We start from the raw sequence: 45,991 nt of genomic DNA, 5'->3' as shown, positions 1-45,991 counted from the left end.
TTCGCAAGCCGTGCTGTACACACCGGACAGCCGATCGGTGGGGCGACGGACATGAGCGTGCGCGCGGGCGTCAACAGCTTCAGCCGCACCGTCGAGTACGACACCTCAGAACGTCTTCGGCCCGTACGACAACGAGTGGGACTCCACCAACCGCCTGCTCGACCTCACCGGTTACGTGGCGGCCCGGCCGGCCGGGGGAGCCGGTCTTCGGAGACCGTCAGCCGCAGAAGACCAATGGGGACGCGGAGAAAGACGCCGGAGGGCCCGTCTCTGGCACCCGCCGGTGATCGACGAACTCGTTGTCGCCCTCTCCGGCTCATCCCGCTCCGTGCCGGGGCCCTGCAGCGCGGGGGTCAGGCCCTGGCTGCGGGGACGGTTGCCGTGAAGGCGTCCGCGTGTTCCGCGGCCCACCGGGCGAAGGTGCGGGCCGGGTGGCCGGTGACCTTTTCAACGGTGTCGACGACCGTACGGCCCACCTGTGGGGTGTCCCCGTACGCCTTGAGCAGGAAGCTGATCACATCGTCCGGGTGGCCCGCCGCCCGCCACTGCGCGACGGCCTGTTCCTCGGTCAGCTCGACAAGGGTGATCTCCCGGCCCCGGGCGGCGGCGATGGTCGCCACCTTGTCGCCGACGCTCAGCAGCTCGGGTCCGGTGATCACGTACTCCTGGCCCCCGTGGCCCTCCTCGGTGAGCGCGACCGCGGCGACGGCGCCGATGTCGCCCTCGTGGACCATGGCGCTGAGCCGGGTCACGAACGGCTCGCGGACTTCGCCCGAGGTCACGATCCCCTCCGCCCACTCCAGGGCGTTGGCCATGAACTCGACCGGCATGAGCACGGTCCAGTCCACATCCTCGTCGGCCCGCACGGCGTCTTCCAGCAGCGACGGGCCGCCGCCGTGCAGCACGGTGACCCGGCGCACGCCGGCCGCGCGGGCCAGCTCCACGATCCGCGGACCGGTCTCCAGCGGGGCGAAGTAGGCCCCGCCGAAGGTGATCAGATGAAGGCCGGTGATGCCCTCCAGGACCGGGATGAGGCTGTCGGGTCGGGTCAGGTCACCCTGGACGACCTCGACGCCGACCGGAAAGGTGGCACTGGCCCTGGCCGCGTCCCGGGTGAGGGCGCGGACCGCGTGGCCGCGTGCGAGCAGTTCGGCGACGACCTGGCGGCCGACGGTTCCGGTGGCGCCGGCGACAAGAATCTTCTGCGTCTGAGTCATGGCACGACCGTAGGGAGCCTTGCGGTCAGATTCTGTCCGCAAGGCTCAGCCCGGAGCGGGGCGGGAACCGTCATGAGGCCGCGGCGACCGGAGCCACGGCAGGAAACGTGGTGAGTTCGCGGCGACTCCCGGGCACGGCTCCGGAACACATCTTGGGGGAGCGGCTGCGGTGCGTCACCCCGATGTTCGATCGCGATGGGTCGGATTCGCGGGAGACCGTTCCAGCAGCCACTCACGGCACGCGCGCGGTGGGCGATCGCCGGCGGCCCCCTCTCGGCTACGGCGACTGGACCGGGCCTGGCGCGGTGCTGCCCGCCGGGCTGTGCCGAACCGGCAGCGCCGGGTGGTGCCGCGGAGGTCAGGTGCGCAGGTCGAGCATGACGGACACGGCATCTTCTCCGCGTCGGCCTGCGACAGTTCCCCGGCGGTGATGGGCGGGGCCGCGCGGCACTTCGGCCCGGGTGTCAAGGAGGGGCAGTTCCGCGACGTCCGACTTCGACATGTGTCTATGTTGACACTCGTCGATACGGGTGGCAGGCTCCAGACAGCGACATACATCGACAGACATCGATGCAAGGAGTCGTCCGTGATGACACGGATCCGTACCGCTTTCACCGCCGCCCGGGCCCGCCGCGCGGCCCATCACTTGGCCGGCGTCAGCTTCTGCGACAGCTGCGCCCAGGTCTGCGACAGCTCCTGCCGGGCCACCGCCCAACGGCGGCGCACCCAGTCCGCACTCCCCATCGCCCGCTGACTCGCCCCACCAACCTCAGGGATCGACCACCATGAGCAAGCAGCAGCTCCCCGTCGTCATCATCGGAGCCGGCCCCGTCGGCCTGGCCGCGGCCGCCCACCTCGTCGAGCACGGCCTCGAGCCCCTGGTCCTGGAAGCCGGACCGGCCGCCGCCTCCGCGGTGCGCGAGTGGAGCCACGTGCGTCTGTTCTCCACCTGGGGCGAGGTCACCGACCCGGCCGCCGAGAAGCTGCTCGCCCCAACCGGCTGGGCCAAGCCGGACGCCGCCGGCTACCCCTCGGGCGGCGACTGGACCGAGCACTACCTGCAGCCGCTGGCCGACGCCCTGGGCGACCGCGTCCACTACGGCACGCGCGTCACCGGCGTCTCCCGCGCCGGACGCGACCGCACCGTCGACGCCGACCGCGACGCCCAGCCCTTCGTCTTGCACCTCACCACCGCCGACGGCCGCGAGGAGCGCCTCCGCGCGCGTGCCGTCATCGACGCCTCCGGCACCTGGGGCACGCCCGGCCCGGCCGGGGCGGGCGGCCTGCCCGCCCTCGGCGAGAGGGCCGCCGCCGACCGCATCACCTACCGCGTGCCCGACCTCAAGGACCCCGCCGTACGCGCCCGTTACGTCGGCAGGCGCACCGCCGTCATCGGCTCCGGGGCCTCCGCCTTCACCGCGCTCGCCACCCTCGCCGACATCGCCCGCGACGAGCCCGGCACACATGCGGTGTGGATTGTGCGGCGCGGCATCAGCGGCTCCACGTTCGGCGGCGGGGAGGCCGACCAACTGCCCGCCCGCGGCGCCCTCGGCCTCGCGGCGAAGGCCGCCGTCGACCACGGCCACGCCGATGCGGTCACCGGCTTCCGTACCGAGGCGATCGAACGTGCGGAGGACGGACGGCTGGTCCTGGTCAGCGAGGACGGCCGGCGTCTCGACCCCGTCGACGAGGTCATCGTGCTCACCGGCTTCCGACCCGACCTGTCCTTCCTGTCCGAGATCCGCCTCGGTCTGGACGAGCGCCTCCAGGCCCCCATCGAGCTGGCGCCGCTCATCGACCCCAACCAGCACTCCTGCGGCACCGTCTACCCGCACGGACACCGCGAGGTGTCCCATCCCGAGCAGGGCGTCTACCTGGTCGGCATGAAGTCCTACGGCCGCGCCCCCACCTTCCTCGCCATGACCGGCTACGAGCAGGTCCGCTCCGTGACAGCAGCCATCGCCGGCGACTTCGAGTCCGCCGACCGCGTCGAACTCACCCTCCCCGAAACGGGCGTGTGCGGCGGTGCCGGCCTCTTCGACGACCGGGCAGCCGAACAGGCAGACGCCGGCGGCTGCTGCGCCCCGGCGCCCGCGCTCGTCCCACTCGGTGTCGGCGCGACCGCCGCCGGCGTCGTCGAGGAAGCGTCGGCGGGCGGCTGCTGCGGCTCGTGACCAACCTCAACACCCCTGCGCACAAGGCCGCGACCGGCACCGGAGACCGGTCGCGGCCCCGCGCCGCCCTGCCCGCCCTCTGCCTGACGCAGGTCACCAGCTGGGGCATCGTCTACTACGCCTTCCCCGTGCTGAACCCGCAGATCACCCACGCCACCGGCTGGCCGGCCGGAGCGACCACGGCCGCGTTCTCCCTCGCCCTGCTCGTCGCCGCCGTCACCGGGATCCGCGTCGGCCGGGTCATCGACCAGCGCGGGCCGCGCGCCGTGATGACCGCCGGATCGGTCCTCGGCGTGCTGAGCATCCTCATCATCGCCGCCGCCCCGAACCTGCCCGTCTTCGTCGCCGGCTGGCTCCTCGCCGGCACGGCGATGGCATCCACCTTCTACCAGCCCGCCTTCGCGGCCCTCACCCGCTGGTGGGCCCCGGACCACGTCCGCGCCCTCACCCTCGTCACCCTCGCAGGCGGCCTCGCCTCCACCGTCTTCGCACCTTTGACCGCAGCCCTTGCCGAGCACCTTTCCTGGCGAGCGACCTACGCCGTGCTCGCCCTGGTGCTCGCCGCCGTGACCGTCCCCGCGCACGCCTTCGCACTCAACGCACCCTGGCCCAAGGCGCCCCCCGCCCCCGCCCACATCACCGGAGACGCGGCAACGGTGGCCCGCGGCCGCCCCTTCTGGATGCTGGCCGCAGCCCTGACCCTGTCCGCGTTCGCCGTCTCCGCCGTCGTCATCGCGCTCGTGCCGCTCCTCCTGGAACGCGGCTGCTCCACGACCCAAGCAGCCTGGGCGCTCGGCCTCGGCGGGGCCGGCCAGACCCTGGGCCGCACCCTGTACGCGACCATCGCCCGGCACACCAGGACAACAACCCGCACGACCGCACTGATCGCGCTCGGCGCGCTGACCACAGCGGCCCTCGCGCTCGTACCCGGCCCGTACGCCCTGCTGGCGGCCCTGTCCGTCGTGGCCGGGACGGTCCGCGGCAACCTCACCCTCCTACAAGCCACCGCCATCACCGACCGCTGGGGCACCACCTACTACGGCCGCCTGTCCGGACTCCTCGCCGCGCCCACCACGGCAGCCTCCGCACTGGCCCCCTTCGCCGGCGCCGCCTTGGCCTCGCCACTGGGCGGCTATCCCCATCTGTTCGGAGTGCTGGCACTGATCGCCGCACTCGCCGCCCTCATCACCTTGGGCACCAAACCGCCGCCCGCCCCCAACCAGCGCTGAAGCAGCGGTAACAGGGCAACGGTGCCCGGTCGACGACCGGACACCAGTGCCGTGAGCCGGGCTGTGACCGGCCGGCCATCGGTTCATCGAACCGCGTTGCCCGTGGTGGCTTGTGCCTATGCGGTCTTGGGTCCCGCCTGCTGCACGACCTCGAAGGACCACAGCGTGGACCCGCTCGCTGCCGGCCGGGGGCGTTCACCGCTGTTCGCGTCACCGCCCTGGTGGGCCGTCTTCATGGGGCCTTCCATCCAGGCCTGGAAGGATTCCTCGTCGCGCCAGCGGGTGTAGACGAGGTAGTTGTCGGTGCCTTCGGCGGGACGCAGGAGTTCGAACCATTCGAATCCGTCGGAGTTCTCCACGGCGTGGGCGCGGGAGGCGAAGCGCTTCTCCAGCGTCTCGCGCTGCTCGGCGGGGACGGTCAGTACGTTGATCTTCACTACGCTCATGGCGACCATCCTGGCTTACAACGGCCGGCACGCGGGCAGCGGCCCGTAGGTCACGCGTGTCGAACCGGCTGTGGGAGGAGTTCGTCCCGCTCGGCTGCACGGGAGTCCGGAAACCCTCACCGAGGTCGAACACCTTCAACTCAGGGCCACTTTCTCGCACCCAGCCCCCCACGCCAACCCCACCTGTGACTACCAGCTGGGACACAGCTGATGTACGCGGCGGTTCGGGACAGGGCCGCGAATAGCGGCCCGGACCCTGTTGGGCGGGCTTCGGGGGCGGCCGCGGCCAGTGCGAGGCACGCGGATATGGCTACCAGTACCGTCTGGAACTGCGGGATGTCTTGCCGGTGACCGCGGTGACCGCGGTGACGGTGAGCGAGAGCGGCTTTTGCCATTGACTCCGGCGGGCGGGAGGCGGTGCGTATACAGGGCAACCAACTCGGGCGTCGGTCCCGCGCCAACTGCTGCCGTGCGATTTCCGCCGTCGTACTCAGGCAGCCGACTGGCATTCCCGATGCAGCGCCCCGCGAAAGTCGTCGCAGGCCACGGTTCCTCAGTGGTGGAACAGCCTGACCCCGGTGCGTGCGAGCGCGATCCGATGTCAGTGGCGGCTGGCAGGCTGGGCGGTATGGACAGCGACGATGAGCAGCTGCTGCGCGGCCGGGTCTACGGCCAGGACCCTGGCGATCCGCACCAGGGCCCGCGGCCGGGACGGGACTACGTCGAACTGGTCGGCGGACCGCTCGACGGGCTCTTGCTGGAGGTCACGGGCTGTACGCCGGACGAGATCGACACCGGCGTCGCCCTCCAGACAGAGCTGGGGCGGTTCGGTGCCGGCGGGCGGGCCATGTACGACCCGCGCCCCGGTGACCGGCGCCGCTTCGACTGGTCCGGCGACACTCCCTGACCGATGCCGCACCATGCCGCGCCGGCCTGCCCGGCACTGCTGAAGAGAGCGACGTCGCCAGGGGGAGCGGTCGGGCCGGGCGCGGTGCCGGCAGGCACGACAGCGACCGGTCGAAGAGCGGCGCGGACGCACGGAGGACACACGCCAGCACCATCCGTGCCCGCTTCGCCAGGCCCTGCGCGGTTGTCCGACGCTTGGCCCACCCCTGCAACGTCAGCCGCTCAGCATCGGATAACGCCAGCGGTTCCAGCCTGTTGTCCCCCATGGCACCAGCAGACCGCACACCACCGGAGCTGTCAGCAGCAAACCCATGATCTGAAACAGGACACGACTCACGTGGCGAGACGAGACCTCAAGACCAGCTCACTAGATGTGGCTGACGACGTCGCGGAGCTGCCACACGGGATGTCGCTCTTGCTGAAATACGTCGGAGGAGTTGAGAGGGTCGGGCGAGGCTCACTGGCGATGGGCGGAGGCCGAATTGCTCATTCCTGGCTGGCCTCCGTTGTCTCCCTAGCAGGTCGTCAAAGTCATTGACAGGTACACGGGCGGTGCTTAGGTTCGCCGATACACCCGATGTATCGGTGATCCGTCAGGTCTGGAGGACGATGATGACCTCGCAGCCGGAGAAACACTCGAAGGTGGCCCGTAGAGCCGTACTCGGCACCGCACTGGGCGGAGCGGCAGCCGCGGCCCTGCCGAGGACGGCCCACGCCGAACAGCATGAACAGCCGTTACCGTCCGACGGCGATGGCAGACGCCCCTGGAGACTCCGCGACACGATGACCACCGACCGCGCCTGGGACACCTTCCTGCGCGGCCAGGACCTGTTGTGGTCCAAACTGCCCACCCGCTGGTACGAAGGCCCGTTCCTCGGCGACGGACTGCTCGGCAGCATGGTCTACCAGGAGCCCGACGCCAACCAGATCCGCTTCACCGTCCAGCACGGCCGCGTCCAGGACCACCGGCCCGAGTTCGGCAGTGGCTGGGGCACCTGCCGGCTGCCGGTCGGCCACCTCACCCTCGAACCGGCCGGCACCATCACCGCCGTCGACTGGCGGCTGAGCCTGTGGAACGCCGAACTCACCGGCACCGTCACCACCACCGCCGGCACACTCACCCTCGCCGCCCTCATCCACGACGAGGTCTTAGCCGTCCGAGTGACGGCCGACGGCGGCGAACGGGTCACCTGGACCTTCCACCCCGAGGAGGCCATCAGCCCCCGGAAAATCAGCGAAGCCCCACCCTCCGGCTACACCGCCAACCCGCCCTGGACCACTCGGACCGGCGCCGACGGCACCGGGCAGGTCCTCCAGCCCCTCACCGGCGGCGGCCAGACAGCCACCGCCTACCGCCGCACCGGCGACGACCTGCTGCTCAGCGTCGGACACAGCTTCCCCTCCGACACCGCCGCCGAGGCCGCCTCGCTGCGCAACCTGCGGCGCGCGACGTCGTACGACGCCCTCAGACGGCGGCACACCCGCTGGTGGCACGCCTTTTACCGCAAGAGCTTCGTCTCCTTCCCCGACCAGCGGCTGCAGAGCTTCCACTGGATCCAGCTCTACAAAGTCGCCTCCGCCAGCCGCGCCGGCGGCCCCGTCATGGCCACCTCCGGTCCGTGGCTGGAGCCCACGCCCTGGCCCGCGGTCTGGTGGAACCTCAATGTCCAGCTGGAGTACTGGCTCATCCACGGCGCCAACCACCTGGAGCTCGACGCGCTCGCCACCACACTGCGGCAGAACCAGGAACAGCTCATCGCCAACGTGCCCGCCGCCTACCGCGCGGACAGCTCCGGCGTCGGCCGCAGCTCCGACATGTTCGCCAACCGCGGCGTGGGACAGCCGGGCAGCGGCGCCGAGACCGGCGACCTCACCTGGGCGCTGCACAACGTGTGGCTGTCCTACCGGCACTCCATGGACACCTCACTGCTGCGCGACACGGTCTTCCCGGTGCTGCGCCGGGCGATCAACTACTACCTGCACTTCCTCACGCCGGGCAGCGACGGCAAGCTCCACCTGCCGCGCACGCTCTCGCCCGAATATCCCGTCGTGCCGCCGCAGGACACCAACTACGACCTGGCCCTGATCCGCTGGGGCTGCCGGACACTCATCGAGTCCGCCGAACTGCTCGGCATCGACGACGAGTTGATCCCACGCTGGCAGGAGGTGCTGGCCAGGCTCACGCCGTACCCGGTCGACGACAACGGCTTCATGATCGGCGCCGACACCTCGTACGCGCAGTCCCACCGGCACTACTCGCACCTGCTGATGGTGTACCCGCTGTACCTCGTCAACTGGGACCAGCCCGAAAGCCGCGACCTGATCGCGAAGTCGCTGGTCCGCTGGCACGCGCTGACCGGCGCCCACCGCGGCTACAGCTACACCGGGGCCGCATCGATGTACGCGATGACCGGCGACGGCGACACCGCGATCACCTACCTGCGGAAGTTCTTCGACCCCACCACCCGCTATCCCTGCCGGCCCAACACGCACTACACCGAGGCCGGTCCGGTCATCGAGACCCCGCTGTCCGCCTCGCAGTCCCTGCACGACATGTTCTGCCAGAGCTGGGGCGGCGTGATCCGCGTCTTCCCGGCCGTGCCGACCGCCTGGGCGGACGTCACCCTGCACGACTTCCGCACCCAGGGCGCCTTTCTGATCAGCGCCGTCCGCAAGGCGGGAAAGACCCGGTTCATCCGGATCAGGAGCCTGGCGGGCGAACCGCTCGAACTCCGCCACGGCCTCGACGGAACACTCACCGTACTGCTGGACGACGGCACCCCGGCACGCACCCAGGACCTGGGCGACGGCACCCTCGCCATCGACCTGCCCCGCGGCCGCGAGGTGCTCGTCCACTCCGGCTCACGGCCCGACCTCTCCATCGCGCCCGTCACCGTCAGCGAACCGGGCCCGGCCTGGGGACTGCCGTAGCGATCGTTCGTACGGACACACACCACCCCACCACATCAACAGGGAGGGTTCTCATGGCGGTTCCGATCAGGACCGCGGTCGCCGCGCTCTGCGCCGCGCTGGCGGCCACACTCGTCACGACCGGGCCCGCACGGGCGGAACAGGACGTCGGCTCCTCCGACCACACCTGGTCCCTGTCCGCGGCGGCACACGCACCACGCGCGCGGATATCCCTGGACGACACCACCGGCACGCTGAGCGTCGCGGTGTCCCGTGGCGGCCGCACGGTCATCGAACCCTCGCCCGTCGGCATCGTCACCGAACAGGCCGACCTCTCCAAGGACTTGCGCTTCCTGCACCGCAAGGACCGGCTGATCGACGAGCGGTACCGGATGAAGTCCGGCAAGCGGCTGGACCGCCGGGTCCGCATGAACGAAACCCGTCTGTCGTTCGCCACGTCCTCCGGGGCCCGCCTCGACCTCGTCGTCCGCGCCTCCTCCGACGGCATCGCCTACCGGTACGTCCTGCCCGCCGGGTACGGCGACGTGCTCGGTGAGACCTCCGCGTTCAATCTGCCGCCGGACGCGAGCGCCTGGCTCGGCACCTACCGGGTCGACAACGAGGGCCAGTTCAACCAGTACACCGCCGCGACCGCCCCCACCGGCGCGTACTCGCCCCAGGCGCTGTTCGCGACCGACGGCGGCTACACCCTGCTCGCCGAATCCGACCTCACCGGCACCTACTCCGGCGCCAGACTCGCCCACGACCAGGGCACCGGCACCTACCGGATCAAGCTCGCGGACGACCGGGTCCACACCGACGGCCCGCTCGCCACCCCCTGGCGGGCCATGGTCACCGGTGACCTCGCCACCGTGACCCGATCCACCTTCACCGACGACCTCGCCCCCGCCTCCAAAGTCGCCGACCCCTCCTGGATCCGGCCCGGCACCGTGCTGTGGACCTGGCTCGCCGGCGGCCGCGAAGCCGGCCAGAGCCTGACGGCGCAGAAGGCCTTCGTCGACTACGCCGCGAAGCGGAACTGGCCCTACGAGGCCGTCGACGCGGGCTGGTACTTCAAGACCGACGAATGGGACACCACCGACCCGAACTGGCAGACCAACAGCTGGATGCCGGAGCTCGTCGACTACGCGCGCGCCAAAGGCGTCGGCATCATCGTCTGGATCCACCAGCGCGATCTCGACACGCCCGAGGAACGCGCTCAGTGGCTGCCCACCCTGGAACGCTGGGGCGTCAAGGGCGTCAAGATCGACTTCATGAACTCCGAGGCGCAGCCCATGCTCCAGTGGTACGACGCCATCCTCAAGGAGACCGCCGCCCACCACCTCGTGATCGACTTCCACGGCTCCACGATCCCCAAGGGCATCCAGCGCACCTGGCCGCAAGTCATGACCCTGGAGGGCGTCGCCGGCGAGGAGAAGCGCACCAACACCGCCGCCCACCTCACCACCCTGCCCTTCACCCGCAACGTCATCGGCTCGATGGACTTCACCCCCGGCGCCTTCCAGCGCGTCGGCCTGCGCCCCAACACCGACGCGGCCGAGACCGGACTCGCCGTCGTCTACGAGTCGGGCCTGCAGATGTTCGCCGGCACCCCCGAGTCGTACGACGCACGGCCGCTCGCCAGGGCCTTCTACGACCAACTCCCCGCGGCCTGGGACGACACCCGGCTGCTCGCCGGACAACCCGGCCAGGAGGCCGTGCTCGCTCGCCGCAGCGGCGACCGCTGGTTCCTGGGCGGGGTGTACGCCGGTGCCGCCCACTCGGCCGAGGTGCCGCTGACCATCGGACCCGGACGCTGGCTGGTCGAGACGGTCCGGGACGACACCGACGGCCTCGTCCAGGACCGGCAGGTCCTGCGCGGCGGCGACACACTCGGCGTCGGCGTCGCCGCCAACGGCGGCTTCGCCGCCATCGCCTGCCCCTGGCGCCCGGGCATCACCACCTGCTACCGCTGAGCGCGATCCCCGGCCGTGCGCCCGACGTGGGCGCACGGCCGGAGACGGGGCAACGGCCATGGGCCCGGTCGAGGTGCCGGGCAGCTGATCAGGACCGTGCGGCATGGTGACCCGGCCTTGCGGAGTCCGCGCCGGGCAGGGGGCGCCTGCGGCGCTTGCTGACTGCGGGGGACCGACGACCGCGCCGACCCGCTACGGCGTGCCGGGCGCCGGCGCGATGACGTGGAACTCCGCCCGACCTACGGTCAGTACTCCGTCGGTCAGGGGAGTGCACCGCACTCCGCCCTTGTCGCGCAGGGCGCGCTGTGCGCCCGGGCCGATGGTGGTGTTCATCCATGCGCAGGGCCTGGCCGGTCGATTCACGGCGAACGTCACGGGCCCCCAGCCGCAGTCGAGGGAGATCCTGGCGCCGACGAGGGAGTCGACGTCGACGCCCCGCAGGAGGATGTTGCGGCGGGTCTGGAGGAGATCGACGTCCGGATCGATGTCTCGGGGGAGGTTCTCCTCGGAGATGATGGTCACGGACGCGTTCCTGTGGGCCGGACGGCCGAAGTAGCGGTCGCCGACCAGCCCGAGCCCCGCGAGCACCTCGACCCGCTCCACCGAGTCGTCGGGCGGCCCGTCCGGCGGGGCGTCCGCGGGGCGCCCCGCAAACCGGTGCGTCGGTGAGACAAGCAACTGGACCACCTCGACCTCGGCCATGGAGACCACCCTAAGCGTGACGCCGGCTCCAGTGTTGCCGTAGTGGGCCGAGGCCGACGTGCCTCCCTTCGGAAGGGTCGTCCGAAATCCCTGGGCGCCACAACGGAACAGTGCTCCGCCGCCCCTGACGGGGGCAGACGAGCCATGGCCTGTGCGGCTCGATCGGGATCGGTCAGGTGAGGGGCAGCCCCCAGCGGGGCGCGTCCTCGTTGGGGCGTACGGGCGCGACGGCCAGGTCGGGTCGGTCGCCCTCGGCGGTGATCAGCGCCGACTCGCCCTTGAGCAGGGCGATCCGGATCGTGCCGTCGCCGGCGTCGGCGTGCCGAAGGGGGCGGCCCCGTCCGTCGCGTACGTCGACCGGTCCCGCGATGTGGTGCCACACGACGCAGGGGGCGCCTGCCTCACTGACCAGCCGCACCCAGCGGGTGGTGCCACCCTGGCGGAGCGCGCTCAGCAGGAAGGCGCCCTGCGTACGGAAGTTGTGCACGACCACATCCGCCCACGCGGCGGGCAGCGCGGGGAACACCCGGATGACGCCGCCCCACGACTGGCACACCATGTCGTGTAGTGACTGGGCCGCCGACAGGGGTGTCTCGATGACCGGCCCCGACTCCTGGTACATGGTGTTGGGCTTGATGAAGCGGGTCATCAGCTCACCGAGGTAGTCCAGTGCCTCCTCGCCCTTGCCGAGCAGCGCCGACATGGAGGCGGCGCCTGTGAAGGTGTAGCCCTGCAGGGCGCCCTCGAAGCCCACCCAGTGCGCCAGCGACGTCTCGATCAGGGCGCGTTCGTCGGCGGTTCGACCGGTCACCTCGTACAACGGGTAGACCGCGAGCAGATGGGAGTAGTGGCGGTGCGACTTCGCGAAGGGGATGTCCGCGCCGATCATGAATCCGTTCGCGTCCGTTGGATATGGTGCGCGTTTCGCCAGCACTTCGCGCCAGCGGGGGGCCAAGGCATCGTCGATGCCGAGACGTTCGGCCGATTCGAGGAGGGTGCGGCAGCCCCAGGTCAGGAGCATCAGGTCGAAGTTGCAGTCGCGCGAGTCGCCGCCGTACTCCGGGGAGAAGGTGGCGGGCAGGTGCAGTTTGCCGTCCGGGCCGGGTGCCAGGAAGTGCAGGTAGTAGTTGATCGACTTGCGCAGGAGAGGGAAGAGGACGTCCCGGAGGATCGACTCGTCCATCGTGTGGCGGTAGCTGAGCCAGACGTTGTGCAACGCCCAGGTCAGATTGCCGACTTCGGGGACCGGCGGGTCCTGGCCGGGGATGCCGACGCCGTAGCCCATGAGGGCGCTGGCCGCGCCGTTGACCAGCTGGGGGTCGGTGGTGCGGGGGATGCCGAGCGAGTCGGCGCGGTACGGCGGCTCCACCTCTCTGGCGAGGTTGTCCCGGAACTCGCTCAACGCCCTGGTGATCGCGTCGAGTTCCAGATGGTTGGAGCCGTGGATGAGCCAGTACTCGAGCTGGGCGTTGAGGTTCCACCAGGTGTTGGGCCACGGTGTGGGTTCCAGCCACGGGCCGCTCGTCGCCATCACCGGAGCGTCCCGGCGGGCGGCGGAGGCGGCCTTGTACAGCTGGATCCAGTAGAAGCGCTGGATGCGTGCGTCGGGAAGGGACAGGAAGCTCTTGCGGTAGTAGGCGTGCCACCAGGCGCGGTGGGTCACCGCCAGGGCGGAGTAGGGCAGTTGTGCCGCGGCCCGGACTGCTTTGAGGGCCTGCCCCAAGGCCGTGTTCCGCGGGTACGAGTGGGCGACGTGTACGTACAACGTCCGCGTGCTGCCTGCGGCCCGCTCCCGCCACGCGGCGACATGCTGGCCGCCCGCCAGCAGCGGTTGCACGGAAGCGGTCACTCCCTCGTGGTCGGCGACCTCGGCGGGCGGGTTGCCCTGGTAGCCGTCCGGCAGCGGCTTGAAGCCGGCCCGTGGACTGATCGCGTCGGCCGGCTGGAACACCCAGCGGAAGCCGCGCTCGCCCTCGCTCGCCGTCACCTCCACGGCCAGGACCGAGCGGTCGTTGTGCACCAGGGCGCGCAGGGCCAGAGTGCCTCTTTCGGTGGTGAGTGTGCCGGTCAACTCGGCGTCGTGCAGCGACAACCGCCAGTCGAGGCCGGTGATCGCACCCACCGCCTCCAGTGTGAAGTGCCCGATCGGCAGCCGGGCGAGGCCGAAGAGGGAGCCGAACTCGGGGCGGTGATCCTGCACTTCGGAATGCTGGACGTTGAAGCGTACGGCCGTCGACGCGGCACCCGGCTCGGCGTAGATCCCCGAGCCGAGGAAGCCGTTGCCGAGGAACGGGCCTTCGTACCAGGCCGTCGGCATTCGCTGCCAGACCAGGTCGGCGTCGTCGAGAACGGTACGCCAGGGGTCGGCGGAAGACGCGGTGGCCTCGGCAGGCTCGGCAGTTGCCGCCTGCCCCGTCAGGCCCGAGGTCAGCAGTACGCCACCCAGAGCGGATCCGGTGGCGAGGACGGTACGTCTGGACGGGTCGGGCGCGGCGGGAGAGGGCACGCTGCCTCCAGGTCGGGCTCGGCGAATCATCGGAGCTATCCCGCGACGCAACATAGAGAAGGGAGAAGTGTGCGTCAATGCAACTGGATAGATCCGATGTGTGAGCGGCTGTGAGCCGAGACATGTGGCGAGCGGCTCGACGCTGCGAGAGCGTCCTCGTCGGGAGTGATGACCTCGATGAGACCGCCGCGCTCGGCGATCGAGGCCGCGTCGGCGTCGAGCACCGGGTCGGGCATCGGAGCGATGGCGAGGGTGCGGGCGCAGTCGGCCGCGAGATCGAGGTTGGTGAAGGAGCGGACGCCGCCGTCGATGTAACGAGCGTCGCCGATCGTCACGGCCGGGCCAGACACCGGGAACCGCGCAACTCGCGGTCACGGCGTCGTCCTTTCTTCATCGCGACGAGGCGGAGCTCAACCGGAGGAGAACGGCGGTGTTGGCACGCGGCAGGGAGAGGGTGAGCTTCCCCTCGGCGGCGTCCCACTCCGTGGTGGCCTCGGCCGTCGCGGGATGCAGCACCGTGGGGTGAACGTGAGTGCCACGCAGGTGGGGGATGGCGAGTGTGCACTGGTCGTCGACGGGCGCGTTCCGGCCGTGACGGCTCGGCACGGTCCCGCCTGCGCCCTCACCGAACTCCCGCCGCCACACCGTGAGGAACGTGGATTCCTGACCCCGCAGGCCATGGGCGATCCAGGTGTCCTCCCACTCGGGCAGTCCCAGCGGCCAGAACGGGCGTGCGCCGCCGATCTGCGGCCGGATGTCCTTGTAGGCGGAGATCGCCGAGCGGACGAGGTAGAGCTGTTCGTCGTTCATGAGGTTGAGGAAGCCGGAGAGGTGGATGCGGCCGAGCAGTGCACCGGTGAGGGTGAAGGCGATCTCGTCGAGGTTCTGGTCCGGCTGGGGGTAGGCCCAGACGGCGGCCTGCTCGGGAGTCGCGGCGGTGGCGGCCGCGGCGGCGATGGGCGGGTAACGCAGGGGATCCTGCTGGTCGCTGGTGGACTGCAGTTGTGCCACCGCGAGCTGCGCGTAGTCCATGCGCAGTCCTCCCGAGCCGCAGTTCTCCAGGACGAGATGGGGGTGGCGGTCGAGGAGGGAGTTCATCCAGTCGAGGTGGGCGCGGTGGTGCCCGAGCAGGCCGGCGCCCGCGCTCTCCCCACCGTTCTCCGTACCGGGGCCGATGTTGACGTTGTAGTCGAGCTTGAGGTAGCCGACGCCCCACTCGCCGACCAGCCGGTCGACGACCGCGTCGAGGTGGGCGCGGGCGGCCGGGTGGCGCAGGTCCAGGTGGTGCCGTCCGTGTTCGGTGACGCGCAGGCCGCCGCGCCGGAAGAACGCCTCGGGCGGCAGGGTGTGGGCCAGAGGGCTGCGTACGCCGACGACTTCCGGTTCGAGCCAGAGTCCCGGGGTCATGCCGTGGCGTCCGACGGCGTCCAGAACCTCCTGGATGCCGCCCGGGAAGCGGTTGGGAGCGGCTTCCCACACGCCGACGGCGTCCCACCAGCCCTGGGCGTCGTCGTCGTACCAGCCCGCGTCGATGACGAAGACCTCGGCGCCGGCCGCCCCCGCCGCCTCGATGAGGGGCAGGAGCCGTTCGGTGGTGGGGTCGCCCATGAGGGTGTTCATGTAGTCGTTGTAGATCACCGGGAGGGCGCGGTGGTCGGGGTGGTCGCGGCGGATGCTGCGGCGATGGTCGGTGAGTTCACCGAAGGCGGCGTCCAGACCGCCCGCCTCGGTGCGGACGAGGACGGCGGGGACGGTCTGGAACTCCTGACCGGGCGCGAGGACATGGTGCCACTGGTGGTGGGCGTCGTCGGGGCCGAACAGGGCGACGTAGGCCGCGCCCTCGCGTTCGCCCGTCTCGAAGCGCCAGCCCGCGCTGGACTCGATCTGCCACAGCCAGGCTCGCCCCTCGCGGTCGGTGAGCGCGCCGATCGGGAGGTGGCGGCCGGTGGACCAGCTGCCCTGCGAAAAGCGCTCGAAGCAGCCGCGTCCCTCGTGACCATGGGCCGACCTGCTCAGCGGGACGACCTGGTCGCGGAACGCCGCCTCACGCCAGCGGCACTCGGCGAGCCAGTCGTTGTCCGCCCAGTGCAGCTTCAGGCCGCTGAGATCGCCATCGGTGTCGGTGATGCCGCCGAGGGTCAGGGTGGTCACACTCTCGAGCCGGAGAGGTGCGCTGCCCTCGTTGACCAGACGTACCCGCGCGCGCAGGAAACCGGCTCCGGAAGTCGCCTGAAGGGTGACCTCGGCGGCCAGTCCGGTCGCCGAGTCCGCCAGCCGGATCGTCGTACGCTCCCGGCCTGAGTCCCGGATCGTCTCGTGCGCGCGGTAGGTCAGGCGGTCGCCGATGGCCGTCTCGATGAAGCGTTCCCCCGACCACATGCGCCCGTGGCCGGTGGCGGTGACCTCGACGAAGGGGACCAGGCCGGCCCAGTCCTGGTCGGGCCTGCCCAGCCTGACCGAGCCGGTGGCGTCCACGAGGGCGTGCAGCCCGAGGTCCGGGTGGGACCAGATACGGGTTCTCTCAGTGGTTCCGACGGCAGCGGTCAAGGCAATTTCCCCTTCCGGGACGGTTCGGAACTGCGGTGGCTCTCGTCGGCGCTGAGCAAATCCCCGGTTACGGTCGCTTGACGCCCATATTGTGACCGGTCACAATCCTCCCATGTTTGTGACCGGTCACACAAGCTCCGGTGATCCTACCGACCTCCCTCAGAGCCAGCGGAAGGCCGCCAGCATCCGCGATGTCGCCCAGGCGGCAGGCGTCTCGTACCAAACCGTTTCGAGGGTCATCAACGGCCGTCCGAACGTGAAGGACGAGACGCGCCGGCGGGTCGAGGCGGCCATCCAAGCCCTGGGATTCAGGCGCAACGCCACGGCGCTCGCGCTGGCCAGCGGTGTGACCCGGTCGATCACGGTCCTCACCTCCAACACCGTGCTCTACGGCTACGCCGCCACCCTGCAGGGCCTGGAGGAGGCATCCCGCGCCGCGGGCTATGCGCTCGGCGTCCGCGTCGTCACACCCGAGGACGACCTGGACCGCACGATCGCCTCGGCCGCCGACGCCGGTGGCGGCGTGGTGGTCATCGGCTTCGACCGCCTCGGCGCCGCCGCCCTGGACCGCGTGCCGGCGTACGTGCCGTGCGCGGCGGTGGTGGAAGCGCCGTCCCCCGGCCGGACCCCTGGCCGTCCGGCGGTGTGGGCCGACGACCGCGAGGCGGCCCGCGCCGCCACCGAACACCTGCTGGCGCTCGGGCACGAAACCGTGCACTACGTGGCGATTCCCGCCTCCACCGGAACCCGGCGTTCGACGGGACCCCGCGCCGAAGGCTGGCGTCAGGCCCTGCAAGCGGCCGGCGTCACCCCTCCCACGCCGGCCGGCCAGGGATGGGACGCCCAGGCCGGATACGAGGCCGGCAAGAAGCTCGCCCAGAACACGGACGTCACCGCCATCCTGTGCGGCAACGACGACCTGGCGCTCGGCGTCCTGCGGGCCCTGCATCACGCGGGCCGGCGCGTCCCGGAGGAGGTCAGCGTCATCGGATTCGACGACGCCCCGCACTCCGGCTTCGTCACCCCGTCCCTCACCACCGTCCGGATGGACTTCCACGGGCTGGGCCGCGCCGCCTTCGGCCTCCTGCGCGCCCAACTCGACACCGACCAGCAGACACCCGGGCCGGTGCCGACCGAGCCCACCCTCATCCTCCGGGAGAGCTCGGCGGCTCGAGCCACATGAGCCGGAGCGGACGCTCGCGCTCCCCGTATCCGCCGGCCGCCTTCCCCGCCGCCCCCACCTGTCTCCACAGCACGGCCCGCCTCCCCTTCCCGCACGACCAGGGATCTCGCCATGAGAAGAGCCGTCTCCGTCGTCGTCACCGCCTGTGTCCTCGGGCTGACCGCCACCGCCTGCAGCGACGGCGAGGGTCCCGGGCGTGGCCCCGTTCTTCGAGGTCGCGGCGTCGACCGCGTCACCGTCGCACCGCTCATCGGCTGACGGCTGACTCCCGCAGGGGCTCGGCCCTCGCCGGCGTCGGCAGGGTGGTCTAGCGTGCGCCGACGATGTGGAAGTTGAAATCGGCGTGACCGAGGGCGCCGTACAAGCGCAGCCAGATCGGCAGAAGCATCTCGGCGCCCCGGGCCGTCTCGATGCCGCCGAGGTCGATGACGCTGCTCTCGGGCCAGCCGAAGGAGACCAACAGCTCGGTGACCTGCCTCTTGGCGCCTACGTCCGCACCGGAGACGAAGACGTTGTGAGCTCCGGCGATGCGGCCGGGCTCGACCATGATGGAGCAGTTCATCGTGTTGAGGGTTTTCACGACGCGGGCGTCGGGGAAGGCGCGCTGGACCTGTTCGCCGAGGCTGTCGGTGTTGACCGGGTTCAGCGTGGGCGGCATGCCCTGGGAGAAGTCGAGCGGGTTGGCGATGTCGATGAGTACCTTGCCGGCCAGGTTGTCGCTGCCTGCGGCGTGGAGGGCGTCGAGCGCGGCGGTGCCGGCGGTCGTGTTGACGACCGTCTCGCCGAAGCCTGCGGCCTCTGCGAAGGTCCGCGGCGGCACGGCAGGGTGGGCGGCGTACCAGGTGGCGAAGGGCGGGTTGCCCATGGCGTCCGGCTCGGTGCGGGCGAGGGTGGCTTGGGGGTCGCGGGTGCCGATGGCGACCTCGTGGCCCAGGGAGGCGAGCTTGGCGGCGATGGTCCGGCCGGCGATGCTGGTGCCGAGGACGGCGTAACGCATGCGGGTGGCTCCCTTCCGGAGCGAGCGTGAAAGTACTACGGGCGCGCACTACGAGTTCCCCGCTGCACGGCACGCCAGGCGCCGTACAGACTCCTCGCCGGCCGCGGTAAATCGTGTGCCCGGCAGGTGCGGGCACGTTACCGTCGGCCCTATGAACGTCATCGGACGGCGCAACACCGCGACCGCGCGAGCGACCAGCTCGCCGGTTGCCGCCGCCTGACGTACTTCCTGCTTTCCACCGGCGACCGGAAACGGCCCGCCGGTGGTTCCGTGGTGCTCCTGTCCCGGTTCTCTGATCGTACGGCCGTTGTCCGGTGCCTCCCCGCTGTGATGCGAAGGAGCCATCCCCATGAACACCGAACAGATCGTCCGTACGTTCATCGAGTACTACGAGGAGCGCGGCCACCGCCGGATCACCGGCTCGACGCTGCTGCCACCGCCCGGTGACCCCGTGCTGTTCACCACCTCGGGCATGCATCCGCTCACCCCGTACCTGGAGGGGCGCCCGCACCCTCTGGGGAAGCGACTGGTCAATGTGCAGCGGTGTCTGCGCACCACGGACTTGGAGGAGGTCGGGGATGCCACCCATCTGACCGTCTTCGAGATGCTCGGGACCTGGTCGCTGGGCGACTACGAGGGCCCGCTGAGCCTCGACTGGGGTTACGGGCTGCTCACCGACGGGTTCGGCATCGATCCGCGAATGCTGCATGTCACGGTTTTCGGCGGCGATGACCGGACCGGGCCGGACACCGCCTCTCAGGAGCTCTGGCAGGACCGCGGGATTCCGGTTGAGCTCACCGTCGAGGACAACTGGTGGTCCAACGGACCGACCGGCCCGTGCGGCCCCGACTCGGAGATCTTCCTGTGGACCGGCGACACCCCGCCGGAGTCGACGCCCACCCGCGATGACCGATGGGTGGAGGTGTGGAACCACGTGATGATGCGCCATCGTCGGCTCATCGACGGTTCGCTCGTTCCGCTTCCCCAGCGGAACATCGACACCGGGCTCGGCCTGGAACGGCTGGCCTCGCTCCTGCAGGGCCGCACGTCGGTGTTCGAGTGCGACGTCTTCGGCCCTTGGCGCCATCGCGTGCCGCTCCTGTGGCCGCTGGACGAGTCGTCGCTGCGGCTGGTCTGCGATCACCTCCGCTCGGCCATGGTGGTGATCGGCGACGGGGCACGCCCCGGCAGCACCGGACGTGGCTACGTGCTGCGCCGGCTGGTGCGACGGGTGCTCACCGTGCTGTGGCGGGACGATCCCTCGCGCGGTCTCGGAGACCTGCCAAACGAGCTGATCCAGCACTCCCTGGACCGCTTCCGCCAGGAAGTGGATCGGGACGACGTGCGCCGGGTGCTGCTCGATGAGGAGCGCCGGTTCAGCCGGCTCCTGGAGCGCGGCCGACAGGTACTTGCCCGGCCCCGGTTCCGGGGCCCTCTGGACGACGAGGACTTCCACTATCTGCACGACACCCACGGCCTGCCGCGCGACATCGTGATGAGCCTGCGGCCGGAGTGACGGCTCGGATCCCACCGCCGGCAGCCTGTCGCCACCGCCGCCTACAGTGCCGGACCATCCGGCGCGGGCGGAAACTCTTACCAATATTTAGATAGGGTGCCTATGTAACTGGGTGATACTCGACACGTGGATCAGTTGCATTCGCAGGACGACGCTCATGTCACGGCGCGGGCGCTGGCGGACATGGCTTCCGCCGTGATCAGAGCCGTGCCGGACCGGCGGAGTATGAGCTTCACGACCGCCTCCACCCTCGCCCGGCTCGAGCGTGAGGGACCTCTCCGGCTGACCGCACTGGCCGCGGCGGAAGGCGTCAGGCAGCCCTCGATGACCCAGCTGGTGCAGCGCCTGGAGCGTCAGGCGCTGGCGGTGCGGATCGCCGACCCGGATGACGGCCGGGCCACCCTGGTCGCCATCACGGACACCGGGCGGGAAGTGCTCGCCGAGCGCAGACAGGCCCGCGAGGCCCGCCTGGCCGACTTGCTGGGGGCTCTTCCGGATGAGGAACAACGAGCCTTGGGGGCCGCGATGCGAATCGCCCTGCCGGTGGTGCACAGGATGCTCAAGGACGGCACACAGCGTCGCCTGCTCGAACAGAACCACGCGGGCGGTGAACGATGACGACCGAGCAGTCCGGCACACCCGAAACCACCGACGGCGGGCGCCGGCGCCGCAGAACGTGGGTCGGCGCGGACCATCCCCGCTACAAGTGGGTCGCGCTGACCAACACCACCGTGGGCATGCTGCTGGCCACCATCAACAGCTCGATCGTGCTGATCTCGCTGCCCGGGATCTTCACCGGCATCCGGCTCGATCCGCTGGAGCCCGCCAATGTGAGCTATCTGCTGTGGATGCTGATGGGTTACATGCTCGTCACCGCGGTGCTGGTGGTCGCGCTGGGCCGACTCGGCGACATGATGGGGCGGGTCCGCATCTACAACGCCGGCTTCCTGATCTTCACGCTCACGTCCGTGGTCCTGTCTCTCGATCCCTTCCACGGCGCGGGCGGGGCGCTGTGGCTGATCGGCTGGCGCATCGTCCAGGCGGTCGGTGGCTCGATGCTGATGGCCAATTCCGCGGCCATCCTCACCGACGCGTTTCCCGACCGTCAGCGAGGCATGGCCCTGGGCGTCAACATGGTGGCGGGCATCGCCGGGTCCTTCCTCGGCCTGGTACTGGGCGGAGCCCTGGTCACATGGAACTGGCGCTCCGTCTTCTGGGTCAACGTACCCATCGGTCTCATCGGCACGGTGTGGGCGTACAAATCACTGCACGAGAACGGCGTGCGCAAGCCCGGACGGATGGACTGGTGGGGCAACGTCACCTTCGCCGTCGGGCTGACCGCGCTGCTCGCCGGCATCACGTACGGCATCCAGCCCCACGGCGGTCACACCATGGGCTGGACCAACCCCTGGGTGCTGGCCGGACTGATCGGCGGGGCCGCCATGCTCGCGGTCTTCTGCCTGGTCGAGATGAAGGTCGCCGAGCCCATGTTCCCGCTGCGCCTGTTCCGCAACCCGGCGTTCGCGAGCGGCAACGCGGCCACTCTGCTGGGGGCCATCGCCCGCGGCGGCCTGCAGTTCATGCTCATCATCTGGCTACAGGGCATCTGGTTGCCCCTGCACGGTTACGACTACGCCGACACCCCGCTGTGGGCCGGCATCTACATGCTTCCGCTGACTGCCGGCTTCCTGCTCGCCGGACCCGTCTCCGGCGCGCTGTCCGACCGGTTCGGTGCGCGACTGTTCGCAGCGGCCGGGTTCGCTGTCATGGCGGTGTCGTTCGCCGGACTGCTTCTGCTGCCCAGCGACTTCTCGTACGGGGTCTTCGCCGCACTGATCTTCCTCAACGGGGTCGGCGGCGGTCTCTTCGCCGCACCCAACACGTCGATCATCATGTCGAACGTGCCGGCCGACGTACGCGGCGCCGCCTCCGGCATGCGCGCCACATTCCAGAACGCCGGCATGGTGCTGTCCATGGGTGTGTTCTTCTCCCTCATGGTGACCGGGCTCTCCGGAACCCTGCCGCACACCCTGAGCTCGGGGCTCACCGCCGAGGGTGTCCCCGCGCACGCCGCCCACACCGTCGCCGAACTGCCGCCGGTGGGCGTCCTGTTCGCGGCCTTCCTCGGCTACAACCCGATCCGGCATCTGCTCGGTCCTGACATCCTCTCCCAGCTCTCACCGACTGCTGCGGCGCACCTCACGGGACGCGAGTTCTTCCCCCACTTGATCTCTCAGCCGTTCCACGACGGCCTGGTCATCGTCTTCTCCCTCGCCATCGCCATGTCCCTGGCCGCCGCGGCCGCCTCCCTGATGCGAGGCCGCACCGGCGCCGTACCCGCCGCCGCGTCACCCGTGCTGCCGACCGCCCCGGCGCTCGCGCCGCCGACCTTCGTGGCCGGCGCTGACGCCCAGACCGCCCGGACCCTGCGCGGCAGTGTTCGCGACGGCGTGGGCGAGCCGCTGGCCCACGCCACCCTCACCCTCGTCGACCGATCGGGCCGCCGGCATGGCCTCACCAGATCAGGAGAGGACGGGACGTACGAGCTGACGGCAGCCGACCCCGGTTCTCACTTGCTGATCGTGTCCGCCCAAGGACATCACCTGGACGTCATGCCGGCAGGCGCCGGCGGCGTGGACGGCCCCGTGCTCTACGTGGACACCGGCGGACCACTCCCCGACGCCCGCGTCACCCTGCTGAACACCGAAGGTGACGTGCTGGCCGCCACGACCGACGCGAACGGCATCCACACGCTGCCGGACCTGTCCCCGGGCGCCTACACCCTTGTCGTCTCCGGCTGCCCGTCTGTCGCCGCCGACGTCGCGCCGCGCAACGGAGAGACCGGTCAAGAGGATCTCCGGGCGGGTCACGCCACCGACTGACGGATCCCGGGCGGCGCGCCCGCGCACGTCAGGATCGCCTGCGGCTTTCCTGCGGGTGACTGCGCTGGGCCGGTGTTGCGGCGCGGCGCTCCGGTGCGGCGGTGCGTGTTTGCTGGTACGTCGCCGGACGCAGGCACTCGATGAGGTAGTCGCCGGTGCCGGGTTCGACGGTCACGCCGTGGGTTTCGCTGCGGAAGCCGAGGAAACGACGGTCGAAGGATTCGAGGGCGGTGAGGTAGCGCAGCAGCGGGCCGTCGGGGGCACCGACGCTTTCGCCGGGCATGAGGACGGGAATGCGGGGCGGGGTGACGGTGACCATGGCGGCGGCCACCTGGCCCGGCGCATCGGTCAGCCGCACGCGGTGCGTGCCGCCGCGGATCAGCTGCTGGTAGCACAGCTGCGGCGGGGCGACCGGCTCCGGCAACTGCCGAAAGGCTTCCCGGCGACCGGTGCCGCCCTGGCTCAGTCTCCGAGCAGGACGAGCCGAGTTCGGGGCCTCCCAGCCGTAAACCACCCGCAGGACGGAAAGACGGCGGCTACGGAATCGTCTGGACCCTTGTGATACGCGCCTGTTGGTTCCGGAGACGACGGATCCGGCGTCTGCCCCCGACGGGGCCGGTCGAGATCCTGCTCGCCGGACCCACGGTCGACTGCGCGTGAGTGCCTCCGGCTCCCACGCGGGTACGTGGGCCGGGCCCTATTCCGGCCGTCGGCCGGGGGCGTTCGCGCGCGTGAGGAAGAGGTTGCGTTCAGCCTTGTTGCGCGTGAGTTGCGCGGCACGTGCGAACTCGGCACGTGCCTCGTCATCGAGGCCCATCCGGGCCAGCAACTCTCCGGGGTGTTCGCGGCCGCTTTCACCGTATTCGTCTGGGACATCGTCCCTGTTCCCTTCGAGTTCGAGGGCCGGCGTATCAGCCCTTCTACCTGGAACTCGAACGGGAAGACCGGGATTCGACATGGCCACCAAGATTTTTCGCCTGGTGTGTCGGTAGCGGCTCGATCGGTGCCCACTGGGCATCAGCCAACGACACACCCAGACCAACGATCAGATGATTCGCAAGAAGCGTCCCAGTGGATCCCGGAGGGCCCTGCATCGGACCTCAGCGCCGGGCCAGCGCTAGCACACTCAGGCCGAACATCAAGACACCCAGGGGGAGATGGACCGACGGGACGTGCGCGATGCCGAGCACGACCTGGACCGAGGCGAGTACGAGGAAACCTGACGCGTGCCAGACGGGCCGGGGCGAGCCGCCACCCGGCTTCCAGGCCAGCACCGCCGCGAGCACGTACAGCATCGACGCCCCGTACATCACACGGGCTCCGACACTGTGCAGCGTCTCTCCGTAGGACGAGGTCAGCAGCAGTCCGGCGGAGACCGCCTGAAGGAAGATGGTCAGGGTCTGCAGGGCGATCGCGATCCGCAGGAACGAGGAGCCGCGCTGTGCGTTCGCCGTCGTCGTCACCTGAGTGGCCATGTCACAGTCCCCTTTTCCGCCCTCGGGCAGCAGATCGATAAGGTCTCACCAGCCCGACGACGCGGGCCCGCGAAAGGTAAGGCGAGGGGGTGGCCGGAAGCATGGGGACTGTCGGGACCAGCACAGATGAGATAGCCGGCGAGCGACGCCAACTGATCAATGTCGCTTACCGGTTGCTCGGTTCGGTGACCGAGGCCGAGGACGCCGTACAGGATGCCTACGCCCGCTGGTACGGGTTACCACGAAGCCGGCAGGAGGAGATCCTGTCCCCCGGCGCCTGGCTGACGACGGTGACCAGCCGCATCTGCCTGGACCTGCTCGGCTCGGCGCGGGCCCGCCGTGAACGCTATGTCGGCGCGTGGCTGCCCGAGCCGCTGCCCGACCGCACCGAGTGGAACCACGCGGGCGGCGCCGACCTCACCGGCCCTGCGGACCCCGCCGACCAGATCGTCCTGGACGAGTCGGTGGCCATGGCCTTCCTCGTCGTCCTGGAGTCGATGACGCCCGCCGAGCGGGTGGCGTTCGTCATGCATGACGTCTTCCGGTACCCGTTCGCCGAGATCGCCGACGTTCTCGGCCGGACCCCTGCGGCCTGCAAGCAGCTGGCGGCCTCCGCCCGGCGGCGGGCGAGCATCGCGCGCGCTCCCGCGCCGGCGACCGGCCAGACCGACGTGGTGCGGCACGTCAAAGAGGCATGGGAGACCAAGGACATCGCAACCCTCGTCGGCCTCCTCAACCCGGCCGCCGTGATGACCGCCGATGGCGGCGGCATGGTCGGCACCGTCCTGCGCCCGGTCGAAGGCGGCGCGCGCATCGCCCAGTACATGGTCGCCATCGCCGACAAGGCTCCGGGGCTCGAACTCCTCGAGCGGTCGGTCAACGGTATGCCGGGCCTGGTGGCCCAGCGTGCCGGCGTCGTGATGACCGTAGCCTCGTTCGAGGTCTCCAACGGGCGCGTCACCCGGATCTGGGCGGTCCGCAACCCGGAGAAGCTGCGGCCGTGGGCGCGGAAGGGATAGGGCCCTCGCTTTCCGCGCTCCTCGGTTCCCACTGCGTCTTCGGGGTGCTGTCGGCCCGGCCGGTGAGGGTGAGTCTGTGCCGGCAAGGCAGTCGTCGATGAGGTCGGGGCGGTGTTGTATGTGTCGCGGGCCTTGACGGAAGGCCACGCCGGGCGGTCGGACACCGATAGTCGAGGTGGTGTTCGAGGTCGGCACGGCCGAGCGTTTCACGTTCGCCCTACCGTCAGATCTGTCGGCATCGCCCTCTGGTCCGGGTACTGAGGGCATGGGATTCGCCGTCTTCATGACCTTGCCCGGACTGGTCATCCTGTTGACCGTCGTGGCCTAGATCAGCTGCTTCTCCGTGCTGGGCGGGCCGGACTTCTGCCATGGCGCAACAGCGTCCGACAGGGCCAATATCAGCGACCGGGTTTGAGCAGCTCCACGCGAGCTTTGCGCCCGGGCAGCAGAACGAACTCAAGGAGCGGCAGTCGGCACTCGTGATGCGGGACGACGAGGAAGACGGGGCGCCACCGAACCGGACAACAACTGAATGCGAGGCCGACGAGCCCGTCGCGGACGCGGCTGACGGGCCGCACGGCGCTTGCCCACGCCTTACTGCTGCGGCCCTGAACCAAGGGCGCACGGCATACCTGTCGAGCCTGCTGCCGGGCGTCGCAAGGACGCTGACCGATGGCGAGGCGGTGGACGAGTACGAAGCTGGGTGCCGTCGCTGCGATGAGTTCGCCGGGGCCCACAGGTCTACCTTCCGAGCGAGACAACCAACTCACCGGGAGTAAGGCATGGGCCTCATCCACATCGAGCTGTTCGCAACCCTCGACCTCGTCGGGCAGTCGCCCGGCGGCCCGGATGAGGACCCGGTGGGGTTCCCGTTCGGTGGCTGGCAGGCGCCGCTGCTGGACGAGGTCGCCAGCGCTCAGATCGGTGCCGCGTACGAGGGAACGGACGCCCTCCTCCTCGGCCGGCGGACGTATGACATCTTCGCCGCCTATTGGCCGTACCAGGAGGGCGGCGAGGACAACGAGATCGCCACGCTCTTCAACAGCGTCCCGAAGTACGTGGCCTCCCGCGGCAAGCCCGACCTCTCGTGGGCCGGGTCCACGCAGCTCGGCCCGGATCTGGCCGGCGCGGTCCGGGAGATCCGTGACCGGCATGAGAACGTGAAGGTCGTCGGGAGCCTGGACCTGGTGCAGACCCTCCTGCGCGAGAAGCTCTTCGACCGTCTCGACCTCTGGGTGCACCCGGTCGTGCTCGGCGTCGGGAAGAAGGTGTTCGACGGTGGCGCGGTGCCCACGAACGTCACACTCCTCGAACCGCCGGCAGCCAGCCCGACGGGCACCGTGTACCTGCGCTACGGGCTCGCCGACGGCACGCCCAGGACAGGGGACATGAGTGCACCCGATCGCGGTGTCGGGCGCGACGACTGAAGCCGCCCCGCCAGTGTGGGTCACGTTCTTGCCGCCGGGGTCCTCGCTTTCCTCGGTCGGCAGTCCCTTGGTCCAGTCGTAGGCGAGCAGGAGGATCCCGGCGGCACGTTCCGGGGCGTCGAGGCGCGGCCGGACGCGGGCGGGGCTCGGTCGGCGGATGCGGGCCTTGATGTCGTCAGGGGCGGCACGGCCCACTACCGGTTGGAGGTGCGGGGCCAAGATCCTCGGGGACTTCGGGGCCGGGGCCTGATGGCGCAGCGAGATCCCGACCAGCATGGCTGATTCGGTCCACATGAGGCCGCATGAGGCCAACTCGGAGCCACTTGGAGCCACTCGTCCTTAGATCCGGCACATGCGCTGGTTTCCCATGATGTGGCCTTGTGTTGCCTGGAAAGCCTCATCAGTGGTCGAATGCGTCTTCGGCAACAGTGATGGCGAGTCGTGCAGGGGTGTCGAACATGGTCGGTCGCTGGCTGGGAAGCCGAACGAACCGGACGCAGCGGGCGAGTCCCCTGTCGGCGGTGCGGACCCCGCCGAGCGCCGGGGTCCTCACCTGCCGGGTGCTCGATCCGGTCAACGAGCCAGTGGTCCAAGCCGAGTTCGCGGTCACCGACTCCACGGGCCGCAAGGTGGTCGGCGGAGGTATGGATCCCTTCGGGTCGTTCGTGACGACGGTGCCGGCGGGGGAGTACCGGCTCGCGGTCTCGGCCGAGGGATACACGCCGTACCGGGTGACCGCCGTGGTCGGGGAGAACGCGCTCGCCTCGCTCGGCGATGTGACGCTCCAGGTGGCCCGGCCGCCCGAGCTGCCGTCGCCCGGGGACTGGGAGATCGAGCCGACGCACTCCTCGATCGCCTTCACCGCGCGGCACATCGGGCTGGCCCGGATCCACGGGCGGTTCAACTCCTTCGCGGGGGTGATACGGATCGCTGACCAGGTGGACCATTCGGCGATGCATGTCGTCATCGACGCGGCGTCCATCGACACGAACGTCAGGATGCGCGACGACCATCTGCGGTCGGAGGACTTCCTCGACGTGCAGCGCTTCCCGACGCTGGAGTTCTACAGCGAGCGGTTCGTGCACAAGGGCGGCAACCGGTGGGCGATCACGGGCGCGCTGTCGCTGCACGGTGTAACCCGTACGGTCACTCTCGACACGGAGTACCTCGGGCTCGGGAACGGCATGGAGGGCGAGGTGCGGGCGGCCTGCCGGGCCACCACCGAGCTGCGCCGGGACGACTTCACGGTCAGCTGGCAGACGATGCTGGCGCGGGGGATCGCGGTCGTCGGGCCCAGCATTCGGATCGACCTCGACGTGCAGGTCGTGCCCACGGGGTGAACCGGTCGCCCCGGGTGGGGTTGGGAACTGCTGCCGCTGTTCTGAGCAGAAGTGACTTCTGGTGAGCGTGAGTGAGTGCCTGTACTGGATGGGGTGGTTCATCCGCGCGCCAGGAGGGTCTTCCGGCGGGGCTGTGCTGTGGTCCTTCGCACTCGGCAGGGGAACGGGAGTTCTCGGGTCGAATGTGTGACCTTTGCGGGGGCGGCTCGTTGACTTCGGTGACGGGGGTCTTCGGCCGGGGGGGTGAAGGGGTGGGCGGGCTGCGGGAGTTGGTAGCGTCGTTCGTGGTGCCCGGTCCGGCCGGGGTGGCGGTGCGGGACCGGCTGCGGGTGTCGGAGGCGGACGCGGCGGTGCTCGCCGAGGTCGGGGTGTTCCTGGGTTCGCTGGCCGCGGGTGATCTCGCCGTACGTTCCCGGCAGGGGCTGGCGCATGATGCGGCCTCGTGGGCGGTGCGCAAGCGCGCGCTGACGGGGAGGTCGTCGGCGCGCTGGGCGGGCAGTATCACCAAGGCCACCCATGACCAGTGGGCGCTGGCCCGCCGCGGCCAGGCCGCCCACCTCACCTGGCTGCGCAGGCAGATCGCGTCGATCGAGGCGCGGCTGGCCCGGCCGCTGGGCGCCAAGGCCGACAAGCGGGCAGGGCTCGCGCGCGGCTATGCCACGCGCGGTGAGTGGCATGCCAAATCCCGCCGCCTGCACACCTTGAAGGACCGGCTCGCGGTGGTGGAGGCGGACCGGGTGGCGGGCCGGGTGCGGGTGGTGCGCGGCGGCAGACGCCTCGCGAACACCCGTCACCACCTTGAGGCGGCCGGACTGGATACAGCGGCGTGGCGTCAGCGGTGGCGGGCGGAGCGGATGTTCCTGGCCGCCGACGGGGAGTCGGGCAAGCGGTTCGGCAACGAGACGATCCGCGTCACCGACACCGGACAGGTCTCGGTCAAGCTCCCGGCCCCGCTGGCCCACCTGGCCAACGCCCCGCACGGCCGCTACCTCCTCGACGCGGTCGTACGGTTCCAGCACCGCGGGCAGGAGTGGCGTGACCGGGTCACCGCGAACCGGGCGGTGGCCTACCGCATCCACCACGACACCGGGCGCGGCCGCTGGTACGTCACCGCGTCCTGGCAGCGCGCCGCCGCCCCCGTCCTGCCGCTTGAGGCGGCGCTGGCGCGGGGTGTGGTGGGGGTGGACATGAACGACGACCACCTGGCCGCCTGGCAGTTGGATGTGCACGGCAACCCGGTCGGCGAACCCCAACGGTTCTTCTACGACCTGTCGGGCAGCACGGAGCACCGGGACGCGCAGATCCGGCACGCCCTGACCCGGCTGCTGCACCACACCCGCCGGTGCGGGGCCGCCGCGATCGCCATCGAGGACCTCGACTTCACGGCGGAGAAGGGCCGCGAGCAGCACGGCCGCAACAAACGCTTCCGCCGCCTCATCTCCCGCTTCCCCACCGCGAAGCTCAAGGCCCGGCTGGTGTCGATGGCCGCCGAACGGAACGTGGCCGTCGTCGCGGTCGACCCGGCCTACACCAGCCGCTGGGGCGCCCAGCACTGGCAGAACCCCCTGACCACACCGACTCGCAAGATTTCCCGGCACGATGCGGCGAGCATCGCGGTCGGGCGACGCGCCCTCGGGCATCCGATCAGGCGACGGACGGCACCGCCCCCGCATCACCAGAGTGATGGTGCGGGGCATCGGACCGTCCAGGCCCGACCGGACACCCGCAGGCGTGAGGAAACCCGCCCCCACATTCCCGGACCGCGCACCGGATGCGCGCCGCCCGGTTGTGGAGCGAAAGCGGGCGACCAGGGTGCCCAACACCGTTCGGGACACCCGGCTGAGCAAGAGTCCTGGCAACAGGACTCACTCCCGCTCAGTCTGTACGAACGGTACCGGACCATGACTGGCGTGAGTGCACTTGCGCCCCCCGCCCCGGAGCCGTCCCGCGGGTTGCCGCCTACGAGTACAACGGACGTGTGTGGAATCCGCCCATGCCGTTGCTGTTCCAGCACGACCGCAGCGGCGACCCTCCCGCATGACCGGCGAGTTCCTCCGCAAGGCCCTCAACGACGTTCTCGAAACAACTGGCTGACCGATGCCAGTGGCTCGGCTCCGGACTTCGCCCCCGCGTTACTTCAGGCGGATCTTCATTGCCGGGCCGGTGACTACGCGGGAGGGGCGAAGGGATTCCGCTCGGAGGTTGGCCTGCCGTCCGCCCGGTACCACGGTGGCGGCACAGGAAGCCAATCCGGTCCACGATGGTCCAGCCACCATCTCCCGATGGTGTGGAACTTCTCCTCGAACTTCTGGTCCCAGGCGAGGAACCCGGTGACGGGGGCGCGCAGGCGAGTACGGCGACCGCTTGCCTCGTAGATGACAACCGTCCGGGTACCGAGGAACGCCTCGACCTGGATGCTCTGGACAGATACCCATGGGATGGGCCGCCGTCGCAAGTTGCGAACGACGGCCGCTGACGGCGTGAGGGTGACACCGAAGTACCGCTGAATGATCATGAACAGCAATGGCATGGCGATCCAGAATGCCGTCGCTCCGGCAAACCCGGGAGGATGGGACCCCTCGAACCAGAACAGGACCTGGGAGACCGTGCCCACCACGCACATCGGCAGTAGAGGCAGCCCCCGCTGCCAGAGGGTCAGCCGGTAGCGCACGCTCTCCGGCACCGGAGCCTCACTCGACGATCGCTCCATGCCATCCCACTCCTCCACGCGGCCACCACTGCAAGTGGGCACGCTGCAGCATGCAGTGCCCAGGGCGTGCTGTCCAGATCGCCGAGACTACCCGCGTCCGCGCCCGGGTCACGTCCCGCGTTGATTGGGTTCGGGTGGGGGAAGCTGCCGGTCGTTCTCGGTGGAGTTGTTCGGTGAGGAGTTCGGCCACTGAGGCTTCGGAGAGGTAGCGGCGGTTGAAGACCTGCCCTTCGTCGTGAAGTTCGGCCAGGACGGCGTCGGTCTGCGGCCATGTCCGCGGAGCCCTTCTCGATCACGGAAAACACGGGGCGCCAACTTCACTGGCCCGGTGCTTGAAAGCACCGGGCCAGTTGCCCGTACCCTCCCCGTCCCCACAGGTGGGCGCGGGCCACCACATGCCGCTTACATGTGGACTGTGGGAGCTGCGTCCGCGTCGACCGCCGGGACGCCGCGCCGGTAGAGCAGCACCGTGATCAGTGCGCCGGCCGCGAAGAAGCCGGCCGACCACCAGTAGGCGGTGGAGTAGGACTCCAGTGCCGCCTGGGCCTGGTTGAGCTTGTTGGTGGGGTCCTTGTCGACCAGATAGGAGGTGGCGGCGCTGGCGGCGAGGGTGTTGAGCAGCGCCGTGCCGATGGAACCGCCGATCTGCTGCATGGTGTTGACGGAGGCCGAGGCGACTCCGGCGTCCTCGGCGGCCACACCACTGGTGGCGAGGCTCATGCCCGGAGCCATGATCAGACCGATGCCGAGACCGACCACCAGCAGTGGCGGCAGGATGTGGGCCGCGTACGTGCTGCCCATGTCGAGAGCGGTCAGCCAGACCAGGCCGACGGCTCCGAGAACCATGCCGAGCGGGACCACGATCTTCGGGCCGAAACGCGGGATCAGGAAACTGGTGGACGTGGTGGCGCTCACCATGAGGGCGCCGACCATCGGGAGGAAGGCCAGGCCCGTCCGGACAGCGGAGAAGCCGAGGCTGAGTTGTAGGTAGTAGGCGAGGAAGAGGAACACGCCGAACATTCCGGCACTGGAGATCAGCATGGCGATGAAGGACGCGCCACGGTTGCGGTCCAGGAGTACGCGCAGCGGCAGCAACGGATGCGAGGCCTTGGTCTGCCACCAGGTGAAGGCCGTCTTCGCTGGTCCGGCCCAGCATCGAGAGGAGTCGATGGCCTACGGGTGCACCGGCTCACCGGCGGAGGCCAACCGCTTCGGCCGCGAGCGGGGCGTCATCCACACCCGGCCGACGCGGATGCCGGCCGGCGGCTCAGCATCACATCACCTGGGCGGCCGAACGGACTCCCGGATCACCAACTGCGTGCTGAGCACCACGTGGTCGTCGCCCGCGATGCTCTCCTCCCGGTCGAGCGCCAGGCGTACAGCGGTCCGGCCCAGTTCCACGTACGGGACACGGACCGTGGTGAGGGACGGCGTCAGGTCCGTGGCAAAGGGGACGTCGTCGAAGCCGACCAGTGAAACGTCACGGGGGGCCCGCAGGCCCGCCTCGCGCAGGGCGGCCAGGGCGCCGACGGCGATCGCGTCGGTCCCGGCGTGGACAGCCGTGAACTCCAGGCCGGCGCCCAGTGCGTCTCGCACCCGGCGGTAGCCCGAGGTGCGGGTGTACGAGCCCGGTACGTCCAGTTCCGCCTCGTAGGGGACCGAGTGGGCGCGCAGGGCGGCCAGATGGCCGTCGCGGCGCTGGTCGGCACTGCTGAACCCGGGCTCGCCGCCGAGGAAGAGGATGCGGCTGTGTCCGGCGGCGAGCAGATGCGAAGTGGCCTGGAACGCGCCGCCCCGGTTGTCGTACTCGACCACGGTCGCAGGGATACCGCCGGGCAGCGGAGGACGCCCGACCAGCACCAGCCGGGATCCGGCGGCATCGAGGGCCTTGGCGTACTCGGCCATACGGCGGTGATAGGCGTCGTCGGGCACCACTCCGCCGACGAGGACGACCGCGGCGGCGTGCTGCTCCCGCATGAGCTGGACCAGGTCGTCCTCCCGGGCGGCGTCGCCGTGCGTGGAGCACACCAGGCTCAGCCGACCGCGGCTGGTGGCCTCCTGTTCCACGCCGGCGGCGACGTGCGCCAGTGAGGGGCCGGTGATGTCCTGGATGACGAGGGCGACGGGACCGGCGACTCCTCCGGAGAGGGCCTTGGCGTGGACGTTCACCACGTAGTGCAGTGACTCCACGGCTGCCATGACGCGGGCCCTGGTTTCCGTCGACACCGGGTAGTTGCCGGCCAGAGTGCGGGAAACGGTTGCTACGGAAACGCCCGCCTTGGCCGCGACATCGCGGATCGTGCTGGGGCCGTCCGACGCGGCTGATTTCCGCCTGGTCTTGCGGCCTCCCGGGCCTTTGCCGGCGCTCTTCCCGTGGTCCATCACAAGACCGACGTTACTGCATCCGGTGCTGCTCGAAGCTTGCGAGCGTACGGACAAAGGGGGACCTGCAGTAAACGTTTGCTGTGCCAGGTTGTCGCCATGTCCGTCATCTACCTGCGCCGGGGTCACGACGACCTCCCTTGTCTCCTCCTGTCTTGAGACCGTGAGCTGCTGCGGGAAAGGGTCTGCACACGGCCGACCGCGGATGGGCCCGTGGCTCGGAACCTCCGTGGTTCAGGCACTGTTGACCAGGTCGGCCTGGACCACGGCGTGCGCGAGTGGTACTCCCGCGGTGAGCAGTGCCAGTTCGTCCACGACGGTGCGGCCCAGCCGCTCCAGCTCGTTGCCGAGTGATCCGGCGATGTGCGGGGTGAGAAAGACGTTGGGCAGTCGGTACAGCGGCGAGTCCGCGGGCAGTGGCTCCGGTTCGGTCACGTCCAGCACGGCGCCGATCCGCCCGGTGACCAGTTCGTCGGTGAGCGCGTCGGGATCGACGAGTGCGCCCCGGGAGGTGTTCACGAGCACCGAGCCGTCCGGAATCAGCGACAGCCGCCGACGGTCGAGCATCCGGTGTGTCTCCGGGGTGTCGGGAGCGTGCAGGCTGACGATGTCGCTGGTGCGCATCAGCTCGTCCAGTGGCAGGAGGGTGGCGCCGAGCGCGGCAGCCTCGGTGGCGTCGACGTACGGGTCGTACAGCGTCACCGAGAAGTCCAGCGGCCGCAGCAGTTCGAGCAAGCGGCGTCCGACCCGGGAGGCGCCGATGATCCCGACCCGCCTGCCGAGGTTGCCGACCCTCCAGTAGGCGCCGGACGGCGGGAACACGTGCTCGGTGCGGAAGCGCTCCCGCAGTCCGAAGGCGTCCTTGCCGGACAGCAGGATCGCGGCGAGCGTGTACTCGGCCACCGGAAGCGCGTTGGCCTGCACCGCGCTCGACACCGTGATGCCCCGGCCCCAGACCGCGGGCGCGAGCAGGTCGCGCACGCTGCCCGCCGCGTGCAGCACGGCCCGCAGCCGGGGTGCCGCGGACAGGACGTCCTCGTCGACGCGCGGGCACCCCCAGCCGGTGATCAGCACCTCGGACTCGGCGAGCTGCCCGGCCACCGCCGGATCGGCGAAGTCCCGTACGACCAGGGCGGGATCGAGCCGTGCCAGTGAGGTCAGCCGTGCCATCTGGCGGGGCGGGAAGAGCGCGGGAAGGTGCACCGGGTCCATGACGAACACGGCGCGAGGCAGCTGTGACGTGGACATGGGGCTCCGCATCTCGAGGGAGGGCCGAAGAGGCAACCGATGTAGTAACCGTATTCCAAATTAGGGCTCGTGATGGCTGTCGGTCAACGAGCCTCTGGAAGCGCCGGGGCCCGGGCCGACCGGGCCTCGAAGTGGGTGAGGCCACCAAGCCGCAGCTCAGAGGCATAAACCGCGTAACCCATGCGCAAGCCTGGCGAAACAATTGATGGCCTGCCTCTTGTGGTGGGTCCTCCGAGGTCTTACGTTCCACGGGAAACGGTTTCTACAGCCGACGCTTCCTCTTCCCCTCTCCCGCTTACAGCCGCCCGCGCCCTCCCCCGCCGCAGGCGCTGTCCGCCCATCTCCGGAGGACCGATGAGCACCACCCGTACGAAAGCCTTCGCCGGCGCGGCCGCCGCCCTCTCCCTTTCCCTCGCCCTGAGCGCCTGCGGTGGCGGCGGCGACACCGACTCGGCGGCGGCGAAGACCACCAAGGGCAAGGTGCAGCTGGAGTTCTGGAGCTGGACCGAGGGCATCCAGCAGCAGGTCGCGGTGTGGAACAAGGAGCACCCGGACACACAGGTGAAGTACGTCAACGCGGCCGGCGACACCGTCTACCAGAAGCTGCGCGCCGCGATCACCTCGGGCAACGCCCCCTGCCTGTCCAAGATGGACGGGATGAACCTGGCGAACTTCGCCGCCGACGGGCTGCTCACCGACATCACCAAGGTCGCCGCCCCGTACAAGTCCCGCTACACGACCCCCGCCTGGAACGCGGTCAGCCCCGGCGGCGCCACCTACGGAATCCCCACCGGATCCTCCCCGCTGTTCACCGCCTACCGGGCGGACCTGTTCCAGAAGTACGGCATCAAGGCCCCGACCACCTGGGACGACCTGATCGCCGCGGGCAAGGCGGTGCAGAAGAAGGACAAGGGCGTCAAGATCTACAACATGGCGGGCGAGGACCCGAGCACGCTCGTCGACCTGTCCTGGCAGGCGGGTGCGCAGTGGTACAAGATCGACGACGACCACTGGGAGATCGGCTTCACCTCGCCGGACGCGCTCAAGGCCGGCGACATCGTCCAGCAACTCGTGGACAACGGCCTCGCCTCCAACGCCTCCTACGCCGACCCCGGCGTCTTCAAGACCTGGGACCTCGGCAAGACCATCCTGATGACCACCTCCACCTGGCAGTTGCCGATCTACGACACCAACTTCCCCAAGTCCAAGGGCAAGTGGCAGCTCGCCGACGCGCCGGTCTTCGACCCGGCCAAGCCGCAGACCTCCAGCAACTTCGACGTCACCGCCGTACTCAAGGGCTGCAAGTACTCCGACCGTGCAGCCCAGTTCGCGGCCTGGCTGTCCAGCAGCAAGGAGTCGCTGACCGCGCTCACCGACCCCGCGTCGAAGTCGGGTCTCTTCCCGGCGGTCAAGGACGTCTCCCCCTACGTCGACAAGATCATCCCGGCGGAGATGTTCAACGGGAAGTCGGACAGCGCGCAGATCATCACCACCGCGGCCTCCCGCGTCGGCGAGCAGTGGCAGTACGGGCCGAACTACGCGGCCATGTACTCCGAGATGCAGAAGCAGTGGGGCAAGGTCATGAAGAAGGAGCTCACCGTGAAGGAGATGCTGACGCACCTTCAGGACTGGGTGCTCGCCGACCTGAAGAACAAGGGCGTCAAGGCCGTCGCCGCGAGCTGACCGCCAACCTCCCACGGGCGCGACCCACTTGGAGACATCGTTGTCCACCCTCACGCGACCGGCGAAGGTCGCCACCGACTCCCCGGTCCGGCGGACCTCCCCCCGCCGGGCCGGGAGACGGGGAGCCTACAAGGGCCTGCTGTTCATGCTGCCCTTCCTGATCGGCTTCCTCCTCACCTACGTGGTGCCGATCGGCTACGCCCTCAACCAGAGCCTGCACGAGAAGAAGAGCAGCGGCATCGGCTTCGGCCCGACGAAGGTCGTCTTCGCGGGCTTCGCCAACTTCGCGGCGATCCTCGCGGACGGCACCTTCTGGGCCGGCATGCTGCGCACCCTCCTCTTCGGAGCCGCGCAGATCACGGTGATGCTGGGCATCTCCCTCCTGCTGGCCCTCCTGCTCGACGGCATCGCCGCCCGCGCGGTGCGCTTCTTCCGCGCCGGACTGCTCATCCCGTACGTCATCCCGGGCGTGGTGTCGACGCTGATCTGGCTGTTCCTCTACAGCCCGACGGCCAGCCCGATCATCGACATCGCGGACAAGGCAGGCACGAGTGTCACGTTCTTCGGCGGCCTCAACACCTACCTGTCGCTGGGCAACCTGCTGACCTGGCAGGGCATCGGCTTCAACATGATCCTGATCTCCGCCTCGCTGCAGGCACTGCCGCGCGAGCTGTACGAGGCGGCCCGCCTCGACGGGGCGAAGGAGTGGCGGATCGCCTGGTCGGTCAAGGTGCCGAACATCACCGGCATCCTGGTGCTGACCGGCATGTTCTCCCTGATCGGCCGACTCCAGCTGTTCACCGAGCCGCTGTTCCTGCGGTACGTGGCACCGGAGTCCATCAGCACCGACTTCACGCCGATGCTGGAGATCTTCGACCGGGCGTTCAAGACCGGCGACTACCAGTACGCCGCCGCCGAGTCGCTCGTCCTGGCGGTCGTCACCGGCATCCTCGCCTTCGTCTTCTACCGCGTCACGAACAGGAAGGTGTCATGAGCAGCGTCTCGAACGCGGCGACCGCCACCGGTGGCGGAGCCCGCCCGACGCGCCGCGCGGTGGCCCTCACCACCGGCCTGCTGATCGTGTTCCTGCTCTACTCGCTCGCGCCGACCTGGTTCCTGCTGGTGGCGTCGACGAAGAACCAGACGGACCTGTACTCGACGTTCGGCCTGTGGTTCTCCTCCAACCACCTAGCCGACAACTTCCAGGCGATCTGGGACTACCACGACGGCGTCTTCGGCCGCTGGATCTTCAACTCCGTCCTGTACTCCACCGTCGGCGCCGCGGGTTCGACCCTCGTCTCGCTCGCCGCCGGCTACGGCCTGGCGAAATTCGAGTTCCGGGGGCGTGGCGCCCTCTTCGGCGTCATCGTCGGCGCCTCGCTGCTGCCGAGCACGCTGCTGGCGTTCCCGCTCTACCTCGTCTTCGCCGAGATCGGCCTCACCAACACGATCTGGGCGGTGCTGATCCCGTACTTCATCAACCCGTTCGGGGTCTACCTCGGCAAGGTGTACGCCGACACCTCGGTGCCCACCGAGCTGATGGAGGCGGCCCGCATCGACGGCGCGAGCGAGACACGGATCTTCTTCTCGGTCGCGCTCAGACTGATGCGCACCGGCGGCATCACCATCTTCATGCTCGACTTCGTCAACATCTGGAACAACTTCTTCCTGCCCCTGTTCATGCTCAACGGCGAGCGCTCCTTCCCCGTCACCCTGGGCCTCTTCTCCTGGGTGCAACAGGCGCAGACCTCCCGGGACATGAACACCCTCGTCCTCACCGGGTCGCTGCTGTCGATCATTCCGCTGGCGGTCTTCATGTTCGCCCTCCAGAAGTACTGGCGCAGCGGAATCCTCATGGGCAGCCTCAAGTAAAGGAACAACCGTGCCCAACGCACCCAGAAGACGTGACGTCCTGAAGTACGCAGGAGCGACCGGTGTCGCCGCGACAGCTCTCGGCCTGCCCCTGGCCGCGCCCGCCGCCGCGGCAGAACCGGACACGTCCCCCACGCCTGGCCGTACCCCACTCGATGTCGTCGTGTTCGCAGACGCGGACTCCGAGGCCGCGCACAACCTGAACGCCACCCGCTCCGACACGGTCACCGGCGGCCTCGGCCAGCCGGCACGTGTGCTCAACCCCTCTGACCCGGCGTCCTTTTGGGGCGGCACGCTGAAGTTCGACGTCGCCGTCAACCCGACCGGGACCACCTACGTCACAGTCCGGCTCTGGGGCGACGACCACGACGACACCTCCGAGGAGGCCGCGTCCGGCACCAACATGTGGCGGCTCCAGCTCTTCTGCGAGGGCAAGCAGGTCGGCTACGAGGACCAGGGCGCCGTCGACAGCCTCGACATCCTGGACACCGCGCCGCGCACCCCGGGCCGCTTCTTCTTCCACACCCTGCCGCTGCCGGAGAAGATGACCGCCGGCAAGGACAAGGTGACGCTGGAGATCCGCGCGATGGGCCGCATCTGGTCCTACGGCCAGAACGCGAGCCAGCTGTACCGCACGATGACCGCGGCCTCGCGCGGCATCTACCGCCTCTACACCCACACCGATCCCTACTTCGTGCCACCCAAGGGCGAGGTCCAGGGCACCGCGCCCACGGCGACCCCCCGCACCGGCGGCGAAGAGGTCATGGACGCCATCAAGGCCCGGGTGCAGAAGGACCAGAAGAACCTCCTCACCACCGCGACCCCAGCCGCCATGGACGGCTGGGCCATGCAGTCGCTGGCCGAGGGCTATCTGTGGTCCGGCAGCCCCGCCCACCAGAACCCGCAGGCGCTCGACCGGGTGCTGCAGGCGATCGACGGCCGGTACATGGCCTGGAAGGCCGACAGCACCGTCCTGACCGGCTCCGACCAGCAGTGGCAGGGCTTCGGCCGGGTCGGCCTGGTGCTGGCCCTGCTGTGGGAGCACCTCGGCGACCGCCTCGACACCCAGGTGACCGGATCGCCGTACGCCATCGCCAACCCCGGCTTCGAGCTGGGCACCGGCACCCCCACCTCCTGGCAGATGCCCGGCTGGGCCACCGCCGGTGGCGGCACCTGGGCCCGCGACACCACCGTCTCCCGCTCCGGCTCCGCCTCCCTCAAGCTCCAGGCCACCACCACGAACGGCTACAGCTACGTCTTCTCCGCCCCCAGGACCCGTATCGGCCAGGGCACGTACAAGTACGGCGCCTGGATCAAGACCGACGGTGTCACGGGCGTCGGCGCGCACATCGACCCCCTCTTCTTCGACGCGAGCGGCAAGCTGGTCGGCAGCGACCACAAGGTGTACGCGAGCAAGGGCACCCACGACTGGGAGTACGTCGAGTTCGTCTTCGACACCCCGGCCGGCGTGACCCAGATGGAGATGCACCTGCGCCTGTCCGGCCCCGGCACGGCCTGGTTCGACGACGTCAGCCTCGTCGCCCCCACCGACACGACCACCCCCGTGCCGCCGGTGCGCAAGGACGCGTACGTCGACATGCTCAAGTCCAGCCGCGACTACTGGCGCCGGCACTTCCCGCACTACAGCAACCAGGCCCAGATCTGCGCCATCGGCCTCTACCAGACCAACCGGGGCCTGAAGCTCCTCGCCCCGGACCTGGCCCTGCCGGAGGACAAGGCGCGCGACTACCTCTACCAGTCGATCGGCATGGTGCCCTACCTCGGCCCCGAGGACGCCGACGGCAAGGCGACCAAGCCGCTCGGCGACGGCTACTACCAGGTCACCAAGGCCGGTCTGACCCGCGAACTCGGCTACGTCGGCAGCTACGGCGAGGTCATCGACTGGCTGGTCATGATGTACGAGTCGGTCACGCGTGGATACCAGGGCCAGGAGGCGACCGAACTGCGCGACCACATGGTCATGATGACCAAGGCACGCGGGAAGTTCCGGGTCATCGACGTGGACAAGGACCACTGCCGGATCTCCCGCATCGAGACCGTCATCGGCTGGCGCAACGAGGTCTACCCCGGCGAGACCGCCTACGCCTCCCGCACCGCCTGGGACTCCAACCCCGTCATGTCGGCCGCCGTGTTCAAGGACCCGGAGATCGTCGGCTGGACGCAGGAGATGGTCACCGACGGCCAGCTCTACCCTCAGCTCAACCTCCAGGCCACCCACCCCTGGACCCGGGTGGGCCTGAACGCCCTGCGGTTCCTCTCCCGCGACTGGGACGACTTCCAGTCCCTGGCCTCCCGGCCCGGCCGTATCCCGACCGGCTGGGACCAGCCCGACTTCGTCCTCACCGACGAGGAGAACGGTTGCGTCGCCGTCAAGAACGGCACGGAGCTGTTCTTCGCCTCGCTCTACTTCCGCTCCCGCCAGGGCGTGAACAACTACGCCCGCATCCACCACGTCACCCCCGTCGACCAGCGCTCGGCCACCCTCCGCGAGCGCACCGCGGGCACCACCGACGCCACCTTCACCGCCCGCGACTGGGTCCTGTGGGACTACGCCATCAACGACCCCGGCGCCTCGCACATCCCGCCCGGTGGCTTCCCGCAGCCCGGCGAGACCCTCCACCAAGCACTGGAGGGAGACGTCTACCGCCTCGCCCCCGTGCCCGCCGACATCCCCGACCCCACCCTCGGCGTCCACTTCGACGGCGTCGAGACCATGCTCGTAGGCCGCGCCCCCTTCTACCTCTGCGAGTACGGCGACTACCTCATCGCCATGAACACCAGCACCGACAAGACCTTCGTCCTTCCCGCCCGCCCTCCCTTCGGCCCCGCCCGCGACCTCGCCACCGGCAGGACCGTCGGCGCCTTGGACCGGCCGAAGCTCGGCCCGCGCAGCACCCTCGTGCTGTACCGAGGCTGACCGTCCGAGCCGGGTCGGTGCGGTACGGGGGACCGCACCGACCCGCGCTCCACACCCTTTCCACACTCAACGCCGAGTGAAGAGGAACCCCATGAACGAGCCGCGCTCCCGCCGCCGCTTCCTCCAGATCACCGCCGTCGGGGCCGGCGTGACCGCCGGCGCCGCACTGACCGGCACGAACCCGGCCGCCGCCGTCACCTCGGGCCTGACCTCCCTCACCCACCCCGGCGTCCTGCACGGCCGAGCCGACCTCGACCGGATGCGCACGAAGGTCGCCGCGGGCGCCGAGCCCTGGCTGAGTGGCTACAACGCCTTCGCGTCCGACTTCTTCTCCCGTTCCTCCTACGTGGTGGCGGGCGGCCGGGCGACGGTCACCCGGGGCAGCGACACCGAAGACGGCAACACAGAGCTCTGGTACGACTGCAACGCCGCCTACCAGAACGCCCTCATGTGGTACATCACCCGCGACACCGCCCACGCCACCAAGGCCCTGGAGATCATCAAGTCCTGGACGAACGCCCTGCGGGAGATCAACGGCAAGGACGCCGAACTCGCCGCCGGCATCTACGGCGCCAAACTGGCCGCCGCCGTCGAGATCATGCACTACACCGGCCCGTCGGGAAGCTGGTCAGCCGCGGAACTCGCCGCCACCGTCGCGATGTTCGAGAACATCTTCGTGCCCCTCGTCAACGTCTACGGCGACGGCGGCTATGGCCTGATGGGTATCAAGGGCATGCTGCAGATCGCGGTGGCCTGCAACAACCTCACCCTGTTCAACGACGCGTACAACGCCTTCCAGACCAACAGCTGCTGTGGACTGACGAAGTTGATCCAGCCCGGCACCGGCCAGTGCTGCGAGTCCGGCCGCGACCAGGCGCACACCCAGCTGATCCTCGGTTCGCTCGCCGAGATCTGCCAGACCGGCTGGATCCAGGGCCTCGACCTGTACGGCGCGTCCGAGGCCCTGCTGCTGTCCGGCTTCGAGTACACGGCGAAGTACAACCTCGGCAACACCGTCCCGTACGACGCCACCTTCGGCCGGTGCAACTGGCACTGGTCCGCCATCTCCACCGACGGGCGTGGCACGTTCCGGCCCATCTACGAAATGGCGTACAACCACTACGTGAAGCGGGCCGGCAGATCCGCGCCGTACACCGCGCAAGTGGCGGCCCGCCTGCGTCCGGAGGGCGCTCCTGTCCAGTGCGACCACCCGGGCTTCGGCACCCTCCTGTTCTCACTCTGAGTTCCGATCGGACCCCAGTGGCGTGCCGGCGTGACCGCGCCTGCCCGGGGACTTCGCATACGCCGCCCACCAGGAGAGCCACACGTGATCGACCTCGGACGCATCCGCCTGTTCTGCACGAGCCTGGGGCCTGTCGACGCTCCCGCCCTGCTGCTGACGCACGGCTGGGGCGGCGACGGCCGGGAATGGTCGGTCCACGCCGAGACCCTGGCCGACCGGTTCCGCGTGATCGTCCCCGACCTGCGCGGCCACGGCCGCTCCGAGGTGCCGGAACAGGGCAACACGCCGGTGAACATGGCGGACGACCTGGCCGCGCTGGTCGAGGTCCTCGGCTGCGGCCCGGTGGTGGCCGTTGGCCACTCCATGGGCGGGCAGGTGGTCAGCCTGCTCGCCGTACGGCACCCGGAGCTGGTCCGCTCGGTCGTCGCGCTCGACCCCGCCCACGGCGCGCAGGGCATTGAAGTGGCCGGGATTCCGGGCCGGTTGGCCGAGTACCGCGAGCGGGGGGCGCGGGCGGCGGCTTCCTTCGTGGCAGGCGCGTTCTCCCCTCAGGCCCCGTCGGGGCTGCGCACCGCGCACGTCCGCACCATGCTCGGCACCCCCGACCATGTCATCGCTCAGACGTACGCGGGGATGTACACCGACCTGGATGCGGTCGGCGTCCGTCCGCGCAGTGAGGCGTATCTGCGCCGCCGTATCCAGCCGGCCCTGACGGTGTGGACGTCGGCCGAGGCCGCCGGCTGGGAGAGAAGCACGCTGCACGTGCGCGGCTCGCGCGTGGACCACTGGCCCGGCGTCGGACACTACCTGCACGAGGAACACCCCGAGCGGACCGTGCGGCTCGTTCAGGACTGGGTGAGTGGGGCCGTTCCGCAGTGACGAGGCGTTGGCCAACGCCGAAGCCATGTTCTGGAGTCCTGACCCCGGCCGTGGGGGCCTTACGGCTCTGTACGTAACCGTCGATGTCCGTACGACAACCCTATTGGTTACCCAAAGTGTTCGAATTGACACAGACGGCCACTAGCCGCGTACTGGACATAAGGGGCTTTTGCCTAGAAGTCCCCGTGGTGTACTCCACCACCTGACCTCTCCCTTCACGGAGTCACGATGTCTGTGCAGCAACAGCAGGCCATGAACCAGACGGTCCTGGTCTACGAGGACGATCCCGGACCTCCTCCTGGGGTCGTGCCGGTGCGGCATCCGGTGCCGCAGCTCGAGACGCAGCCCTTCCCGACGGCCATCGCGCAGCCCGCGCCCCAGCCGGACAGCGCCGGGCCGGGCACGGAGGCTTTCCGCTACTGGGTGGCGGCCGATGCGCTGAGCAGCGCCAGCATGACGTGGGGTCCGCTGGTTCCGTCGGGAACGCAATGGGTCCCGTCGGTCGGACGCGTGCTCACCGCGCACCTCGACGAGGGAGTCGACCTCAACGCCTTCTACGACCGCAGGGGCCTGCAGTTCTTCCACCGCACGGTGGCAGGGGTGGACGTCTTCTCGGCCCAGAGCCCCGAGGTCGTCCGGCATGAGCTGGGCCACGCGGTTCTCGACGCGCTGCGCCCCCAGTTGTGGAGTGTGGCGGCGCACGAGCCCGATGGCATGCACGAGGCGTTCGCTGACATCAGCGCCCTGCTGACCGCACTCCAGATGGAGTCGCTGCGGGTCACCGTCCTGGCCGAGACTCAGGGCGACCTGGAGCTGTCCTCACGTGTGTCGAGGGTGGCCGAGCAACTGGGCTGGGCGATCCGCCAGATCAAGCCGGACCGGGTCGAGCCGGACTGCCTGCGCAACATGTCGAACAACTTCTTCTACCGCGACCCGGTGCAGTTGCCACCGCTGGGACCCGCGAACACGCTGTCCAGCGGTCCGCACTCGTTCTCCCGAGTGTTCAGCGGCGCGTTCCTGAAGGTCGTGGCCGGGATCTTCCGGCAGCAGCCCGTGCAGGACCAGGCTGCCCTGGCGAAGGCGGGCGAAATCGCGGGTCAGCTGCTGGTGGACGCGGTCGTGGCCGCGCCCGTGGTGTCCGCGTACTACGCGCAGGTCGCGGGGCACATGATCGCCGCCGACCAGCGTCGGTTCGGCGGCGCCCACGGCCAGTCCCTGCGCTCGGCGTTCATCCGGCACGGCATTCTCTCCCTGGAAGCCGCCACGTCCCTCACCGGTCCGGAGGTGGCCCGCCGGGCCGCCGGAATCGCCGAGGCGGCGCCGGGCGGCAGCGACGATCGGGGCTTGACGACCGTCACGGTCCAGGGGATGGCGTACGGCATCAAGGGGCCGCTCACCCTCGACGCCCCGGGGGAGGTGCGCCGGTTCGGCATCGCCGGCTCCGACCCCGCCGGCGGCTCGCTCCGGCCCGCCGACCCCGAGCAGGTCGCCACGTCGTTTCTCGAGGACCTTCTGCGACGCGGCCGGGTCCACGTACCTGAGGAGCATCGCTCCGACACGGCGGTCGTCGACAACAACCCCTCCCGGCTGAAGACCCACGAGATCGCCCGCAGCGAGAGTACTGAGGGCCTCGCTCTGCTACGGCGCTGCTTCGACTGAGAAGTCAGCTGGAAAAGCGCAGACGGCGGACGGTGAGCCGTCCGTCGTCTGCGCGCCTGACGATGTGCGTCGTGCGGGGTGTCGGCTCCTGGCCTTCGAAGACCGCCTGGCCCCGTGCCAGCAGGTCGCTGATGTACTTCTCGGCTGCCAAGCGCTCGGAGTCGTCGCCCCGCTCGCCCTCGTCCGGGCGCCTGTCCTCATTGATATTCATATAGTGAACTGTATGACACTATTCCCGGCATTCGTAGCAATTGGGTTGTATTGACGCAGGGCTCTGGGACCGCCATGGTGCTGACTTCATCGGGACTCCTTCGTGGATACCCCTACCTTTAGGTGGGGGAGGAAGCGAAGCTCCTGCGGAGCAGGGCAATGGGCTGCGATTCGCCCCCTGGGCGGACCGCAGTGCTCTGACCCGCAGCTTTGATCTTTACAGGACTGCGGTCTAGTTTGTGACCGTGACTACCACCGATGTGAAGCGGGCGTTCAAGTACCGCTTCTCTCCGACCGATGCGCAGGCAGCCGAGCTGTCGCGCACGTTCGGGTGCGTCCGGAAGGTCTACAACCTTGCCCTGGCCGCGAGGTCGGAGGCGTTCACGCGTCAGGAGCGGGTCAACTACAACCAGACCTCGGCAATGCTCACGGCGTGGAAGAAGACCGAGGAGCTGGCCTTCCTCTCCGAGGTCTCCAGCGTCCCGTTGCAGCAGACACTTCGGCACTTGCAGACGGCGTACTCCAACTTCTTCGCCAAGCGGGCCAAGTACCCGCGCTTCAAGTCGAAGAAGAAGTCCCGCAAGTCCGCCGAGTACACGTCCTCCGCATTCCGGTTCCGGGATGGGAAGCTCACCCTCGCCAAGATGACGGAGCCGCTGGACATTGTCTGGTCCCGACCTCTTCCCGAGGGCACGGTGCCGTCCACGGTAACGGT

General features: G+C 69.7%; 35 protein-coding genes and 3 pseudogenes. 24 read left to right on the top strand and 14 right to left on the bottom strand.

The features are described from left to right. Positions 1 to 353: 353 nt before the first annotated feature. Positions 354 to 1,217, bottom strand: a complete 864-nt coding sequence (locus tag ACFYO2_RS44580) for an NAD(P)H-binding protein (RefSeq protein WP_388361837.1) — start codon at positions 1,215 to 1,217, stop codon at positions 354 to 356. A gap of 589 nt (positions 1,218 to 1,806) precedes the next feature. Here ACFYO2_RS44580 and ACFYO2_RS44575 point away from each other — a divergent pair. From ACFYO2_RS44575 to ACFYO2_RS44565, 3 genes are read left to right on the top strand one after another with little or no spacing between them, the layout of a single operon-like run. Beyond that, the gene (locus ACFYO2_RS44575; RefSeq protein ID WP_388361835.1) at positions 1,807 to 1,971 is read left to right on the top strand and encodes a hypothetical protein; all 165 of its coding nucleotides are present in this window, start codon (positions 1,807 to 1,809) and stop codon (positions 1,969 to 1,971) included. A gap of 31 nt (positions 1,972 to 2,002) precedes the next feature. Then, complete coding sequence (locus ACFYO2_RS44570; protein WP_388361832.1) at positions 2,003 to 3,391, top strand: NAD(P)-binding domain-containing protein; 1,389 nt, start codon at positions 2,003 to 2,005, stop codon at positions 3,389 to 3,391. After that, complete coding sequence (locus tag ACFYO2_RS44565; protein ID WP_388361829.1) at positions 3,388 to 4,620, top strand: MFS transporter; 1,233 nt, start codon at positions 3,388 to 3,390, stop codon at positions 4,618 to 4,620. The genes ACFYO2_RS44570 and ACFYO2_RS44565 overlap by 4 nt, the downstream gene beginning before the upstream one ends. Positions 4,621 to 4,736: 116 nt before the next feature. On the opposite strand, the gene ACFYO2_RS44560 is transcribed toward ACFYO2_RS44565, so the two are convergent. After that, a complete protein-coding gene (locus ACFYO2_RS44560; protein WP_388361826.1) occupies positions 4,737 to 5,066 on the bottom strand; it encodes an antibiotic biosynthesis monooxygenase family protein in 330 nt (109 codons plus the stop codon). Positions 5,067 to 5,694: 628 nt separating this feature from the next. Between ACFYO2_RS44560 and ACFYO2_RS44555 the strand changes: the two genes are divergently transcribed. Then, the gene (locus tag ACFYO2_RS44555; protein WP_388361824.1) at positions 5,695 to 5,973 is read left to right on the top strand and encodes a hypothetical protein; all 279 of its coding nucleotides are present in this window, start codon (positions 5,695 to 5,697) and stop codon (positions 5,971 to 5,973) included. A 142-nt stretch (positions 5,974 to 6,115) separates the two neighbouring features. On the opposite strand, the pseudogene ACFYO2_RS44550 reads toward ACFYO2_RS44555, so the two are convergent. Then, a pseudogene (locus tag ACFYO2_RS44550) lies at positions 6,116 to 6,238 on the bottom strand (IS630 family transposase); the annotation flags it as partial. A 346-nt stretch (positions 6,239 to 6,584) separates the two neighbouring features. Here ACFYO2_RS44550 and ACFYO2_RS44545 point away from each other — a divergent pair. Together ACFYO2_RS44545 and ACFYO2_RS44540 are read left to right on the top strand one after the other, a co-directional pair. Next, positions 6,585 to 8,903 (top strand): Tat pathway signal sequence domain protein, encoded by a 2,319-nt coding sequence (locus ACFYO2_RS44545; protein ID WP_388361842.1) that lies wholly within the window; start codon positions 6,585 to 6,587, stop codon positions 8,901 to 8,903. Positions 8,904 to 8,956: 53 nt separating this feature from the next. Then, the gene (locus tag ACFYO2_RS44540) at positions 8,957 to 10,858 is read left to right on the top strand and encodes a glycoside hydrolase family 97 catalytic domain-containing protein (protein WP_388361822.1); all 1,902 of its coding nucleotides are present in this window, start codon (positions 8,957 to 8,959) and stop codon (positions 10,856 to 10,858) included. Between the two features lie 192 nt (positions 10,859 to 11,050). On the opposite strand, the gene ACFYO2_RS44535 is transcribed toward ACFYO2_RS44540, so the two are convergent. The 4 genes from ACFYO2_RS44535 to ACFYO2_RS44520 form a co-directional block, all read right to left on the bottom strand. Beyond that, a complete protein-coding gene (locus tag ACFYO2_RS44535; protein WP_388361819.1) occupies positions 11,051 to 11,560 on the bottom strand; it encodes a molybdenum cofactor biosysynthesis protein in 510 nt (169 codons plus the stop codon). 172 nt (positions 11,561 to 11,732) lie between these two features. Next, complete coding sequence (locus ACFYO2_RS44530; protein WP_388361816.1) at positions 11,733 to 14,096, bottom strand: Tat pathway signal sequence domain protein; 2,364 nt, start codon at positions 14,094 to 14,096, stop codon at positions 11,733 to 11,735. A gap of 44 nt (positions 14,097 to 14,140) precedes the next feature. Then, positions 14,141 to 14,401 carry a hypothetical protein gene (locus tag ACFYO2_RS44525; protein WP_388361813.1) on the bottom strand — a complete coding sequence of 87 codons (261 nt, stop codon included), beginning with the start codon at positions 14,399 to 14,401 and terminating at the stop codon, positions 14,141 to 14,143. Between the two features lie 55 nt (positions 14,402 to 14,456). Beyond that, positions 14,457 to 16,613 (bottom strand): alpha-galactosidase, encoded by a 2,157-nt coding sequence (locus tag ACFYO2_RS44520; protein WP_388361811.1) that lies wholly within the window; start codon positions 16,611 to 16,613, stop codon positions 14,457 to 14,459. Between the two features lie 112 nt (positions 16,614 to 16,725). On the opposite strand from ACFYO2_RS44520, the gene ACFYO2_RS44515 reads away from it, so the two are divergent. Further along, the gene (locus ACFYO2_RS44515; protein WP_388361809.1) at positions 16,726 to 17,796 is read left to right on the top strand and encodes a LacI family DNA-binding transcriptional regulator; all 1,071 of its coding nucleotides are present in this window, start codon (positions 16,726 to 16,728) and stop codon (positions 17,794 to 17,796) included. Between the two features lie 111 nt (positions 17,797 to 17,907). Next, positions 17,908 to 18,054: a hypothetical protein gene (locus tag ACFYO2_RS44510; protein ID WP_388361806.1), complete on the top strand. Its 147-nt coding sequence runs from the start codon at positions 17,908 to 17,910 to the stop codon at positions 18,052 to 18,054. A 49-nt stretch (positions 18,055 to 18,103) separates the two neighbouring features. On the opposite strand, the gene ACFYO2_RS44505 is transcribed toward ACFYO2_RS44510, so the two are convergent. Then, positions 18,104 to 18,793 carry an NADPH-dependent F420 reductase gene (locus ACFYO2_RS44505; protein ID WP_388361803.1) on the bottom strand — a complete coding sequence of 230 codons (690 nt, stop codon included), beginning with the start codon at positions 18,791 to 18,793 and terminating at the stop codon, positions 18,104 to 18,106. A 349-nt stretch (positions 18,794 to 19,142) separates the two neighbouring features. Here ACFYO2_RS44505 and ACFYO2_RS44500 point away from each other — a divergent pair, with 349 nt between their 5' ends. The 3 genes from ACFYO2_RS44500 (at position 19,143) to ACFYO2_RS44490 (ending at position 23,191) form a co-directional block, all read left to right on the top strand. Next, positions 19,143 to 20,309 (top strand): alanine--tRNA ligase-related protein, encoded by a 1,167-nt coding sequence (locus ACFYO2_RS44500; protein WP_388361800.1) that lies wholly within the window; start codon positions 19,143 to 19,145, stop codon positions 20,307 to 20,309. A 126-nt stretch (positions 20,310 to 20,435) separates the two neighbouring features. Further along, a complete protein-coding gene (locus ACFYO2_RS44495; protein ID WP_388361797.1) occupies positions 20,436 to 20,927 on the top strand; it encodes a MarR family winged helix-turn-helix transcriptional regulator in 492 nt (163 codons plus the stop codon). Then, positions 20,924 to 23,191 (top strand): MFS transporter, encoded by a 2,268-nt coding sequence (locus ACFYO2_RS44490; protein WP_388361794.1) that lies wholly within the window; start codon positions 20,924 to 20,926, stop codon positions 23,189 to 23,191. The genes ACFYO2_RS44495 and ACFYO2_RS44490 overlap by 4 nt, the downstream gene beginning before the upstream one ends. A gap of 28 nt (positions 23,192 to 23,219) precedes the next feature. On the opposite strand, the gene ACFYO2_RS44485 is transcribed toward ACFYO2_RS44490, so the two are convergent. Next, positions 23,220 to 23,705 (bottom strand): hypothetical protein, encoded by a 486-nt coding sequence (locus ACFYO2_RS44485; protein ID WP_388361791.1) that lies wholly within the window; start codon positions 23,703 to 23,705, stop codon positions 23,220 to 23,222. 586 nt (positions 23,706 to 24,291) lie between these two features. Continuing rightward, positions 24,292 to 24,666 (bottom strand): hypothetical protein, encoded by a 375-nt coding sequence (locus tag ACFYO2_RS44480; protein ID WP_388361788.1) that lies wholly within the window; start codon positions 24,664 to 24,666, stop codon positions 24,292 to 24,294. 101 nt (positions 24,667 to 24,767) lie between these two features. Between ACFYO2_RS44480 and sigJ the strand changes: the two genes are divergently transcribed. The 5 genes and pseudogenes from sigJ (at position 24,768) to ACFYO2_RS44455 (ending at position 30,827) form a co-directional block, all read left to right on the top strand. Further along, positions 24,768 to 25,685: an RNA polymerase sigma factor SigJ gene (gene sigJ / locus ACFYO2_RS44475; protein WP_388361785.1), complete on the top strand. Its 918-nt coding sequence runs from the start codon at positions 24,768 to 24,770 to the stop codon at positions 25,683 to 25,685. Positions 25,686 to 25,950: 265 nt separating this feature from the next. Next, a pseudogene (locus ACFYO2_RS44470) lies at positions 25,951 to 26,224 on the top strand (DUF6191 domain-containing protein); the annotation flags it as partial. Positions 26,225 to 26,467: 243 nt separating this feature from the next. Beyond that, positions 26,468 to 27,112 carry a dihydrofolate reductase family protein gene (locus ACFYO2_RS44465; protein WP_388361783.1) on the top strand — a complete coding sequence of 215 codons (645 nt, stop codon included), beginning with the start codon at positions 26,468 to 26,470 and terminating at the stop codon, positions 27,110 to 27,112. Positions 27,113 to 27,570: 458 nt separating this feature from the next. Then, positions 27,571 to 28,452 carry a YceI family protein gene (locus ACFYO2_RS44460; RefSeq protein ID WP_388361780.1) on the top strand — a complete coding sequence of 294 codons (882 nt, stop codon included), beginning with the start codon at positions 27,571 to 27,573 and terminating at the stop codon, positions 28,450 to 28,452. Between the two features lie 218 nt (positions 28,453 to 28,670). Beyond that, positions 28,671 to 30,827 carry an IS200/IS605 family accessory protein TnpB-related protein gene (locus ACFYO2_RS44455; protein WP_388361839.1) on the top strand — a complete coding sequence of 719 codons (2,157 nt, stop codon included), beginning with the start codon at positions 28,671 to 28,673 and terminating at the stop codon, positions 30,825 to 30,827. A 737-nt stretch (positions 30,828 to 31,564) separates the two neighbouring features. On the opposite strand, the pseudogene ACFYO2_RS44450 reads toward ACFYO2_RS44455, so the two are convergent. From ACFYO2_RS44450 to ACFYO2_RS44440, 3 genes and pseudogenes are all read right to left on the bottom strand, one after another. Continuing rightward, positions 31,565 to 32,296, bottom strand: a pseudogene (locus ACFYO2_RS44450) (MFS transporter); the annotation flags it as partial. A gap of 144 nt (positions 32,297 to 32,440) precedes the next feature. Continuing rightward, positions 32,441 to 33,544, bottom strand: coding sequence for a LacI family DNA-binding transcriptional regulator (locus ACFYO2_RS44445; RefSeq protein WP_388361777.1), 1,104 nt, complete (start codon positions 33,542 to 33,544; stop codon positions 32,441 to 32,443). 234 nt (positions 33,545 to 33,778) lie between these two features. Further along, positions 33,779 to 34,792, bottom strand: coding sequence for a hydroxyacid dehydrogenase (locus ACFYO2_RS44440; protein WP_388361774.1), 1,014 nt, complete (start codon positions 34,790 to 34,792; stop codon positions 33,779 to 33,781). Positions 34,793 to 35,146: 354 nt separating this feature from the next. Between ACFYO2_RS44440 and ACFYO2_RS44435 the strand changes: the two genes are divergently transcribed. From ACFYO2_RS44435 to ACFYO2_RS44405, 7 genes are all read left to right on the top strand, one after another. Then, a complete protein-coding gene (locus ACFYO2_RS44435) occupies positions 35,147 to 36,475 on the top strand; it encodes an ABC transporter substrate-binding protein (RefSeq protein ID WP_388361771.1) in 1,329 nt (442 codons plus the stop codon). A gap of 40 nt (positions 36,476 to 36,515) precedes the next feature. Then, a complete protein-coding gene (locus ACFYO2_RS44430) occupies positions 36,516 to 37,469 on the top strand; it encodes a carbohydrate ABC transporter permease (RefSeq protein WP_388361769.1) in 954 nt (317 codons plus the stop codon). Continuing rightward, on the top strand, positions 37,466 to 38,347 hold the full coding sequence (locus ACFYO2_RS44425; RefSeq protein ID WP_388361767.1) for a carbohydrate ABC transporter permease: 882 nt from the start codon (positions 37,466 to 37,468) through the stop codon (positions 38,345 to 38,347). The genes ACFYO2_RS44430 and ACFYO2_RS44425 overlap by 4 nt, the downstream gene beginning before the upstream one ends. A 10-nt stretch (positions 38,348 to 38,357) precedes the next feature. Beyond that, entirely contained in the window at positions 38,358 to 41,285 is a 2,928-nt protein-coding gene (locus tag ACFYO2_RS44420) for a Tat pathway signal sequence domain protein (RefSeq protein ID WP_388361764.1), read from the top strand. Between the two features lie 91 nt (positions 41,286 to 41,376). Next, entirely contained in the window at positions 41,377 to 42,528 is a 1,152-nt protein-coding gene (locus ACFYO2_RS44415; RefSeq protein ID WP_388361761.1) for a hypothetical protein, read from the top strand. An 84-nt stretch (positions 42,529 to 42,612) separates the two neighbouring features. Next, positions 42,613 to 43,407: an alpha/beta fold hydrolase gene (locus tag ACFYO2_RS44410; protein WP_388361758.1), complete on the top strand. Its 795-nt coding sequence runs from the start codon at positions 42,613 to 42,615 to the stop codon at positions 43,405 to 43,407. Between the two features lie 228 nt (positions 43,408 to 43,635). Further along, positions 43,636 to 45,066: a hypothetical protein gene (locus ACFYO2_RS44405; protein ID WP_388361755.1), complete on the top strand. Its 1,431-nt coding sequence runs from the start codon at positions 43,636 to 43,638 to the stop codon at positions 45,064 to 45,066. A gap of 4 nt (positions 45,067 to 45,070) precedes the next feature. Here ACFYO2_RS44405 and ACFYO2_RS44400 read toward each other — a convergent pair whose 3' ends face one another. Continuing rightward, on the bottom strand, positions 45,071 to 45,277 hold the full coding sequence (locus ACFYO2_RS44400) for a hypothetical protein (protein ID WP_388361753.1): 207 nt from the start codon (positions 45,275 to 45,277) through the stop codon (positions 45,071 to 45,073). A gap of 244 nt (positions 45,278 to 45,521) precedes the next feature. On the opposite strand from ACFYO2_RS44400, the gene ACFYO2_RS44395 reads away from it, so the two are divergent. Further along, positions 45,522 to 45,991: RNA-guided endonuclease InsQ/TnpB family protein (locus tag ACFYO2_RS44395; RefSeq protein ID WP_388361750.1), on the top strand; the 470-nt coding region annotated here is incomplete at its 3' end.

The sequence above is a fragment of the Streptomyces sp. NPDC006602 genome (assembly GCF_042870385.1).
Lineage (GTDB): Bacteria > Actinomycetota > Actinomycetes > Streptomycetales > Streptomycetaceae > Streptomyces.
This window is presented reverse-complemented; position numbering and strand designations above follow the sequence as displayed.

Excerpts from the sequence above, each read along its gene's own strand:
- ACFYO2_RS44425 (WP_388361767.1), top strand. The coding sequence starts at position 37,466 with ATGAGCAGCGTCTCGAACGCGGCGACCGCCACCGGTGGCGGAGCCCGC.
- ACFYO2_RS44490 (WP_388361794.1), top strand. The coding sequence starts at position 20,924 with ATGACGACCGAGCAGTCCGGCACACCCGAAACCACCGACGGCGGGCGC.
- ACFYO2_RS44560 (WP_388361826.1), bottom strand. The coding sequence starts at position 5,066 with ATGAGCGTAGTGAAGATCAACGTACTGACCGTCCCCGCCGAGCAGCGC.
- ACFYO2_RS44505 (WP_388361803.1), bottom strand. The coding sequence starts at position 18,793 with ATGCGTTACGCCGTCCTCGGCACCAGCATCGCCGGCCGGACCATCGCC.
- ACFYO2_RS44435 (WP_388361771.1), top strand. The coding sequence starts at position 35,147 with ATGAGCACCACCCGTACGAAAGCCTTCGCCGGCGCGGCCGCCGCCCTC.
- ACFYO2_RS44570 (WP_388361832.1), top strand. The coding sequence starts at position 2,003 with ATGAGCAAGCAGCAGCTCCCCGTCGTCATCATCGGAGCCGGCCCCGTC.
- ACFYO2_RS44440 (WP_388361774.1), bottom strand. The coding sequence starts at position 34,792 with ATGTCCACGTCACAGCTGCCTCGCGCCGTGTTCGTCATGGACCCGGTG.
- ACFYO2_RS44405 (WP_388361755.1), top strand. The coding sequence starts at position 43,636 with ATGTCTGTGCAGCAACAGCAGGCCATGAACCAGACGGTCCTGGTCTAC.
- ACFYO2_RS44535 (WP_388361819.1), bottom strand. The coding sequence starts at position 11,560 with ATGGCCGAGGTCGAGGTGGTCCAGTTGCTTGTCTCACCGACGCACCGG.
- sigJ (WP_388361785.1), top strand. The coding sequence starts at position 24,768 with ATGGGGACTGTCGGGACCAGCACAGATGAGATAGCCGGCGAGCGACGC.
- ACFYO2_RS44575 (WP_388361835.1), top strand. The coding sequence starts at position 1,807 with ATGACACGGATCCGTACCGCTTTCACCGCCGCCCGGGCCCGCCGCGCG.
- ACFYO2_RS44500 (WP_388361800.1), top strand. The coding sequence starts at position 19,143 with ATGAACACCGAACAGATCGTCCGTACGTTCATCGAGTACTACGAGGAG.
- ACFYO2_RS44400 (WP_388361753.1), bottom strand. The coding sequence starts at position 45,277 with ATGAATATCAATGAGGACAGGCGCCCGGACGAGGGCGAGCGGGGCGAC.
- ACFYO2_RS44540 (WP_388361822.1), top strand. The coding sequence starts at position 8,957 with ATGGCGGTTCCGATCAGGACCGCGGTCGCCGCGCTCTGCGCCGCGCTG.
- ACFYO2_RS44580 (WP_388361837.1), bottom strand. The coding sequence starts at position 1,217 with ATGACTCAGACGCAGAAGATTCTTGTCGCCGGCGCCACCGGAACCGTC.
- ACFYO2_RS44510 (WP_388361806.1), top strand. The coding sequence starts at position 17,908 with ATGAGAAGAGCCGTCTCCGTCGTCGTCACCGCCTGTGTCCTCGGGCTG.
- ACFYO2_RS44460 (WP_388361780.1), top strand. The coding sequence starts at position 27,571 with ATGGTCGGTCGCTGGCTGGGAAGCCGAACGAACCGGACGCAGCGGGCG.
- ACFYO2_RS44555 (WP_388361824.1), top strand. The coding sequence starts at position 5,695 with ATGGACAGCGACGATGAGCAGCTGCTGCGCGGCCGGGTCTACGGCCAG.
- ACFYO2_RS44465 (WP_388361783.1), top strand. The coding sequence starts at position 26,468 with ATGGGCCTCATCCACATCGAGCTGTTCGCAACCCTCGACCTCGTCGGG.
- ACFYO2_RS44515 (WP_388361809.1), top strand. The coding sequence starts at position 16,726 with ATGTTTGTGACCGGTCACACAAGCTCCGGTGATCCTACCGACCTCCCT.
- ACFYO2_RS44415 (WP_388361761.1), top strand. The coding sequence starts at position 41,377 with ATGAACGAGCCGCGCTCCCGCCGCCGCTTCCTCCAGATCACCGCCGTC.
- ACFYO2_RS44530 (WP_388361816.1), bottom strand. The coding sequence starts at position 14,096 with ATGATTCGCCGAGCCCGACCTGGAGGCAGCGTGCCCTCTCCCGCCGCG.
- ACFYO2_RS44445 (WP_388361777.1), bottom strand. The coding sequence starts at position 33,544 with ATGGACCACGGGAAGAGCGCCGGCAAAGGCCCGGGAGGCCGCAAGACC.
- ACFYO2_RS44480 (WP_388361788.1), bottom strand. The coding sequence starts at position 24,666 with ATGGCCACTCAGGTGACGACGACGGCGAACGCACAGCGCGGCTCCTCG.
- ACFYO2_RS44545 (WP_388361842.1), top strand. The coding sequence starts at position 6,585 with ATGACCTCGCAGCCGGAGAAACACTCGAAGGTGGCCCGTAGAGCCGTA.